Source organism: Colwellia sp. MB02u-14 (assembly GCF_014076915.1).
Classification (GTDB): domain Bacteria; phylum Pseudomonadota; class Gammaproteobacteria; order Enterobacterales; family Alteromonadaceae; genus Colwellia_A.
Window position 1 is genome coordinate 288358 of sequence record NZ_JACGUX010000087.1, and the last position, 57671, is coordinate 346028.

General features: G+C 37.6%; 54 protein-coding genes, 1 tRNA gene and 1 riboswitch (2 of these 56 only partly in view). Of the genes, 26 read left to right on the forward strand and 29 right to left on the reverse strand.

Annotation, left to right across the window (positions count from 1 at the left end):
• Positions 1 to 1746, reverse strand: partial view of a DNA internalization-related competence protein ComEC/Rec2 gene (locus H4J52_RS17650; RefSeq protein ID WP_182181941.1) — the 5' portion only. The gene continues 705 nt to the left of window position 1, outside the view; the window shows 1746 of its 2451 coding nt (coding positions 1-1746); its start codon is at positions 1744 to 1746; its stop codon lies off the left edge, out of view.
• Between the two features lie 62 nt (positions 1747 to 1808).
• Between H4J52_RS17650 and H4J52_RS17655 the strand changes: the two genes are divergently transcribed.
• Positions 1809 to 2327 (forward strand): DUF2062 domain-containing protein, encoded by a 519-nt coding sequence (locus tag H4J52_RS17655; protein WP_182181940.1) that lies wholly within the window; start codon positions 1809 to 1811, stop codon positions 2325 to 2327.
• Between the two features lie 68 nt (positions 2328 to 2395).
• Here the strand turns inward: H4J52_RS17655 and lolE are convergent, their stop codons facing one another.
• The 3 genes from lolE to H4J52_RS17670 are packed head-to-tail and all read right to left on the reverse strand — an operon-like array spanning position 2396 to position 5606.
• A complete protein-coding gene (gene lolE, locus H4J52_RS17660) occupies positions 2396 to 3682 on the reverse strand; it encodes a lipoprotein-releasing ABC transporter permease subunit LolE (RefSeq protein ID WP_182225326.1) in 1287 nt (428 codons plus the stop codon).
• 9 nt (positions 3683 to 3691) lie between these two features.
• Positions 3692 to 4375, reverse strand: coding sequence for a lipoprotein-releasing ABC transporter ATP-binding protein LolD (gene lolD / locus H4J52_RS17665; RefSeq protein ID WP_182181938.1), 684 nt, complete (start codon positions 4373 to 4375; stop codon positions 3692 to 3694).
• A complete protein-coding gene (locus tag H4J52_RS17670; protein WP_182181937.1) occupies positions 4368 to 5606 on the reverse strand; it encodes a lipoprotein-releasing ABC transporter permease subunit in 1239 nt (412 codons plus the stop codon). The genes lolD and H4J52_RS17670 overlap by 8 nt, the downstream gene beginning before the upstream one ends.
• 501 nt (positions 5607 to 6107) lie before the next feature.
• Between H4J52_RS17670 and H4J52_RS17675 the strand changes: the two genes are divergently transcribed.
• Positions 6108 to 8180, forward strand: coding sequence for a M13 family metallopeptidase (locus H4J52_RS17675; RefSeq protein ID WP_182181936.1), 2073 nt, complete (start codon positions 6108 to 6110; stop codon positions 8178 to 8180).
• A 161-nt stretch (positions 8181 to 8341) separates the two neighbouring features.
• Positions 8342 to 8486, forward strand: a riboswitch (cobalamin riboswitch).
• Positions 8487 to 8607: 121 nt separating this feature from the next.
• Positions 8608 to 9213 carry a cob(I)yrinic acid a,c-diamide adenosyltransferase gene (cobO, locus tag H4J52_RS17680; protein ID WP_182181935.1) on the forward strand — a complete coding sequence of 202 codons (606 nt, stop codon included), beginning with the start codon at positions 8608 to 8610 and terminating at the stop codon, positions 9211 to 9213.
• Positions 9214 to 9372: 159 nt separating this feature from the next.
• On the opposite strand, the gene H4J52_RS17685 is transcribed toward cobO, so the two are convergent.
• Positions 9373 to 10539 (reverse strand): methyl-accepting chemotaxis protein, encoded by a 1167-nt coding sequence (locus H4J52_RS17685; RefSeq protein WP_182181934.1) that lies wholly within the window; start codon positions 10537 to 10539, stop codon positions 9373 to 9375.
• Positions 10540 to 11141: 602 nt separating this feature from the next.
• On the opposite strand from H4J52_RS17685, the gene can reads away from it, so the two are divergent.
• From can to H4J52_RS17710, 5 genes are all read left to right on the forward strand, one after another.
• Positions 11142 to 11741: a carbonate dehydratase gene (can, locus tag H4J52_RS17690; protein ID WP_182181933.1), complete on the forward strand. Its 600-nt coding sequence runs from the start codon at positions 11142 to 11144 to the stop codon at positions 11739 to 11741.
• Between the two features lie 3 nt (positions 11742 to 11744).
• Positions 11745 to 12551, forward strand: a complete 807-nt coding sequence (gene cobA / locus H4J52_RS17695) for a uroporphyrinogen-III C-methyltransferase (RefSeq protein WP_182223344.1) — start codon at positions 11745 to 11747, stop codon at positions 12549 to 12551.
• Positions 12552 to 12667: 116 nt separating this feature from the next.
• Entirely contained in the window at positions 12668 to 13213 is a 546-nt protein-coding gene (locus H4J52_RS17700) for a PH domain-containing protein (protein WP_182225327.1), read from the forward strand.
• On the forward strand, positions 13206 to 14804 hold the full coding sequence (locus tag H4J52_RS17705) for a PH domain-containing protein (protein ID WP_182225328.1): 1599 nt from the start codon (positions 13206 to 13208) through the stop codon (positions 14802 to 14804). Before H4J52_RS17700 ends, H4J52_RS17705 begins: the two co-directional genes overlap by 8 nt.
• Positions 14805 to 14810: 6 nt before the next feature.
• Entirely contained in the window at positions 14811 to 15461 is a 651-nt protein-coding gene (locus H4J52_RS17710) for a sulfotransferase (protein WP_182181929.1), read from the forward strand.
• A gap of 54 nt (positions 15462 to 15515) precedes the next feature.
• On the opposite strand, the gene H4J52_RS17715 is transcribed toward H4J52_RS17710, so the two are convergent.
• The gene (locus tag H4J52_RS17715) at positions 15516 to 15887 is read right to left on the reverse strand and encodes a DUF2750 domain-containing protein (protein ID WP_182181928.1); all 372 of its coding nucleotides are present in this window, start codon (positions 15885 to 15887) and stop codon (positions 15516 to 15518) included.
• Positions 15888 to 16489: 602 nt separating this feature from the next.
• Between H4J52_RS17715 and H4J52_RS17720 the strand changes: the two genes are divergently transcribed.
• The 3 genes from H4J52_RS17720 (at position 16490) to cydB (ending at position 19521) form a co-directional block, all read left to right on the forward strand.
• The gene (locus H4J52_RS17720) at positions 16490 to 17035 is read left to right on the forward strand and encodes a GbsR/MarR family transcriptional regulator (RefSeq protein ID WP_182181927.1); all 546 of its coding nucleotides are present in this window, start codon (positions 16490 to 16492) and stop codon (positions 17033 to 17035) included.
• A gap of 116 nt (positions 17036 to 17151) precedes the next feature.
• Positions 17152 to 18519 carry a cytochrome ubiquinol oxidase subunit I gene (locus H4J52_RS17725; protein WP_182181926.1) on the forward strand — a complete coding sequence of 456 codons (1368 nt, stop codon included), beginning with the start codon at positions 17152 to 17154 and terminating at the stop codon, positions 18517 to 18519.
• Between the two features lie 3 nt (positions 18520 to 18522).
• Entirely contained in the window at positions 18523 to 19521 is a 999-nt protein-coding gene (cydB, locus tag H4J52_RS17730) for a cytochrome d ubiquinol oxidase subunit II (RefSeq protein WP_182181925.1), read from the forward strand.
• Between the two features lie 171 nt (positions 19522 to 19692).
• On the opposite strand, the gene secF is transcribed toward cydB, so the two are convergent.
• The 5 genes from secF to queA all read right to left on the reverse strand — a co-directional run bounded on the left by secF (position 19693) and on the right by queA (position 25331).
• Complete coding sequence (secF, locus tag H4J52_RS17735; protein ID WP_182181924.1) at positions 19693 to 20640, reverse strand: protein translocase subunit SecF; 948 nt, start codon at positions 20638 to 20640, stop codon at positions 19693 to 19695.
• Between the two features lie 13 nt (positions 20641 to 20653).
• Positions 20654 to 22501: a protein translocase subunit SecD gene (gene secD / locus H4J52_RS17740; RefSeq protein ID WP_182181923.1), complete on the reverse strand. Its 1848-nt coding sequence runs from the start codon at positions 22499 to 22501 to the stop codon at positions 20654 to 20656.
• 108 nt (positions 22502 to 22609) lie between these two features.
• Positions 22610 to 22945, reverse strand: a complete 336-nt coding sequence (gene yajC / locus H4J52_RS17745; protein ID WP_182181922.1) for a preprotein translocase subunit YajC — start codon at positions 22943 to 22945, stop codon at positions 22610 to 22612.
• A gap of 57 nt (positions 22946 to 23002) precedes the next feature.
• Positions 23003 to 24118 (reverse strand): tRNA guanosine(34) transglycosylase Tgt, encoded by a 1116-nt coding sequence (gene tgt, locus H4J52_RS17750; protein WP_182182123.1) that lies wholly within the window; start codon positions 24116 to 24118, stop codon positions 23003 to 23005.
• Positions 24119 to 24281: 163 nt separating this feature from the next.
• Entirely contained in the window at positions 24282 to 25331 is a 1050-nt protein-coding gene (gene queA, locus H4J52_RS17755) for a tRNA preQ1(34) S-adenosylmethionine ribosyltransferase-isomerase QueA (protein WP_182181921.1), read from the reverse strand.
• A gap of 240 nt (positions 25332 to 25571) precedes the next feature.
• Between queA and aceK the strand changes: the two genes are divergently transcribed.
• The 9 genes from aceK to rimI all read left to right on the forward strand — a co-directional run bounded on the left by aceK (position 25572) and on the right by rimI (position 31356).
• The gene (gene aceK / locus H4J52_RS17760) at positions 25572 to 27305 is read left to right on the forward strand and encodes a bifunctional isocitrate dehydrogenase kinase/phosphatase (RefSeq protein ID WP_182181920.1); all 1734 of its coding nucleotides are present in this window, start codon (positions 25572 to 25574) and stop codon (positions 27303 to 27305) included.
• 165 nt (positions 27306 to 27470) lie between these two features.
• Positions 27471 to 27547: transfer RNA gene (locus H4J52_RS17765), tRNA-Trp, on the forward strand.
• A 677-nt stretch (positions 27548 to 28224) separates the two neighbouring features.
• On the forward strand, positions 28225 to 28410 hold the full coding sequence (locus H4J52_RS17770; RefSeq protein WP_182225329.1) for a hypothetical protein: 186 nt from the start codon (positions 28225 to 28227) through the stop codon (positions 28408 to 28410).
• Positions 28411 to 28542: 132 nt separating this feature from the next.
• Complete coding sequence (locus tag H4J52_RS17775) at positions 28543 to 28902, forward strand: hypothetical protein (RefSeq protein WP_182225330.1); 360 nt, start codon at positions 28543 to 28545, stop codon at positions 28900 to 28902.
• Positions 28903 to 29146: 244 nt separating this feature from the next.
• Positions 29147 to 29668: a GGDEF domain-containing protein gene (locus H4J52_RS17780; protein ID WP_310649999.1), complete on the forward strand. Its 522-nt coding sequence runs from the start codon at positions 29147 to 29149 to the stop codon at positions 29666 to 29668.
• Between the two features lie 60 nt (positions 29669 to 29728).
• Positions 29729 to 29872, forward strand: coding sequence for an EAL domain-containing protein (locus H4J52_RS20575; RefSeq protein WP_182181918.1), 144 nt, complete (start codon positions 29729 to 29731; stop codon positions 29870 to 29872).
• Positions 29873 to 30111: 239 nt separating this feature from the next.
• Positions 30112 to 30348, forward strand: a complete 237-nt coding sequence (locus H4J52_RS17790) for an EAL domain-containing protein (RefSeq protein ID WP_182181917.1) — start codon at positions 30112 to 30114, stop codon at positions 30346 to 30348.
• Positions 30349 to 30547: 199 nt separating this feature from the next.
• Complete coding sequence (locus H4J52_RS17795) at positions 30548 to 30910, forward strand: DNA polymerase III subunit psi (protein ID WP_182181916.1); 363 nt, start codon at positions 30548 to 30550, stop codon at positions 30908 to 30910.
• Positions 30907 to 31356 (forward strand): ribosomal protein S18-alanine N-acetyltransferase, encoded by a 450-nt coding sequence (gene rimI, locus H4J52_RS17800; RefSeq protein WP_182181915.1) that lies wholly within the window; start codon positions 30907 to 30909, stop codon positions 31354 to 31356. The genes H4J52_RS17795 and rimI overlap by 4 nt, the downstream gene beginning before the upstream one ends.
• Before the next feature lie 168 nt (positions 31357 to 31524).
• Here the strand turns inward: rimI and H4J52_RS17805 are convergent, their stop codons facing one another.
• Genes H4J52_RS17805 through napF form a run of 6 tightly spaced genes read right to left on the reverse strand, consistent with a single transcriptional unit; the run spans position 31525 to position 36119 of the window.
• Positions 31525 to 32115, reverse strand: a complete 591-nt coding sequence (locus H4J52_RS17805; RefSeq protein ID WP_182181914.1) for a NapC/NirT family cytochrome c — start codon at positions 32113 to 32115, stop codon at positions 31525 to 31527.
• Between the two features lie 33 nt (positions 32116 to 32148).
• Positions 32149 to 32607 carry a nitrate reductase cytochrome c-type subunit gene (locus tag H4J52_RS17810; protein ID WP_182181913.1) on the reverse strand — a complete coding sequence of 153 codons (459 nt, stop codon included), beginning with the start codon at positions 32605 to 32607 and terminating at the stop codon, positions 32149 to 32151.
• 41 nt (positions 32608 to 32648) lie between these two features.
• On the reverse strand, positions 32649 to 35144 hold the full coding sequence (gene napA / locus H4J52_RS17815; RefSeq protein ID WP_182181912.1) for a nitrate reductase catalytic subunit NapA: 2496 nt from the start codon (positions 35142 to 35144) through the stop codon (positions 32649 to 32651).
• Entirely contained in the window at positions 35141 to 35443 is a 303-nt protein-coding gene (locus H4J52_RS17820; protein ID WP_182181911.1) for a chaperone NapD, read from the reverse strand. The genes napA and H4J52_RS17820 overlap by 4 nt, the downstream gene beginning before the upstream one ends.
• Positions 35443 to 35586, reverse strand: a complete 144-nt coding sequence (locus H4J52_RS17825) for a TIGR02808 family protein (protein ID WP_182181910.1) — start codon at positions 35584 to 35586, stop codon at positions 35443 to 35445. Before H4J52_RS17825 ends, H4J52_RS17820 begins: the two co-directional genes overlap by 1 nt.
• Positions 35583 to 36119, reverse strand: a complete 537-nt coding sequence (gene napF / locus H4J52_RS17830; RefSeq protein ID WP_182181909.1) for a ferredoxin-type protein NapF — start codon at positions 36117 to 36119, stop codon at positions 35583 to 35585. Before napF ends, H4J52_RS17825 begins: the two co-directional genes overlap by 4 nt.
• Positions 36120 to 36494: 375 nt before the next feature.
• On the opposite strand from napF, the gene prfC reads away from it, so the two are divergent.
• The 4 genes from prfC to H4J52_RS17850 all read left to right on the forward strand — a co-directional run bounded on the left by prfC (position 36495) and on the right by H4J52_RS17850 (position 42204).
• Positions 36495 to 38078, forward strand: coding sequence for a peptide chain release factor 3 (gene prfC, locus H4J52_RS17835; protein WP_182181908.1), 1584 nt, complete (start codon positions 36495 to 36497; stop codon positions 38076 to 38078).
• Positions 38079 to 38356: 278 nt separating this feature from the next.
• A complete protein-coding gene (gene argS, locus H4J52_RS17840) occupies positions 38357 to 40111 on the forward strand; it encodes an arginine--tRNA ligase (protein WP_182181907.1) in 1755 nt (584 codons plus the stop codon).
• Positions 40112 to 40220: 109 nt separating this feature from the next.
• On the forward strand, positions 40221 to 41357 hold the full coding sequence (locus H4J52_RS17845; protein ID WP_182181906.1) for an HDOD domain-containing protein: 1137 nt from the start codon (positions 40221 to 40223) through the stop codon (positions 41355 to 41357).
• Between the two features lie 16 nt (positions 41358 to 41373).
• The gene (locus tag H4J52_RS17850) at positions 41374 to 42204 is read left to right on the forward strand and encodes a TatD family hydrolase (protein WP_182181905.1); all 831 of its coding nucleotides are present in this window, start codon (positions 41374 to 41376) and stop codon (positions 42202 to 42204) included.
• Here the strand turns inward: H4J52_RS17850 and H4J52_RS17855 are convergent.
• Positions 42197 to 42829 (reverse strand): AhpA/YtjB family protein, encoded by a 633-nt coding sequence (locus tag H4J52_RS17855; protein WP_182181904.1) that lies wholly within the window; start codon positions 42827 to 42829, stop codon positions 42197 to 42199. The two genes, H4J52_RS17850 and H4J52_RS17855, sit on opposite strands and share 8 nt — an antisense overlap.
• 106 nt (positions 42830 to 42935) lie before the next feature.
• Between H4J52_RS17855 and serB the strand changes: the two genes are divergently transcribed.
• On the forward strand, positions 42936 to 43994 hold the full coding sequence (gene serB, locus H4J52_RS20315) for a phosphoserine phosphatase SerB (protein ID WP_310649596.1): 1059 nt from the start codon (positions 42936 to 42938) through the stop codon (positions 43992 to 43994).
• A 14-nt stretch (positions 43995 to 44008) separates the two neighbouring features.
• Here serB and H4J52_RS17865 read toward each other — a convergent pair whose 3' ends face one another.
• From H4J52_RS17865 to H4J52_RS17915, 11 genes are all read right to left on the reverse strand, one after another.
• The gene (locus H4J52_RS17865; protein ID WP_182223340.1) at positions 44009 to 46459 is read right to left on the reverse strand and encodes a PilZ domain-containing protein; all 2451 of its coding nucleotides are present in this window, start codon (positions 46457 to 46459) and stop codon (positions 44009 to 44011) included.
• 700 nt (positions 46460 to 47159) lie between these two features.
• Positions 47160 to 47381 carry a (Na+)-NQR maturation NqrM gene (gene nqrM, locus H4J52_RS17870; RefSeq protein WP_182181902.1) on the reverse strand — a complete coding sequence of 74 codons (222 nt, stop codon included), beginning with the start codon at positions 47379 to 47381 and terminating at the stop codon, positions 47160 to 47162.
• A gap of 69 nt (positions 47382 to 47450) precedes the next feature.
• Entirely contained in the window at positions 47451 to 48455 is a 1005-nt protein-coding gene (locus tag H4J52_RS17875; protein WP_259367883.1) for an FAD:protein FMN transferase, read from the reverse strand.
• A 255-nt stretch (positions 48456 to 48710) separates the two neighbouring features.
• Positions 48711 to 49934, reverse strand: a complete 1224-nt coding sequence (gene nqrF / locus H4J52_RS17880; RefSeq protein ID WP_182181900.1) for an NADH:ubiquinone reductase (Na(+)-transporting) subunit F — start codon at positions 49932 to 49934, stop codon at positions 48711 to 48713.
• A 73-nt stretch (positions 49935 to 50007) separates the two neighbouring features.
• Positions 50008 to 50631, reverse strand: a complete 624-nt coding sequence (gene nqrE / locus H4J52_RS17885; protein WP_070376017.1) for an NADH:ubiquinone reductase (Na(+)-transporting) subunit E — start codon at positions 50629 to 50631, stop codon at positions 50008 to 50010.
• A 4-nt stretch (positions 50632 to 50635) separates the two neighbouring features.
• Positions 50636 to 51259, reverse strand: coding sequence for an NADH:ubiquinone reductase (Na(+)-transporting) subunit D (locus H4J52_RS17890; RefSeq protein ID WP_070376016.1), 624 nt, complete (start codon positions 51257 to 51259; stop codon positions 50636 to 50638).
• Entirely contained in the window at positions 51259 to 52077 is an 819-nt protein-coding gene (locus H4J52_RS17895; protein ID WP_182181899.1) for a Na(+)-translocating NADH-quinone reductase subunit C, read from the reverse strand. Before H4J52_RS17895 ends, H4J52_RS17890 begins: the two co-directional genes overlap by 1 nt.
• A complete protein-coding gene (locus H4J52_RS17900; protein WP_182181898.1) occupies positions 52070 to 53281 on the reverse strand; it encodes an NADH:ubiquinone reductase (Na(+)-transporting) subunit B in 1212 nt (403 codons plus the stop codon). Before H4J52_RS17900 ends, H4J52_RS17895 begins: the two co-directional genes overlap by 8 nt.
• A 2-nt stretch (positions 53282 to 53283) precedes the next feature.
• Positions 53284 to 54621, reverse strand: a complete 1338-nt coding sequence (locus H4J52_RS17905; RefSeq protein WP_182181897.1) for a Na(+)-translocating NADH-quinone reductase subunit A — start codon at positions 54619 to 54621, stop codon at positions 53284 to 53286.
• A 386-nt stretch (positions 54622 to 55007) separates the two neighbouring features.
• Complete coding sequence (gene fabV / locus H4J52_RS17910; RefSeq protein WP_182181896.1) at positions 55008 to 56198, reverse strand: enoyl-ACP reductase FabV; 1191 nt, start codon at positions 56196 to 56198, stop codon at positions 55008 to 55010.
• Between the two features lie 532 nt (positions 56199 to 56730).
• Entirely contained in the window at positions 56731 to 57054 is a 324-nt protein-coding gene (locus H4J52_RS17915) for a BolA/IbaG family iron-sulfur metabolism protein (protein WP_182181895.1), read from the reverse strand.
• A 254-nt stretch (positions 57055 to 57308) separates the two neighbouring features.
• Here H4J52_RS17915 and H4J52_RS17920 point away from each other — a divergent pair, with 254 nt between their 5' ends.
• A protein-coding gene (locus H4J52_RS17920) for a methyltransferase (protein WP_182181894.1) crosses the window boundary here: on the forward strand, positions 57309 to 57671 show its start. Its footprint extends 789 nt past the window's final position; the window shows 363 of its 1152 coding nt (coding positions 1-363); the start codon lies at positions 57309 to 57311; its stop codon lies off the right edge, out of view.

Consider the following 57671-nt stretch of genomic DNA (forward strand, 5'->3'; position numbering starts at 1 on the left):
TGCCCCCGTATCATATAAAATAGCGTGCCCATTTCGTTCGATAACAATCGATAGTCCCTGCCCTACATCTAGCACACTGACTTGCCAATCATGACTTTCTTGATGATACATAAAATAGACAAAGCTAAATGAAGAAATAAGTAAAATAGATGTACCTAATGTTTTTTTGGGTAACGCTAAGAAATAACTCACAAAGGTTAAACCACTCAGCGCTAAAATTATAACTAATGTTTGATGGCTAACCTCAATAAGTAGCCATGGTTGACTCGATAAATAACTCAGCCATTGCCAAATAAAGTCTAAAGATGAGAGTGAAAGTGCAAGAAAAAACAATGCCAGCGTTTCACTAAAAGGCATAGCAACGACAGACAATAGGCATAGAGGGATCGCGGTAAAGCTCATCCAAGGTACTGCAACAATATTGGCAAGTAGTGCTGAAAGCGGTAATTGATAATTAAGTAAAGCAGCGACAGGTAACATAAATAAAGTTAACCCGAGCTGCACAATAAATAATGAAGAGAGCCAAGCTTTTGTTTTAGCTAACTTACTGTGCCCCGATGACGATATCAATTTTCGACATCGCCAAATGATCAACAGTATCAAGGTTACGGCATAAACACTTAACCAAAAACTAACGCTAAATAAACTAAACGGTGACAACAAAATAATACAAACGATACTCAGTAATAACCAACGTGTTATTGTTAGTTTAACCGCCAATAACTTAGCACCGATAAAGATTTGCATCATGACTAATGCACGAAGTGTTGGCAAAGAAAAACCAGCAAGATAAGCATAAAATAATGCAATTAGGCTACTAAAGGCAAAAACGACGAGATGACTATTTTTTTGTACCAGCCAAAAAGTAGCTTTTTGAGTTAACAGTAAATGAAAGGGAAGGTACCGAAAGCACATCACCATTAAGGCATAAGCCCCACTGGCAATTAAGCCTAAGTGTAATCCAGAAATAGCCATTAAATGCTGTGTTCCCGTTGCTTGGAGAACTTGCCATTGCTCAGGAGTTATTTTTCCACGCTCGCCAAAAGTCAGTGCAAAAATAAAATGATCCATCTCACTTTTGAATGCCAGCGAATTTATTAATTCATTAAGTTGTAAGTAAAGTTGTTGCCGGTAACTCGGCTGTGCTTGAATTAATTTATTTGTTAATGTGTTTTTCACATATCCCGTAGCATGCAGTTCCTTTTGTCTCAGCCATGTTTGATAACTAAAACCACCAACGTTTGCAAAACCATGGGCAGGTTTAATACGCACGTTAAGCTGCCATTGCTGACCTTGTTTAATCGCTTTTGTTTTCGTTAAACTACTGAGTTCAAGTGACTTATGATCCCAGCGAAGACGAATTTTTATATTTTTTTTAAGTTTTTGTTGATTAACTTCTTCAACAATAAAATTAAAGCGTGAGACGTTCTTTTTGATTTTTTCATTTTTTGTATTCTGACTTAACGTTTTTGGTATGTTGGCAATAACACCTTTTACTGTAATTGTTTTACCAAAAAAAGCGGTGGGATCAATATCATTAACCTGCCATATATTTTGATAGGCGAAACCGGCACTAAGTACCCATGCACAGCCCAAAAAAAGACCACTATAAATACGTAACCTTTTGATGAGACAAAAAATGACAGCAAAACAAAAACAAATATAAATTTGAGAAATATCTGGTACTATCGGTAAGAATAGTGACAAAATAGCACCTATAAAAAATGTTAATAGCCACCGTTCCATAGTGATTAGTTTCCGTATCTGTCTAATAGATAAATAAAGCCGAGATGATATAAGAAAAGTATATGCCTAAAAAAATCTTCAAGCGTTATATGCCGGATCACAACACCATAAAAAATAATAAACACTTACAAATTTTCGGTGTCTTATTGCATAACCCCAACTTATGGCATTTAAACCGCAATTCAGTCGCAAAAGCCTTTGCCGTAGGTTTGTTCTTTGCTTTTATCCCGGTACCTTTTCAAATGGTTTTAGCTGCGGGTTTCGCTATTATAGTACATTCAAATTTACCTCTTTCTGTTGCACTCGTTTGGATCACTAATCCATTAACGATTCCAGCCATTTTTTATGGTTGTTACATGGTAGGGATTTGGCTGTTAGACCGCCCAGAAAAGGAATTTGTATTTGAAGCTAACTGGCAATGGCTACTAGACAGTTTGTCGACTATAGGGCCAGCATTTTTACTCGGTTGTGGCGTACTAGCGGTGTTTTTTTCAATTTTGGGTTACTTTTCTATCCATGGCTTATGGCGATATTCAGTAATAAAACAATGGAATAAACGCAAAAAAAGATCATTAAAATAATAATAAAAAGAAAATAATACGTTCATCCTGAACATGAAAAAGCATAGCTAAAAAGTGTAAAAACCTGACTACATTTGTCCTAACACCTGTGCTGGCTCAACCTTAGTCGCTTGCCAAGCAGGGTAAATAGTCGCCAGCAAACTCATCAGTAAAGCAGTAACTACAGTGGTAATTACATCAGCTTGTCTTAAGTGGGTAGGTAAAAAATCAATAAAATAGATATCACCTGATAATACTTTTACGTTAAAAAGTGTTTCAATTGCAACCACAATCTCAGTTAAATTTAGCGATATAACAATACCTAGCATCGCGCCAACTAAACAGCCAACAACCCCATTTACGAGGCCTTGAAACATAAAGGTCGCCATTATAACTGGGGTCTCTGCGCCCATAGTTTTTAGAATAGCAATATCACCTTTTTTCTCATTCACTGCCATGATAAGTGTCGATACAATATTAAAGCTTGCGACTGCTATCACTAAGACCAAGACAATAAACATCACCAAACGCACCAGTTGTATATCATTGAAAATATGTCCTTGTGTTCTTGTCCAGTCGTGAATAGCGACATAATTATCAAAACGATAGGCAACATCACGAATCACCTCTGGCGCTTGGAAAACATTAGCGACTTTTATTCGTATTCCCTGAACTTGCCCCTTTTCTAGATTGACCATTTTTTCAGCATGAGCTAGTGAAAGATAAACTGAGTTGTCTACAATCGTACCGCCAAATTTAAAAATACCAACCACCTTTACTTGGTGTTTTACCGGTATAGGAAATTTAGCACTTGCTTGATTGTTATTTTTTTTGGCAATAACATTAGACAATAAAAGTTGCAGAGAATCGCCTAATTCAAGCTGTAATTTTTTTGCAACACCTGAGCCAACAACAACCCCTACTACTGGGTTCTCAGTGTTTTCACTCTCGGCAATCGCTTGCCAACTTCCTGCAACCATATAATCAGCAATAGTAGAGACTTGCTGCTCTAACTTAACGTCAACACCGCGTACTTCAACCGCTTTGAGTTCACTGCCATGTTGCATCATCCCTGTTAATTTAATAACTGGCGCTGCTGATACCACTTGCGGATGTTGCTGAACTTTAGCGACATGTTTTTGCCAATTATCAATCGGCGTATTAATGGCAATTAGCTCACCGTGAGGAATAACAGACAATAGATGTTGCGCTAATGCACGTTCAAATCCATTCATTGCTGACAACACAATAATCAGCACCATGACACCAAGCGCTATACCAATAGTAGAAGACGCTGATATAAAAGAAGAAAAGCCGTTACCGTTTCGGCTACGAACATAACGTAAACCTAAGAATATACTTAATGATTTTGTCATCGAAAAGCCTTAACGTTCAAGGGGCGCTAAACGCCCGTGCGCTAAACGCAATTGACGATCCATTCTAGCGGCAAGTATTAAGTCATGGGTCACAATAACAAAACTGGTATTCACCGTTTTATTTAGATCTCGCAATAACTGATAAATCTGCTCAGCCGTATCAAAATCTAAGTTACCTGTGGGCTCATCAGCTAATATTAATGAGGGTTTAGTTACTAAAGCACGAGCAATGGCAACACGTTGGCGTTCACCCCCCGAAAGCGCTGAAGGTCGATGCTCAAAACGATGACTCAAACCTACCTGTGTTAACATTTCTCGAGCTGACGCTAAGGCCTCTTTAGGAGAGTCTCCGCGAATAAGTAATGGCATAGCTACGTTTTCTTCTGCAGAAAACTCCATCATTAAATGATGAAACTGATAAATAAAACCTATATGTTTATTACGAAATTTAGCCCGTTTTTTTTCAGATAATGTGTGAATGTCAACACCACTGATGATCACTTGCCCAGAAGACGGAGAGTCTAATGCTCCCGCGATATGCAAAAAAGTACTTTTGCCACAACCAGAACTCCCCACTATAGCGACAAGCTCGCCGGCTTCCACTGACAAATCAAGTCCATCTAATACTTTAGTTTCAATGCTACCTTGAAAGTATGATTTAGATAATTGCTGACAAAGTAAACCTTTACTCATTTCGTAAAACCTCGGCGGGCTGTGTTAAAGACGCTTGATAAGCGGGATATAAAGTAGCAACAAAACTCATCGCTATTGCTGATAAAATAATACTAATTACATTATTGATTGATAACTCGACAGGTAAAGACTGCCCTGCCCCAAGTAAACTCAACCCTAGTAGGTTAAAAATACTGTTTAAATTTAAGGTCAGTATTGAACCGACCACAGTGCCAATAGTGACACCCCAAAAACCATTAATTAAACCTTGGGTAATGAATATTTTAACCACCCCTATTCGGTCAAGTCCGAGTGTTTGTAAAATACTAATTTCCCCTCTTTTTTCAATAACAACCATGACTAGGGCAGAAACAATGTTAAACGCAGCAACCGCAATAATTAAACTCAACATTAGCCACATCATATTTTTTTCCATGCGAACAGCAGAGAACAATGCACCTTGGCTATCGCTCCAAGTAGTAAAAGCATATTGCGGATATTGAGTTTTTAAAGTACTTACAACTTGCTCAGCGGCAAAAGCATCATCAAGATATAAACGAAGTTTTTCAACGCCATCACCTTTTTGTCGATGCAGTTTCGCGCCATCTTTACTGTGAATATAGACAAGGGTTTCATCAACTTGCGAGCCTACACTAAAAACACCAGCAACAGTAAATGTCCGCTGTACTGGAATTCTTCCCATAGGGGTAAAGACCGTTTTATTAGGGAGTGTTAATCGAACGAAACCACCCAGGTCTACATCAAGTTGTCTTGCTAAAGCTCGCCCAATAACCACTGAGAACGGCTGTTCTGACAAATGGTTTAAACTTCCTGATAGCATCGAGGTATTAACAATATTATGTTGTTCAAATTCAGGCATTACCCCTTGAATGAGAACGCCACGTAACGCGCCAGAATTAGCTTGTATTAATGCTTCACTTTCCAGAAAAGGCGTAACGTGTGTAACGTTAGGGTGCAGTAATAGCTGCTCCCGAAGTGTTTGCCATTGTGGTAAGGAAACTTGTTTGTTCTGCTCTGATTCGTCTGCCAGCACAATATGAGGGACCAACCCGAGTATCCTACGTTTTTGTTCCCCTTCTAAGCCATCCATTACGGAAACAACCGTAATCAAGGAGGCAACTCCAAGTACAATGCCTACAATTGAAAAAAAAGTGATAAAGGAAATAAATCCTGAACTTTTGCGACTTCGACTATAGCGAAGCCCAATGAAAAAACTGACGGGCTGAAACATTAAATAAACTTCATCTTTTGTGTTATACCAATTGCACTTGTTACGTGCTCATTTTCAAAGGGCCTAATACCCTATGGTTTTTTGGTTTTTCCGTTTTTACCGTAATAGTCGGCTATAACTCAATCTAACTGGTTGTCGTTGATAGTTTAGGCTCATTAGTTCTGTCACCTTAATTTAAATGGCATTTAAGAAGGAAATACTCACTTAGATAAGGGGTTAAGCATATCACAGCCGATGTTTTATTTGGCAGGAAAAATCCCGTAAGTAAACGTAAAAAAAAACTCAAGTAGTAATAATTATATAATTTTCAGGGAATTACAATAAGCTCAGCGTTATCTATCCATGTAATGTACAAAATAAAATACGGGGTTGCTCAAGCATTATGTAAAAATTCATGTCTGAATCTAGTAAATAACGCTGTAACCCTTTAATATCAATGCGTTCAATATTTTATAACAAATATTTTATAACAAATATTTTTAACTTAAAGATGAGACTTCAATGAAAACAATAATAACAAGTGCGTTATGTTCTTCGTTATTGTTGCTTGCCGCTTGCAACAACAATACAGAAAGCACTGATACAACGAAACAAGAAATGCCAGCCATGCAAAAAACAGCGTTGGCTTCAGGTATCGACAAAGCGAACATGGATTTATCTGTTCGTCCACAAGACAACTTCTACCGTTATGTTAACGGCGCATGGTTGAACAGTAATGAAATTCCTGGCGACAAAACATCTATTGGTGCTTTTTATGACTTACGTGATGAAGCCGATGACAATGTAAAAGTAATCATCGAAGAATTAGCCGCGACAGAAAACTTAAAAATGGGTAGCGATGAACAAAAAGTTGCTGACTTATTCCGTTCGTACATGAACACCGATGCACGTAACGCTGCTGGTATCACTCCTGTACAACCTTTATTTGACAGCATCAATAGCTTAAAAGATAAAGATGAATTAGCTACATTTTTTGGTGAAAATCAAAAAAATGGCGTAGGCAGCCCATTAGCCTTTTATATCAGCGTTGACGCAAAAGATTCAACTCGCTATGCCACACATATCTGGCAAAGCGGTCTAGGTTTACCAGACAAAGATTATTACTTTGATGAAACAGAGCGCTTTGCCGCATTACGTGAAGGTTATGTAGCTCACATTGAAAACATGTTCAATTTAGCGGGTTTGAAAAATGGTAAAGCTGCCGCTCAAACTATTATGGCAATTGAAACTAAATTAGCGGAGTTTCATTGGACAAAAATTGAGACTCGTGACAGCGATAAGCGTTACAATAAATTTGACGTTACTGACTTAAACACAGTGACTGATGCATTTAACTGGAACGCTTATCTTGCAGCTCAGGGCGTAACAGCACAAAAAGATATAATAATTAACCAACCTTCATTTGTTAAAGGTTTTGGCGAAACATTCGCTGCAACTTCGTTAGCTGATTGGCAAACCTATCTAACCTTCCACACATTAAGTAATTTTGCAGGTTCTTTAACCGCTGATTTAGATAATGAAAATTTTGATTTTTATTCAAAACAATTACGTGGTCAAAAAGAACAACGTCCAATGTGGAAACGTGGTGTTGCGGTTGTGAACAGTAACTTAGGTGAAGTTATTGGTAAAGTTTATGTAGGCCGTCACTTTAAACCAGAAGCTAAAACGCGTATGACACAACTTGTTGAAAACCTACGTGGGGCTTACGGCGCAAGTATTGATGAATTAGAGTGGATGTCTGATGAAACGAAAAAATCTGCTCACGTAAAATTAGCAAGTTTTGACCCTAAAATTGGTTACCCTAATAAATGGATAGATTACTCTGCCCTTGTTATTAAAGGTGATGATTTAGTAGGAAATAGCATGCGTTCAGGTGACGTTTCTCATCAAAAGGAAGTGGCTAAATTGGGTGGACCAATAGACAAGCAAGAATGGGGAATGACACCTCAAACGGTAAATGCTTATTACAATCCAACTAAAAATGAAATTGTATTTCCGGCAGCTATTTTACAACCACCATTTTTCAATTTAGCGGCTGACGACGCTGTTAACTATGGCGGTATTGGCGCTGTTATTGGTCATGAAATGGGCCACGGATTTGACGATCAAGGGAGTAAATACGACGGCGACGGTAACTTACGTAACTGGTGGACTGAAGCAGATTTAGCTGCATTTAAAGTTCGCACTGACGACTTAGTAACACAATACAATGGCTACTCTGTATTTGAAGACTTAAATGTAAACGGTTCTTTAACCTTAGGCGAGAACATCGGTGATTTATCTGGTGTAACTATCGCTTATAAAGCTTACATTGCCTCATTAAATGGTAAAGAAGCTCCTGTAATTGATGGACTTACTGGAGACCAACGTTTCTTCATGGGTTTTGCTCAAGTATGGCGTGGAAAGAAGGTAGAAAAATCGTTACGTAACCAGGTAGCGACAGACCCTCATTCGCCGGGCGAATTCCGCGCATTAGGCTCTTTATCTAACATGCCTGAATTCTACAAAGCGTTTAACATTAAAGAAGGTGACGCTATGTATATTGCTCCTGAAAAACGTGTAAAAATTTGGTAAGCAAAATATTGAGCTAAAGAACAATAAACGAAGACTAAGATGCCAACAAATATTGTTGGCATTTTTTATGACTTTACACTGACTAAAAATAAAATATAGCGGCACAAAGTTAACCGCATAAATAGTAAATCAACAGCCTTTAACACCTCTACATATTGTAAATAAATATAAATATCGTAAACTAGCTACACGTAAAGTATTTAGGGAATAAGGTGTAAACCTTAACTGTACCCGCAACTGTAAATTGTCTACTGTTTTATAAGGATTCAATGAGTCAGCATACCTAATGACTTTAATAGCAGAAATTTTAAGATCAATAAAATCGTGCGGGAACACGCGGTAACTTGCTACTCGTTAAGGACTATCCTTAACGCTAGCCTTGCCTTTTTTCCTCTTTAAAATCACTATAATCACAACAGGAATACTCATGGTTGACGAAACACAAAAAAGCGAAAAACATCAAGCGCGCATGCAAAAAGTCAAAGACAAAGTTGATGCTAGAGTTGACGCGGCAACAGATGAACGCGGTATATTAATTGTTATCACAGGCAATGGTAAAGGTAAATCAACATCAGGGTTTGGTACACTAACTCGTGCAGTTGGTCATGGCTTGAATGCTGCCGCAATTCAATTTATAAAAGGCACTTGGGCTTGTGGAGAAAGAAATGTTCTTGAGAAACTTGGCGTACCTTTTCATGTTATGGCAACCGGTTTTACTTGGAATACACAAGATAAAACCGCTGACATTACTGCAGCGAAAATTGTGTGGGAAGAAGCTAAGAAACTATTAGCTGATGAAAGTGTTGATGTTGTGTTACTTGACGAACTAACCTACATGCTGTCATTTAAATACCTTGATCTTGATGAAGTGCTTGATGCCATAGCGAATCGTCCCCCGATGCAACATGTGATAGCCACCGGCCGTGGTGCGCATCGTTCATTACTCGAACTCGCAGATACAGTCAGTGAAGTACAATCAATAAAACATGCTTTTGATAACAATATAAAAGCGCAAAAAGGCATTGATTGGTAAGAGAAAATCATTACTTATAAAGCCTAATATTCCTGCAAAAAATGACATATAGCAAGCAAGAACGTTTTATAAAACAGGATATCGAAGAACAGACTAAACATAAAAAAGCCCATGTAATATGGGCTTTTTTAAATGTTCAATGCTAGCTGTTAGCGTTCACTAAACACAAATTCTATTTAAGCTTGTCGCAACATCTATAGATACTTTTTGCTGTTGCTCAGCATGTTGCGCAACAGAACTTAAGCCATTCGTTATATCTTGGCTCAATGAAGCAACTTCAGCCATATTCGTATTAACCGACGCTGTAGATTGCTGCTGCTGTTCAGTGCCACTCGCAATTTGGGACGTTAGCGCATTAACTTCATTAAACACACGCCCTATTTGTTCTAGCGCTTCAACAACTTCAGCAGAATGCGTTAAGCTGTCTTGTGTCAAAATTTGACCACGAGAGATTGCCGTCACTGCATTCGTTGATTTTTCTTGTAAACCTTCCACCATAGAATGGATTTCAACGGTTGCTTCTTGTGTTCGATGAGCGAGCGCTCTTACTTCATCTGCAACAACCGCAAAGCCTCGACCTTGTTCACCGGCTCTTGCCGCTTCAATCGCAGCATTTAAGGCCAATAAGTTTGTTTGATCTGCGATACCACGAATAACGTCAAGTACAGAACCAATATTAGAACATTCAGTTTGTAATAAAGCTAAATCGGTAGCCATTTCAGTAACTTCTTCAGAAAAAGCCTCAATTGTTTGCTGGCTGGTATTTGAGGAGGTCATGCCTTGCGATAAAATAGCAATGACTTGATTTGTTGTTTCGCTCACCTGTGAAGCGCTGTCTGAAAGTATGCTAGAGGTTGAAGCGACCTCATCAATAGAGTGTGCCATTAACGCTATTTGACGAGCAGAATCGTCAACGGCTTTAACGGAGTCGGTCATTTGTGTGGCCAGTAAAAAGGAACCTTCTTTTAATGATTCAGATTCCGTACGTAACTCCGCAAGCACGTCTGACAAGTTACCAATAAATGAACTGAGTTCATTCGTCACAGTGGCCAGTTCATCATTACCTTTGTCAATTAGCGGCCCAGGAGGTGCCTGTTTGGTACTAACGACAAGTGTAAGATAGTGTTGTAGTCTTGTTAATCGAGATGACAGCTGCTTTTCAATAAATATATACCCTGATATTAATTGGGCAATCACTAAAAAAGAGAGTATACCGATAACTGTTGACTGGCTTAGCTCATCAGTAAATAGCAGTACAAATAGCAGGGCTAATAATCCAACAGCCGCAGTTGGTATAAGTAATTTCACGCTTAAGCGAGTAAACATAGAGTATCCATCGTGTTAGTTTAAAAAACAGCCTAAATTTAAGCTACTTGGCTTTATTACGTTATAAATTACCTATTATTTGCTGTTTTAGCTAACAATATTTGTTAATTTTAATTATTGATCAAAAAAACCATTTTATTTTAGCTATCCTTAAACGAATTAATGGTTCATCACTCAGATAAAATATAAATAGGAAATCAATATATGTCTATCATCGCAATTTTTATGGGATATCGACTTCTAAAACTTTATACATAAAAACCACATCATCAAAAGCCTGACTATTGAACTTTTATTGACTCCATCTAAATCGCCGCCTTTTTTAGTTTACGGTTGCATTTAATTTTACTGAGTCAGAAGAATAAAACCAGATTTTTAACTATTTTATTCTTTACCTTAAGCACTTTTTTCTGTTTTTACTCGACTGTGTCGAACAGCTACCGTTGTCATTAGCCTGCTTACATTGAATTTCAATTGTGACGATTACACCTACGTTATTAACGAAAGAGATATACGTCATAAATAATTGATCTGACATTTTTCTTTCACTTCACTCGGTATTCTCATAAAATCAATCTATCGATTATTTATCAAGGTATTCCGTGACTTCTATTCAACATTTGTTCGATAATAATCAGCAATGGGCTGACAACATAAAAAAAGAAGACCCACATTTTTTTAAACGTTTGTCAGAACAACAAAAGCCAGAATATTTATGGATAGGATGTTCTGATTCAAGAGTACCAGCCAATGAATTACTCGGTATGTCTCCAGGTGAAGTTTTTGTTCATCGTAATATTGCTAACCAAGTTATTCATACCGATTTAAATTGCCTTTCTGTTATACAATTTGCTGTAGAAAATCTTAAAGTTAAACACATAATAGTGTGTGGTCACTACGGCTGCGGTGGAATTATAGCTTCAATTGATAATAAGCGTCATGGATTAATAGATAATTGGCTAGGGCATATTAAAGATGTCTATCGTTTTCACAAAGACCGTCTCGATGCCGTTGAAGATCACCAAAAAAAGGTCAATTTACTCTGCGATCTCAATGTGGTTGAACAAGTGGCAAACGTTTGCCATACCACGACATTAGTCAATGCTTGGAAAAAAAACCAAGACGTAACTGTTCATGGCTTTGTGTATAATTTACACGACGGTATTTTGAAAAATTTAAATGTCTCTTGCGATGGAAAATAATTAATGACCTTAACGATACCCGATGCACCGATAAAAAAACAACCTTTCTCTTGTGGTGAGGTTGCCTTAGTTGGCGCAGGTCCGGGTGATCCTGAATTACTGACCTTACAAGCTTTTCGCTTTATCAAACAAGCGGAAGTTGTTATTTATGACCGCCTAGTAAGCGCAGAAATTTTAGCGTTATTACCTGAAAATTGTGAGCGTATTTATGTGGGGAAAAAACAAGCTGAGCATCGAGTACCTCAAGATGATATTAATCAGTTATTAGTTGATCATGCGAAGCAAAATAAAAAAGTATTACGTTTAAAAGGTGGCGATCCATTTGTTTTTGGTCGGGGTGGCGAAGAGGCACAATTTGCATTAAAACATGATATTGCCTGTCATATTGTGCCTGGAATGACAGCGGCTTCTGCATGTACAAGTTATGTTGGCATACCTTTAACTCATCGACAAGTTGCTCAAAGTTGTACTTTCATTACCGGCAATGTACAAAACAACGGGGAATTATCACTACCTTGGCACACCCTCACTGATAATAAACAAACTGTCGTTTTTTACATGGGCATTAAAAGTTTACCGATAATTAGTGAGCAACTCATTAAAGCCGGTCGTATAGCTTCGACGCCAGCAGCCCTTATCTATAAAGGCACAAATCCTGAACAACATGTTTACCGAGGCACTTTAGCAGGGTTAAATCATCTGGTTGAGTTGCATAACATAAAACCACCAACGCTGGTGATTATTGGTGATGTTGTTAACACTTTTGATGAAAAACACTTAATAAATTTAGGTTATTTATCCCCAAAATAATAAATGTTCAGTAAACTTCACGCTCAGTGCTTCACCACTATTGATGATATTTTACCTTGGGCTTAACATTCCCCTGATAAAAATTATAACCACTTTAAATAATAGGAATAAATACTATGCAGGGAACCGCCAATTTCTCAAACGCTGTGTTACCAAGTGAAAATTTACCACACTTAACTAAACTGACCTTTGAACATTTATCCCCCCTTTATGCGAAAAGTAATCGTTATATCAGCTTATTTTCTACACTTTTTATTATTTCAGTATTATTTATTGCTCTACTACAACGTTTTATTCCGCTATCGACAACAGCAAACAACGTTGTTAGTTTTTTTATTGGGGCTACAGTCTTAGTCGGCTTTATCAGTACTTTTTACACTATTGTTGCTGACAAACAAAAGTCTTATGCACTTCGAGAACAAGACCTTAGCTATAAAAGCGGTGTTGTTTTTCGTAAAACGGTTAGCCAACCAATGTTACGTATTCAACATGTAGAATTAAAACGTGGCCCTATTGACCGTAAAATAGGTTTAGCTACACTACAGGTTTTCAGTGCAGGTGGCGCAATGCACACATTTGAAATTCCGGGGTTACCACTAGATAAAGCGGAGAGCATTCGCCAATTTATTCTTGATCACAAAGATGTTAATCATCATGGATAAATCAACAGAAACCCTAAATAACAACTCAGATGCCACTACGCAACCGAGTGAAACGATAAAAAACACTAAAGATTGGCAACGTATATCACCTATCGCTATTATTTATTTTTTAGCTAAATTTGTTGCTGGGTTTTTAAGTAATATCCTTGTGTTCTTACCTGCATTATATATTGGCTATGATAATTTTATCGCGTATCCCCACCTATGGCTTCCTATAGGTTTAGGCGTGCTCGCGGTTATCATTACCTCTACCTTTTTAAGTTTTTATTTCTTTCAATACCGGTTATATCAAGATCATATTGAAATACGTTCGGGGGTAATTTCAAAGAAATACGTTAACTTGCCTTTTGCTAAAATTCAAAACGTAAAACTTGAGCAACCTATATATTATCGACCTTTTGGCTTTACTTGCTTACAACTGGATACAGCAGGCTCTGCGAAACAAGAAGCAAAGGTCGTCGCCTTAAAAATAGATTTTGCAGAACAACTTAAAAAAGAAATTTTAGTTCAACACCAAGTTGCCCATTCGACTATCGCGGGTGAAAGTACCAATACAGTAAAAGATTCAACTTCAAATAATAAAAACAATGAAGTAATTTTAAATACTCGTGGTATCACTGATCTTGTTATTCATGGCATAACCAACAACCGAATTTGGATTTTTATGGGTGGTTTAGCACCATTTCTTGATGACTTTGGACGATATATTATTGAGTTTTTTAACGGTTTAGGTATTGACCTCGAAAAATTTCTTACCTTTTCAGATAAGCCGATGTGGCAAATTGGTTTATATGCACTGACCTTAACTTTTATTATTTTATTACCTTTTACGCTTTTCTCTATTGCAGGTTCTATTATTACCTTTTACAACTTCACCTTAAGTAAAGTGGATGACCGTTATATTCGTCGCAGTGGACTATTAACCAAATATGAAGTGATCATGCGTTTATCACGTTTACAAATGGTGGTTCGCCAACAAGATTGGCTTGATGTGATACTAAAACGTATTAACCTTAAATTTGAGCAAAGCAATAGTGCATTAAATCAATATCAAGCGAGTGCACAAAATAGTCGTATTATTGTGCCGTCAATCAACCCAAATGAGTGTTTGACCTTAATAAACGATGTTTACCCTAATAATAAGATGATGAGTATCGATTACCACCGTATTAGCAAACGCTTTTTACTGCGCAATATTGGTTATATTCTTTCACCCATGTTTATTCTACTTTCGGTTCTTTTTATCACCCTTGATAAAGCTAATTTTTTAATGGTGTTAACGCCCAGTTATTTATTTATGAGTGTATTAGTTTTTATGCGCTGGCTACGATGGGGCTATGCTAAAGATGATGATTTAATTTATATTCGTAAAGGCTATTTTGGTGTCGACTATACCTGTTTTCCTATTTTTAAAACTCAACAAGTTCAATGTAAACAAAGTTGGTTCCAAGAGCGTCACCAGCTCAGTTCAATAAGAATCGTACTCGCTGCAGGCGCTCAGGACATTCCTTTTATCAAGCAAAAGCTTGCTTATCAATTACTCGACGATGTGCTTTACCAAGTAGAAAGCAGTCAAAAGTCTTGGATGTAGGCCTTAATGAATAATACTAAAATATTTATTATCGGCTTACCTCGTTCTGGCACCACCAGTATTTGTGCAGCAATGCTTGAGCTAGGATATACCGTTGCGCATACCGCTTATACACAAAAAACGTTTGATCAAGCACAAGTCATTGCCGACACCCCCATCTTTGCTGACTTTAAACGTTTAGATAAATTTTATCCTAACAGTAAATTTATTTACTTAGCGCGAAAATCTGACCAGTGGTTACCCTCAATTAAACAGTTGCTACAACGTATGTATATTAATGTGACGCGTGCTGACGGTGGTTTTAATACTATTATTAAACGTTGCTACGTAAGTACATTTTCACCTTTTACATTAGAAAATATCAACAATGACATGTTTTTAGCCCGTTGTTACTTGCAACACAACCATGAAGTGCTGCAATATTTCTCTGAGCGCACGCAAGACTTACTCACAATAGATGTTAGCCAGCCAGCGAGTTACCAACAATTGATCAGTTTTTTATCAATAGCGCAAGGGAGTAATACAGGGATTTTTGAAAAGCTCAATAGTGGTGGAAAAGTTACCGCATGGAAGGATTTAAAACATGAGCGAAAAATAGAGTCAACCAAAAATGGCCGCATGAGTTTATTAGACTATTTAGAATTGTCAGCAGAATAACAACAGCACATTGAGTTTTATAAACATAAAATCAACATGCGCTTTTTATGAATTTTACAAGGCTTCAATTTCAGCAAGTGCTTGGCTAAATTCAGCTAGGTCTAATTCAACGTACTCATTATCCTCAGCTTGATTTGATTCTTCTAGCCAATTAATACCCACAATAACGCCGTCTTCACCAAGGTCTTCAAGCCAAAACTCTAACCAGTCGCTTAACGTTATTTTAGTCGGTACATATGCTTGCCACTCATCAATACAATGTGTTTGAGCAAGTGCTTCGCTTGACCATAATGGCATAACGTCAGTGTTTTCAAAGTTAATTGAGTCAAGTACCACCCAATCTTCTCCTGACTTTTCTTGCAGTGCCCAAAACGATTGTGCGGTTTTAACGTCGGCTAAAAAGGTGCTTAAAATTGTTGTATTCATAATTATTTATATCAATTAAGTGATGAGCAGGCATTAATTATCTCACACCGTACTCGCTTCTAACATAACAATTTATGATAAAAAGGACTTTAGGATTATCTGTTAGGCAAACACAGCCGCGTAAGTTACGCGGCGTAAAAAACATTTGCAAGAGAGTAACAAACGTTTGGTTTAAGAGCTTTGCCCCTAAAAAATACTATCATGTAAAGCTTTTCTGTAATCATAAAAACTCATATAAACCCCATGATTCTTCAATTAGTATTATAAAATTTCATCTTTATCGTAATAATGTTATGCATGCGAGATATTAATTACCGGTTAATCTTTAAGTACTCCCTTCGCCAAAGCGAATAGTAACGTGTTAATTTTAATGAGGTGTCATTGATATAATAAGGGTTTAAATGCGTTGATCTTAACGTTAAAAGAATTAAAGCACTCACTAAGAAAATCAACTTTCATAACGCCTTTATCCCCACCTTATTTTAAGGTGCATTCCTCATAAATAGAACCATATAAAGCACCCAAAGACATAAATAAAGCTTGATCTAAATCAAGAACAGTTTAAACTTTCAGAAATTACTGAAAGTTCAGAAAGCACAATTATGATAATGACAACTAAAATTGAATCGTTTGTTATGCACTGTGGTGAAATGGGCAGTCGCTGGGGCTTTAACCGTACTGTTGGTCAAATGTATGGCCTACTAACCATTCATGACGAACCACTTACCGCGCTACAAATATCTGAAGCACTCAATATCTCTCGTGGCAATGTCAGCATGGGTATTAAAGAATTACAGTCTTGGCGGTTAGTACAAGTTCAGCATAAACCTAAAGACCGCAAAGAATATTACTCGCCTGCTGGGTCTATCTGGGAAATGGCAATACGCATATTTGAAGAGCGTCGCAAACGTGAAGTTGACCCAACACTATCATTGCTACGCGATAATTTATTAGACGAACCCGCCAACTCTCAAGAGCAATATGCACAAGAAAGAATGCATGAAATGCATGATCTGCTGGAAACTATGACTCATTGGGCTTCAGAGCTACAAAGTATGAGCCCTGATAAACTCAACACCCTGATGAAGCTTGGGGCTGGTGTAAGCAAAGTTATAGATATGAAGGATAAGTTTATGAAAAAAAGCTAAAAAACACTTTACTATTTTTAACCATTTAAAAGCATCCAAAGTGGTAAAAATTATCACGTTAATACGTTAATCCTATTAACACATAACAGTGTTCAAACGGATTTATGGAGTAAATCATGTTAGAAACCTTAATGCTCTCACGCATACAGTTTGCCGCTAATATTAGTTTTCATATTCTCTTCCCCACAATAACCATCGCTCTTAGCTGGTTTTTGTTTTACTTCAAATTACGTTTTGATCAAACAGGTGATCCCGTGTGGATGCGCGCATACCGTTTTTGGGTTAAAATTTTTGCCCTCACCTTTGCAATAGGGGTAGTTACCGGTATTACCATGTCGTTTCAATTTGGGACCAACTGGCCAAAGTTTATGGAAACTGTCGGTAATATTGCTGGTCCATTATTAGGCTATGAAGTGCTAACCGCATTCTTTTTAGAAGCTGGCTTTCTGGGGATTATGTTATTTGGTATGAATCGAGTGTCCGCTCGAATACATACGCTATCAACGTTAATTGTTGCTTTTGGCACCAGTTTGTCGTCCTTTTGGATTTTAGCGCTCAATTCTTGGATGCAAACCCCTCAAGGCCATGAAATGCGAGATGGTGTAGCCTATCCAGTTGATTGGTTCGCTATTATTTTTAACCCATCGTTCCCTTACAAATTATCTCACATGCTTGTTGCATCAGGTTTAACCGCCGCCTTCTTGGTAGCAGGCATTAGTGCTTATCGCTTACTAAAAGGTGACGATAAAAAAGCGCCTAAATTAACTCTCAAAATAGCATTAACCGTAGCGGCTATACTTGCGCCTACCCAAATATTTCTAGGCGATATGCATGGTTTAAATACGTTAGAACATCAACCACAAAAAATTGCAGCAATGGAAGGCATTTGGCATACCGAAAAAGGAGCGCCTTTATTATTATTTGCTCTACCTGATGAAGAGCACAAAACTAACCATTTTGAAATCGCAATCCCTAAGATGGCAAGCTTTATATTAACGCACGATTTAGATGGCGAAATAAAAGGCTTAAACGAATTTGAAGGTAATCACCCCCCCGTTGCGCCTGTGTTTTTTGCTTTTAGAATTATGGTGGGCTTAGGTATGCTGATGCTTGCTATCGCTTGGCTTAGCCGCTTTATATTATGGCGCAAAAATCAATTATCTCCTTGGTTGTTAAAAACCCTTGTTGTGATGAGTTTTTCTGGCTGGATAGCGACATTAGCGGGTTGGTATGTCACTGAAATTGGCCGCCAACCTTGGTTAGTAACAGGAATTTTAACGGTGAAAGATGCTGCGACTGATATAGCACCAGAAAACGTAGGCATTACGCTAACGCTTTATTTGGTTTTATACGTTGTGATTATGGTTGCTTATTTACACACCATTTTCACTATGGCTGGACGTGCCATTGAAATAGAAGAAATCAGTATTGATGAACAGGTTAAGCCGGTAATTAATACTTCAAAAAACACGGTTGAGGGCTAGATTATGTTTGAAGAATATACATTAGCAATCATTTTTGTCTCATTGATGGGCTTTTCAATTTTACTTTATGCGGTATTAGATGGCTTTGATTTGGGGGTTGGCATATTGCTCCCTCTTGATCAAACAGACAACGCCGATACAATGATAGCGTCAATTGGCCCATTCTGGGATGCGAACGAAACTTGGCTGGTACTCGCAATTGGCTTATTGCTTATCGCATTTCCAGCAGCACACAGTTATATATTTAAAGAATTATACTTACCAACCGCAATTTTGTTAATTAGCTTAGTCTTGCGCGGTGTGGCTTTTGATTTTCGTGCTAAAGCCGCCTTTAGCCATAAACCTACTTGGAACAGAGTCTTTAAAGGAGGCTCACTGGTTGCCTCTCTAAGCCAAGGCTATATGTTAGGCATGTATGTTATGGGCTTTGAAAGCACTTTAGCCGCTTACAGCTTTAGCTTATTAAGTGCCTTTGGTGTTGCTGCCGCTTATAGTTATATAGGGGCGTGTTGGTTAATTATGAAAACTGAAGGCGAGTTACAAATACAAGCCGTTGCTTGGGCTCAAAAAACAGCTTTGGTTTGTTTTATCGGTGTTATTTCGGTATCGCTCGTTAACCCATTAATAAATCCTAATGTCTATGACAAGTGGTTTTCTTTACCTAATGCATTCATAATATTACCTTTACCTTTTATTTGCTTTGCGCTGTTTATTTTTAGCTTTATTCAATTGAAGCAGTTACCTAAGGTCAATGATAAAGGTTGTTGGCGCCCGTTTGTAGCTGCGGTTGTAATATTTACTTTATGTTTCTTTGGTTTAGCTTTTAGCTTTTTCCCTTATATTGTGCCAAATAAGCTGACTATCTGGGAAACAGCCTCAGCACCTGAATCTTTAAACTTTGTTTTGTGGGGCACTATCATTGTGGTCCCGGTAATATTTAGTTATACCGCGTTTTCTTATCGAGTATTTTGGGGCAAGGTAAGAGAGCTAAGATACCATTAACGGTTCATCTTATAACTTAACGTGAGTATCAATATAGAGTGGATAAGCTATTACGCCTAAGTATCCATTCATCGTTTTATCCTTTGGCTATTCCCATCAGCTTTCATTAGGCAATAAAAAGCCGAGTATCATACTCGGCTTTTGGTTAAACACTCATAGTCTTAATCTGAGTTAAGGTGTCATCTCTTCTTGATCTGCACCTTCTTTGTCAATAACTTCTGGTATCAAATCTTCTTTAGAAATACCAAAAGCAAGCGCAACAGAACTTGCTACATAGATAGACGAGTAAGTACCGACAAACACACCAAATAATAACGCGGTTGCGAAACCATGAATAAGCTCACCACCTCTAAAGAATAGCGCAGCGAGTACTAATAACGTCGTTATTGACGTGATAAACGTACGACTTAACGTTTGCGTTAATGAAATATTGATAACATCTGCCGGACCACCTTCACGTAACTTCCGAAAATTTTCTCGAATACGGTCAGAAACTACGATGGTATCATTGAGTGAATAACCGATAACCGCGAGAATTGCCGCGAGTACTGTCAGGTCGAACTCAAGTTTTAACACCGAAAACAAACCAAGCGTTAACAATACATCATGAAACAACGCAAACACCGAGCCTAAAGCAAAACGCCATTCAAAGCGAAATGCTACGTAAACAAGAATACAGATCAGTGCGGTTAGCATCGCTAAACCGCCTTGCTCTGCTAATTCATCGCCAACACTGCCGCCAACAAATTCTATACGGCGCATTTCCATTTTTTGCCCTGTGCCTTTTTGTAAAGCACTGAGTACTTCATTGCCAAGCATCTCAACGTTTAAACCTTCACGCTCAGCTAAACGAATAACCACATCACGACTACTGCCATATAACTGCACAACAGCATCGGGATAGCCACTATTGTCCATGACTGCACGAATTTTATTTAAATCAGCGGCTTTCTCAAAACCCACCTCAATTAACGTACCACCCGTAAAATCTAGGCCGAAGTTTAATTTATTGGTCGCTAATGAAAATACTGAAGCAAGCATCAATAAAATACTAAATATCAATGCTCCCTTGCGGTAGCTCATAAAGGCGATAGTTTCTTTTACTTGTAAAATTTGCATAAATATCTGCGCCCTATATTGAAAGTTTGTCGAGACGTTTTCCGCCCCAAACAATATTAACTATGGTTCGTGTACCAACAACCGCAGTAAACATTGAGGTAAGAATACCGATAGATAAGGTTATCGCGAAGCCTTTAATCGGACCTGTACCAATAGCATACAAAATAAGCGCCGCAATCAGCGTAGTGATATTGGCATCAATAATAGTTGAAAATGCCGCATCATACCCTTGATGAATAGATTGTTGAACCGATTTACCATCACGCATTTCTTCTCGGATACGCTCAAAAATAAGTACGTTAGCATCGACGGCCATACCAACCGTTAATACAATACCTGCCATACCCGGTAACGTTAACGTTGCCCCTGGAATTAAAGACATCACACCAATAATTAAGACTAAGTTAGCGCCCAACGCTAAATTTGCGACCACACCAAAAGCACGGTAATAAATAATCATAAAAATAAAGACTAAGCCAAAACCCATTAAAATAGCTTGAAAGCCGAGTTGAACATTTTCAGCACCTAATGTTGGGCCAACGGTTCGCTCTTCTACAATTTGAATAGGCGCAACTAACGCTCCAGCACGTAATAATAACGCTAAATTATGTGCTTCGCTTTGGCTGCCCGCCCCAGTAATACGGAAGGTTTTACCTAAACGCGCTTGAATGGTTGCTACAGAGATAACTTCTTCTATTTTTTCAAAAATAGTATTACCTTCAGCATCTTTACGGTCAGTCGGCTTATATTCAATAAATACGGTCGCCATTGGTTTGCCAATGTTACTTTTAGTACCGTTTGACATTTTTCCGCCACCGGCAGAATCAAGTGAAATATTAACTTGTGGACGACTGTATTCGTCAAAACTCGAGCCCGCATCAACAATATGATCACCGGTTAGCATCACGCGTTTTTTCAATAAAACAGGGGTGCCGTCACGTTCATACAATAACTTTGAACTCGCCGGTATTCTTCCGTTGAGTGCAGCACTTAAGTCGCCATCGGTATCAACCAGTCTGAATTCAATAGTAGCAGTCGCGTTTAAAATTTCTTTTGCTTTAGCTGTATCTTGAACGCCGGGTAATTCAATGATGATGTGTTTTTGGCCTTGGCGTTGCACAAGCGGCTCAGAGACACCCAATTCATTAACACGATTACGAATAATAGTAATATTTTGTTGTAGGGCATATTCGCGAACTTCTTTAAGCTTTTGATCCGTCATTTTTGCTGATAACGTTAAATTATCAGTATTTTCTGTCATTAAAAAATCACGGTAGCGTTTTTTCAAAAAGTCATGAGCGGCAGTTAAATCTTCAACATTACGAAACTGAACATTAATTGAATCATTCGCTTTTTTAACACTACGGTAGCGAATTTTTTCACCACGTAAATCGGTACGAAAGTCGTCAACTAACGCTTCTTGCGCTTTAACTATGGCTTCGCTCATGTTCACTTCCATTAGGAAACTAACACCACCACTTAAATCTAAACCTAACTTCATCGGTGTACCGCCAACACTTGCTAACCATGCAGGGGTTGCCGGTGTAAGGTTTAACGCCACCGAAAACTTATCACCTAGACTTTCTTCAAGTAAATCACGGGCACGAAGTTGTTGCTCTGTATCACTAAAACGGACAAGTAATTGACCACTTTCAAGCACAATACTTGAGAATGAAATGTTATCTGCAGTCAATCCATTCTTTACGCTCTCAAGCGTTGCAGCATTGGCTTCAACGCCACGCAAACCTGAAACCTGCACAGCAGGGTCTTCAGGGTATAAATTAGGTAAAGCATATAAAGCACCAAAGGCCACTATAAATAGCACCATCAGTGTTTTCCATAAGGGGTATTTGTTTAACACAAGTTCATCCTTTTTATTAACATTCTTTTAAGTCGTTGTAGGTCAACCGTCATGCCAAACATGTTTAGCTATGCGTCAAGCAAATAACTAACCTACGACAACTTACAATTACAATGACTTCATTGTGCCTTTAGGTAATACCGCGTTTATTGCTGCTTTTTGTAGAACAACTTCAGTTCCTTCTGCAACACTTACTACGATAAAATCTTTTTCATCTGAAACTTTGACGATTTTACCAACAATGCCACCTTGCGTTAAGACTTCATCACCTTTTGATAATGCTGACATTAAGCCTTTATGCTCTTTTACACGTTTAGCTTGTGGGCGATAGATCATAAAGTAAAAAACCAAGCCAAAAACGGCTAACATGATCAACATTGATGTGCCATCAGCACCTGCGACTGAACCTGATGCTGCGTGTGCTTCACTGATAAATAAACTCATAATTTCCTCTGATTTTTATTGTTAATAAATGGATGATTCTTTTAATTCTATAAATAGCTATTTTAGTTCTGGAACGGGTAACCCGCGTAGCGCATAAAACTCGCTCACGAAGGCATCTAACTTACCTTGCTCTATAGCTGCACGCAATCCTTTCATAACACGCTGATAAAAATGCAAGTTATGTAAAGTATTTAATTGTGAGCCTAGAATTTCATTACACTTATCTAAATGATGTAAATAAGCACGTGAATAGTTTTTACAGGTATAACAGTCACATTCACTGTCTAGTGGCCCTGTATCTGTTTTATGGCTGGCATTACGAATTTTAATAACGCCGTTAGTCACGAATAGGTGACCATTTCGAGCATTACGTGTTGGCATAACACAATCAAACATATCAATGCCGCGACGAACACCTTCAACCAAGTCTTCTGGTTTTCCAACCCCCATAAGATATCGGGGTTTATTTTCAGGGATCAAGGGCGTCGTGTGATCAAGAATGCGGATCATATCTTCTTTAGGCTCGCCAACTGACAAACCACCAATCGCATAACCATCAAACTCAATCGCTTTTAAGCCTTTAACTGAAACTTCTCGTAAGTCTTCATACATGCCGCCTTGAACAATACCAAACAAAGCTGATTGATTATCGCCATGGGCATTTTTAGAACGCTGTGCCCACCGTAATGATAATTCCATTGAGCTTTGTGATTCTTCATGTGATGCAGGATATGGCGTACATTCATCAAAAATCATAACAACATCAGCATCTAAACTGCGCTGTACCTCCATTGAACGTTCAGGCGTAAGCATAATTTTGTCACCGTTAATGGGTGAGCTAAACTTTACCCCTTCTTCGGTGATTTTACGCATTTTACCTAAACTGAACACCTGAAAACCACCAGAGTCTGTAAGAATAGGTTTTTGCCAATTAATGAAATTATGCAAGCCACCAAACTGTTCAACAATTTCAGTACCTGGACGAAGCATTAGGTGAAAAGTATTACCTAGAATAATTTCAGCACCCGTTGCTTCAACATCTTCCATTTTCATACCTTTAACCGTACCGTATGTTCCAACAGGCATAAAAGCGGGGGTTTCAACCGTACCACGGTCAAACGTTAAACGCCCACGACGCGCTTTACCGTCAGTATTGATTAGATCATATTTCATTTTGCTTTTTACTGGTTTATTCACTTCTTCTACTATTTTATCGGTCATTTAAGACTGTCTCCAAACCTTCTAGCGAAACAGGCTAGCGGTTATTTATGGTAAATAATTAAACGTTTATCTTATTAAAGCGCCTTATACGCTTTATATTTTTATATTTCTATTTTTACTTTTCAGTTTTCTTTGTTAAGAACATCGCATCGCCATAACTGAAAAATCGATACTTTTCTGTAACACCATGCTGATACGCGGCCATCATATGTTCATAACCAGAGAAAGCACTCACTAGCATCAACAATGTTGACTCCGACAAGTGAAAATTAGTGATTAATGCATCAATAATTTGAAATTCATAACCTGGGGTAATAAAAATATCAGTATCACCATAAAAAGCAGCAAGGGCTGAACCGTTTTCTTTGGCCGCTTTGGCAGCGCTTTCTATTGAACGAACCGAGGTAGTACCCACAGCAATAACTCGCCCGCCTTTCGCTTTGGTTTTCGCTATTTGTTGAACCACTTCATCAGAAACCTCAACATATTCAGCATGCATAATGTGGTCGGCTATTTCATCAACTTTTACTGGCTGAAAAGTACCCGCACCAACATGTAAAGTGATAAAAGCGAGATCAACACCCTTCGCTTTTATTTTTTCTAATAAGTTTTCGTCGAAGTGCAAACCTGCGGTAGGGGCAGCAACTGCTCCTGGTTTTTCATTATAAACAGTTTGATATCTTTCGCGGTCGCTGTCTTCATCAGGGCGATCAATGTAAGGCGGTAAAGGCATATGCCCTATTGCTTCAAGGACCGATAAAACAGATTGTTCACCGTGTATTTCAAGCTCAAATAAAGCACCTTGTCGACCCAACATCGTCGCCGAAACTTTATCTTCTAACCTTAATTTATTACCCACTTTAAGTGGTTTACTCGCGCGAACATGTGCAAGAAAACGTTTATCGTCGAGGATCCTTTCAACCAAGACCTCAAGTTTCCCACCACTTTCTTTTTGTCCAAACATACGCGCGGGTATAACGCGGGTATTATTGAAAATAAGTAAGTCACCAGCATTAAGTTGTTCAATAATATCGGTAAATCCGAGATCCATAATATCGCCATTATTGCCATCAACAGACATTAAACGACTTGAAGTACGATCCGCTTTCGGATATCGGGCAATAAGTTCTTCGGGTAAATCAAAAGAAAAGTCAGCTACGCGCATGTTAATACCAATTCAAACTACTATTTTAAGAGAATAAAAAACGCGTAATTTTAGTGCTCAGCGCCAACAATAGCAAGTAATAACGCTGATACGGTGGGAATAAAGGATGAATAGATGGTAAATATAAAATAGCTCTATATTTACCTTGTTTATAATCATCATATTGGAAACTTTATCTCCCCTTTTTAGCAATTTATCGTATGCTGAAATTATCAGAATATTTTAAGTTGAATAATCATCATGAAAAACATTGCTTTTGCTATCGCCAAAACTATTCTTAACGGTTTTGAACGTCATATTTATCTTTTTAGTGAAATTACCCAATCAGCAAAAAAACGCTTTGAACTTTGCCAGTGGCAAGCAGTGCAAGACGCGGCAAGAAGTCGAACCGACTTTTATGATAAACGTGTTGAAGAAACGTTAGAGACGATAAAAAAAGATTTTTTTATCTCTGAGCTCGATGAACTTTTATGGCAAAACGTAAAGGTAAGCTACATGGCGTTATTAAAAGAACACCATCAGCCAGAGCTTGCGGAAAGTTTTTATAATTCCATTTTTTGTCATTTGTTCGAGCGTAAGTATTACCATAATGCTTTTATTTTTGTCAAAAGTACGGTTGAGCAAATAGAAAACATTTCAAGTCCAGTGATTTACACCCGTTATTCTCCCAGTGAATTAGGCCTTGAGCAGACCATTGTCACCATTATGACTAACGCAAACTTCAACTTGCCGTTTGTTGATTTAGATAGAGATATCAAGAGTCTGATAAAATCTTTTCGTAAACACGCGCACAAAACACGATATAAACTCAGCGAATTAAAATTCGATATTCTCGACTTTATATTCTATCGAAATAAAGGCGCTTATATAATTGGGCGAGTTATATCTCCTGCTGGAGAAACACCTTTTATTGTCCCTATTATTAATAATGAAAAAACTGGCGACCAAGCTGGCCTATATATTGACGCGTTATTAACTGAAGGTGCCAAAATGGCGGTGGTATTTGGTTTTGCACGCGCTTACTTTTTTGTCGACTGTCAGCACCCTTTTGCATTAGTACAGTTTCTCAAACGATTAATTCCTCATAAAACCTTAGCTGACTTGTATTCAGCCATTGGCTTTCATAAACAAGGTAAAACCCAATTTTATCGTGATTTTCTCAATCACCTTGAGGCCAGTAACGATAAGTTTGAATTAGCGGCAGGCATTAAAGGAATGGTGATGTCAGTATTTACCCTCCCTTCTTATCCATATGTTTTCAAAATCATAAAAGATAAATTTGCTCCCAGCAAGAACATGACAAAACAAGATGTAAAGGGAAAATATAGGTTAGTAAAATTACATGACAGAGTCGGACGAATGGCCGATACCATGGAATATTCTGAAGTTGCTTTTCCAAAAGACCGCTTCAGTGAAGCACTGTTAAATGAACTGCTCAGTGTTGCTCAATCTATAATTCGTTTTGAAGACGAATTAGTGATCATCAAACATTTATATATTGAACGCCGCATGACCCCACTTAATTTATTTTTAGCGAAAGCGAGCGATAGTGAAATTGAAGAGGCGATGTACGGTTACGGTAGTGCCATAAAACAGTTAATTGCTGCTGATATTTTCCCTGGAGACATGTTATTAAAAAACTTCGGTGTAACACGCCACGGACGAGTTATATTCTATGATTATGATGAAATTACCTATATGGACGAAGTCAATTTTCGGGTCAAGCCAGAAGCAATAACGGAGGAACAAATTTATGCAGCAGAACCTTGGTATTCTGTGGCCCCTGGCGATATGTTTCCTGAAGAAATTGCGACTTTCGCATTAGCAAACACTAAGTATCGCAATGCATTTTTACTTCATCATGCTGATTTATTACAAGCTAGCTTTTGGCAACAGTGCCAAAAAAATGTGGCGGCAGGGAAATTTGAGGATGTATTCCCTTACCCAGAAGCGCTTCGATTTTGTAATAACTAATTAAACATAAATTTATCAATAAGGGGGAGTTAACACCTAAAGTGAATAAACTGCCCTTAAAACCAACGCAATGTTGATATTTTAAGCAAAAGAGCATTTATTTCATTTATTTTTACGTTAGCGCTTTACCTTTGCAATTGCTTGGGTATAATTCGAATCCGTTGCAGGGGTGTAGTTCCAATTGGTAGAACAGCGGTCTCCAAAACCGACGGTTGGGAGTTCGAATCTCTCCACCCCTGCCAATTCTTATCATAGCTTTTCCTCGCTATTACAATTAAAACCAAAATAAATATATTCTATGACAAAGTAATTAAAAATTATTTTGTACATACCTTCATAATATTTTTATCTTTGAGTGAAGTCATCAATATATAACCTATAGTATATTCATTATTTCTCATATTATCTGACTGGAAAAGTTTTAAAATTGTTAATAATGTACCTCAAATAAAATGGTCCTTACTATTATTTTTCACTTTATATTTTATAATATTTGTCTCTATAGCAGCAGAAGGTAATAGCGAAGAAGTTTTATATCTGCATGATCAATCAATCCGCAATAATAGTTCGATATCACCTCAAGAAAAAGCCCCGTTTTATGCTCAATTACTCCAAAAAGCAGTGATACTTGATAACGATATATTTCAAGCATTGATCATTAACCAATGACATTACAGTTCAATATTAAAAATAGATAAAATAAAAGCTCAACAATGGTTAGAGCGATATAAAGTAACCCTAAATAACATCAATTCAGAACAATCTATACTCGCATTCAATATCTTACTTAAGAAAATCAGTTAGTTGAATTTAAAAATGACCACAGCACTTTAACTCTGACAACAAAAAATGTCCAAAAGAGACTTTAGGCGCCATTATTGGTTTAGCTGAAACCTATATTATGGTTAATGAACTCACAATGGCAGAACAACAGTTAAAACAAGCTTTACACTCAAGCACCGCGACTGAAAATAAAAAGTCACAGATAAGCGCAGAAGGTCTTATAGGTGACATTTATTTACTGCAAGGAAAAATCCCACAAGCGTTGACTATTTTTAATCGCGCATTATTTTATTATCAAGAGACAAGGCTTCAACAACTTTAGGTAGAAACCTACAATCGTATCAGCAAGGCCTATTAAGCGCAGCAAAAGTGGCAGCAAGCCTTCTACTTCCAAGAGAAACAGACCTTATTAGTAAATAAACTTAATGATGATGCACGGTAAAAGTCTGTTGCTGTGCTACAAAATCAATATAAAGCAGAAGTAAGACAAAGAAAAATAAATTTATTACAAGCGGAAAATCAGTTAAAAACAGTAGAACTTATCGCCGTTAAAAATCAAGGCTTGGTGACTATTGTGATTAGTATATTCGCTTTAGTAATTTTACTACTGACGGTAAACCACCACATCCGTAAGGAAAAAATGCGTTTAACACGCCATAACAAGACAATTAGAGCCAATAAAAAGCAACTAATATTGTTATCTATTGCGTTTAAAAATACCGCTAATGCAGTATGGATATCCAATAAAGACTTTGAAATTGCAGTGGTCAATAATGCTACGTCACTCATATACACAAACAAAAGTCTGAAGTAATCGGCCAAAAAGTTGTTTTTGCAGAAACGTATGTTCAACCAGCTAATTTATCTGAAAAATCACGTACTCTAGCGATGATAAACGGCAGTTAGTTAGGAGAACTTTCTGATCAAAAATCTACCGGTGAAGTGTATTATATAGAGTTAGAGGTTGAGGTTGAGGTTGAGGTTGAGGCCATTAAAAATGATAATAATGAAATTATTCATTACCTAGGCGTTTTAGAGACATTACTGAAAAAGTAAAAATACAACAACAATTAAGTAAACTTGCTACACACGATGATCTAACCAAACTACCAAACAGAACCTTACTACATGAATTAATTATCCAGTCATCATTGAACTCCCAACGTTCTCAAAGATCGCCAACCATCTTACTACTTGATGTAAATAGCTTTAAAAGAATTAACGACACTTATGGTCGTAATGCCGAAGATGAAGTGATTTGTGAAATAGCTAAACGCTTAAGCAAGACATTATATCCAAAAGATGTGATAGCGCGCATCAATGGTGCTGAATTTTGTATTTTAGTAGAGCTTTCAGATCCTAAATATGGAGCAATAGCAGTAGCACGTAAAATACTCTCTTGTTTTGAAGCTGCATATACCCCTGATAAACAACAACTAATGGTTACGGCAAGTATTGGTAAACACGATACCCTGAAGGTGCAGATGCCCCTCAAGAGCTATTACGAAAAGCCGCGCCAGCAATTTTTGATATTAAAGCACAAAAAAAGAATGAGTATCAGTTTTTCGAACAACGTATGAATAGTGAAGTCGCCGAGCAGTTAGCCCAAGAACAAAGGCTGATAACCACTATAAAAAAAGGTGTTTGAGTTTTATTATCAACCTTTTTTCGATACTAAGACGGGCATAATTTCAGGTACCGAAGCCTTGATAAAATGGGTTAAACCCGATGGGAATATTATTTACCCCGACAGCTTCATTCCATTTTTTAAAAGCTGGGTTTGATAGACCAAATAGATAAAATTGCGATTGATAAAGGTTTCATGCAAGTGCCTTATGGCAAAAAAAGCAATAAATTCTGGACCTATTTCAATCAATGTTTCTGCCAAAATGTTTCTGATCCACAGCGTTTTATTTCCTTGTTAACCGGTAAGTTAAAGCAATAGAATGTAATACCGTCGCGAATAAAAATTAAAAGCACTGAAGGCATGTTGCTTGAAAGAATAGACTGAGCCATTTCCACAATGAAACAGCTTAAAATACTTGGCTTCAAGCTTTCTTTAGATGATTTTGGTACAGGTTTCTCCTCTTTAAATTATTTAAAACAATTTCCTATCGATATTCTGAAAATAGATAGATCATTTATCATGGGGATGCATGAATCTACTGTCGATCAAAGTATTGTTCGCTCTATTATCAACGTAGCTAATAATCTAAAGTTAAGTGTTGTCGCTAAAGGCGAAGAGTTATCAAACATTTAGAGTTTCTTCAACAATTAAATTGCCAGGAATATTAAGGCCACTATTTCAGTAAAGCCATCTCTTTAATCGAAATAGAACAGCTGGTCATGGCGCAAAAATAAGGTAACTAGAAGCATAATCTATTGCTATTTATTTGGTATTAACTAAAAATTCTGTCATTATGTCGACCTGACTTACACTAGGTTTTATCGCCCTATTTATGACCATGACTAAAAGACAGTTTTCGCATTTACAAGCTATGGGCATCGAACTTTGGCAGTTAAAAAACAGTGAAAAAAAGAACAGTACTGATACCCTTGACTATATAAGCATCGAACTTTCTGCATTGGTTGAGACTACAATGTTTACTGATATTCTAAACTGTTTAGGCTTGTCTTTGGGCGAAGTAAGCTGCGATAACAAGACCTTATCGATGGGTTTATTAACGTGGCAATTCAGCGAGCAAACTAATATTTCGCTTACAAAGTATCACTTGGTCACCCCCTCTATTAACATTTTAAAAAATTCTCCGCTATTAAAAAAAGCACTTTGGCAAAAACTACAAGAAAACTCAATAATATGACTTTTAGCTACCATAAAATTTCTCCCAACGATGTAGATTCATTAATGCCGATAGAAAACGCGTGTCATTCTCACCCATGGAGTGAAAAAACTTTTAACAGCTGTATTGGCGCACGTTATTTTGGTTATTATTTAAAGGTAAATAATGAGTTAGTGGGGTTTTACATTGGTGAACATGTTGCGGGTGAAGCTACCTTAATGGATATATGTGTATCACCAACACTGCAAGGCAAGGGTTATGGCAAAGTATTACTTGAACACTTCTTTGACCAGTCAAAACGACTCAACAACACGCTTATTTGGTTAGAAGTTCGTGCAAAAAATATCAGCGCACAAATGATGTATATCAATAGTGGTTTTACCGAAACAGGTCGAAGAACAGGGTATTACCCAAGTGCATCAGGCTTTGGCTATGAAGATGCCATTGTAATGAAAAAAGTTTTCTAACCTTGCTTAAGTTACACATGAATATAGTAATTTCGCATCAAGCATCATGTGTAATCCAAAATAATAATAATAGCATCAACAAGATAAAGCCTCTTTAATCATAAAATTAAAGAGGCTTTAGTTTTTCTATAGCAATATTAAGCTTTACAAATACCTGCTGATATTTAATTACCAGTTAGCTACACCTTTCATGTCTGGTAATTCATGGGCAATGCCCTTATGACAGTCTATACAGGTTTTTTCACCTGAGGCTAAGGCACTTGAATGCATTTTAACACTGCGATTGCCTTGCTCTGAAAAATCCATGTACTCAAAGTTGTGGCAGTTACGACATTCCAGTGAATCATTCTCTTTCATACGTTTCCATTCACGTTCAGCCAATTCACGGCGGTGATCCTGAAACTTCTCTCTGGTATCAATTAAACCGGTCAGCATGCCCCAAACTTCTTTACTTGCCGCTATTTTTCGAACGATCTTATGTGTCCATTTTTTTGGCACATGACAATCAGGACAGGTGGCTCGAACGCCGGAACGATTAGCATAATGAATGGTTTCTTTGTACTCTTCATAGACATTATCTTCCATTTCATGACAGCTAATACAAAACGCCTCCGTGTTGGTAACCTCTAGGGCGGTGTTAAAGCCCCCCCAGAAAATAACTCCCCCCGCAAAACCAATCGCTAAAATAAACCACAGAGCTGCACTACTGGGTGATTTTAAATACCTGAGTAAGCTTTTAATTTTTGATTCTTTTGTCATCTTAATCCCCTTTAGCTACCCAAAGAAAAGTCATTAGTTACTACCTAACAATTCAACGGGTTTAAACGTATTGTCAATCAACTCAGGTGCATCAGCCTGAGTGACATGACATTGAGAACAAAAATAGCGGCGCGGTGAAACATCTGACAATGTTTTACCGTCACGGGCTTCATAATGCGTTAAGCTAATTTTGGTTGCCCCTGTTTCTCTGGCATATTTCCAGCTATGACAAGTTAAACATTTATTGCTGTCTTTATTAACCTGATACCCTCGAATTTGATGTGGTACAACAGGTGGTTGGTGGACATAGTTACGCTTAATCGGATTTTTATCTTTAATTACCCGCTTAAGCGCTTCAGCACTTTTTGTTTCATTCACTTTAGCCATACCGCGGATAGTTTCTAAGCCACCCGATGTTACTTCTTGATAAGCTTGTACATTCATCGACATAGCTAAACTAGCAGTTATCATTATTAATGGTAATATTTTCATTTTTTACCTCGACCCAATAGGTTACATAAATTTAATCCGTTCTAAACAGTGACTTTTTTCACTTTTACCGCACATTTTTTGAAGTCAGTTTGTTTAGACAAAGGATCGGTAGCATCTAGGGTTAACTTATTAACCAATTGTTTTGCATCAAACCAAGGCATAAACACCAAACCTTTGGGTGGTCTATTACGCCCTCTGGTTTCAACCCTTGATTTTACTTCACCACGGCGAGATTCAATGAGCACTTCATCACCACGGCGTAAGCCTCGTGATTTAGCATCATCTGGATGAATAAATAACACCGCATCAGGGAAGGCCTTATGAAGTTCAGGAACTCGCGCGGTCATAGAGCCAGAATGCCAATGCTCAAGTACACGACCGGTACTTAGCCATAAGTCGTAATCTTCATCGGGTGATTCTGCAGCGGATTCATAGGGTAAAGCAAAGATAATCGCTTTTTTGTCTTTGTGACCATAAAACTGAACTCCACTGCCTTTTTCAACATAAGGGTCATGCCCTTCACGAAAGCGCCACTTGGTTTCTTTACCATCAACGACTGGCCAGCGAAGACCACGCTCTTCGTGATAACGATCAAAGGGGGCTAAATCATGACCATGTCCTCGGCCAAAGGTCGCATATTCTTCAAACAAACCTTTTTGAATATAAAAACCAAAGTAATCCCCTTCAAAGTTAGTATCCCCTTTAGATTCACTCATCGGGAACTTGTCTACGTTACCGTTAGCGTAAAGCACGTCGTACATTGTTTTACCACGGTATTCTGGGTTCTTAGCAAGTAGTTCTTCAGGCCATACTTCTTCAATGTTAAAGCGTTTAGAAAATTCAACGATTTGCCATAAATCTGAGCGTGCTTCACCTGGTGCATTCACCTGTTGATGCCAAAATTGCGTACGACGCTCTGCATTACCATAAGCGCCTTCTTTTTCTACCCACATAGCCGTAGGTAAAATTAAATCAGCGGCTTGGGCTGTTACCGTTGGATATGGGTCTGAAACAACGATGAAGTTTTCAGGGTTACGGTAACCTGGGATCCCTTCTTCATTAATGTTGGGCCCTGCTTGCATATTGTTATTACACATCACCCAATAAGCATTTAATTCGCCGTCTTTAAGCTTACGATTTTGCAAAACCGCATGAAAGCCTGGTTTAGGTGGAATGGTACCTTCGGGTAATTTCCAAATTTTTTCAGCTATTGCTCTATGTTTAGGATTTTTCACCACTAAATCAGCGGGTAATCTATGTGAAAAAGTACCTACTTCGCGTGCTGTACCACACGCTGACGGTTGACCCGTTAATGAAAACGGGCTATTACCCGGCTCTGATATCTTGCCAGTTAACAAATGTACGTTGTACATTAAATTATTTGCCCAAACACCACGCGTATGTTGGTTAAAGCCCATGGTCCAGAATGAAGTCACTTTCACTTTAGGATCAGCATAAAGCTTGGCTAGCGTTAATAACTTAGCTTCTGATACGCCTGAAAGCTTAGAGGTGTACTCAATCGTATAAGTGCTTACAAACTTAGCAAAGTCGTCAAAACTCATCGGTGTTGAAGCACCACTATCAGGATTTTTAGCCGCTTTTTGTAATGGATGAGAAGGACGTAAACCATAACCAATATCCGTAACGCCTTCACGAATATTCACATGCTTCTTCATGAAGTCTTCATTTACGCCATTATTTTGAATAATGTAATTTGCAATAAAATTTAATATCGCTAAATCTGTTTGCGGTGTGAAAATCATACCGTTATCAGCAAGTTCAAAACTACGATGCTTATAGGTTGATAATACGTTAACTTTTACATGAGGGTGACTTAAACGGCGGTCAGCTAAACGCGACCATAGAATAGGGTGCATTTCTGCCATGTTAGAGCCCCAAAGTACAAACGCATCCGCAGCTTCTAAATCATCGTAACAGCCCATAGGTTCGTCGATACCAAAGGTACGCATAAAACCACCAACAGCAGATGCCATACAATGACGCGCATTAGGATCAAGATTGTTAGTTAGAAAGCCTGCTTTCATTAATTTTGAAGCGGCATAACCTTCCCAAACGGTCCATTGACCCGAGCCAAACATACCGACAGAAGTTGGTCCTTTTTTCTTTAAAGCCGCTTTAAACTTTTCAGCCATGACATCAAAGGCAGTATCCCAACTTACCGGCGTGAACTCACCGTCTTTAGCATAAACACCGTCTTCCATCCGCAGTAAAGGCTGAGTTAATCTGTCTTTACCGTACATGATTTTAGATAAAAAGTAGCCTTTGATACAATTCAAGCCTTTGTTCACTTGTGCCTGAGGGTCGCCTTGAGTAGCAACAACTTTTCCTTCTTGTGTACCGACAAGCACACTACAACCTGTGCCACAAAAACGACAAGGGGCTTTATCCCATTTTATGGTTGTATCTGACAATTTAGTGATCAGGTTTGAAGCTGAAGTAGGTACAGCAATTCCAGCCGCTACAGCGGTTGCTGCAATTGCATTTGCTTTTATAAAATCGCGTCTTGTTAATGTCATACCTTTATCCCCTGATGTTGTGGTAATCCATAATCATTATGATGAAAAATCAATGATGATGAGACCACGCCCGGTAAATTACTCATATCTGTTATGGTGTTAATAAGGCCTTTGCCTTTTTCATCTCTGTTTAAATCGTTCTCTTCTATGGTTACTACCATAGAGCCATTATCGGCAATTTCATGCACTTCAGCCCCAGGGAACTTTCCTAATTCTTTAGCCACTTTTTCAGTGTTACTTAGCTGAGCAACAAAAAGCACACCTGCAATATTGATGGGTTCTTCTAATAGATTTATCACTACTTTTCCCCTACAGATTTAACACCTAACATTTTTAAAAGTGCGACAGCCACTAGTGCGGTACCGGCAAAACCGGCTAAAAAAATAACGGGCATCGATGAATAACCTAAAATATTCCAAATCATTTGTTCAAGAGCACTCATATAACTCTCCTATTGGTATTTGCAGATTGTTCTTCTGCTGAATTTTTGGGTTTTAATTGAATGGATGATTGCGGGCAAATAGCCACACAGGCGCCACAACTTGTGCAGTCGTTTAGCGTAATATGGGGTTGTGGTACAGATGAATTGATATACTTAAAAGAGATAGCTTCAGTTTCGCAGCTATCTTGGCAACTTTGACAAAAGACTCCATTAGCGGCCAAACAATCGCTCTTAATTGATATATCTAAATCCCAAGCAGTACTTGAAGCAATAAGGCCAGATTCAATAAAAATATTTTGCTGACAACTCTCGACACACTGCTGACAAAAGGTACATTCACCCAATAGAAAATTAACTTCAGGGAAACCGCCATCACCTTTTTTAATAATGTTTTCAGGACAAGATGTTATGCAGTCACCGCATTGTGTGCAACCATCAATAAAAGTGACTTCGTTAATCACCCATGGCAGCCGAACTGCTGGTGTTGTGGTTAGTTTTTTTGCTTTAAAAAAATTTCTTCTTGCTAAGTCCACACTATCACCTTGAAATTTTATATAGTCGCTTTGTTAATGCAGCGAACACACTCAATTTACAACATTACCCATATTGGATATTGATTTTGATCAAGTATTTAAATAACACGTCTATTTACCTACTCATTTATCCTTCTGCATACGCAAATCTCCTTTATTTACGAAAAAATGGTTTATGGCTGATAAAAAAATTTCAAAGTTAAAATGACTATAAATATTATTAATAAAAATCATTATTTAAAGACAGTCCCCTGATGCGGCTTTTCATATTTATGGTACAATGCGCGCCAATTATGGGATTATTAGAAGATCCCAAGGACTTTAAGAAAATTGTTTATGTGCATTAGCATGTACACCAAAGAGAACTTTTAAAACATGACAACGCTACAGGCTAATGAAGTTAATCTAAGACGTACTTTCGCAATCATCTCCCATCCTGATGCGGGTAAAACCACCATCACTGAAAAAGTATTACTTTTTGGTCAAGCTTTGCAAAGAGCCGGGACTGTTAAAGGTAAGAAATCAGGTCAGCATGCAAAATCTGATTGGATGGAAATGGAGAAAGAGCGTGGTATATCTATTACAACCTCTGTCATGCAATTTCCTTATAACGGTTGCTTGGTCAATTTACTCGACACGCCGGGTCATGAAGACTTTTCCGAAGATACCTACCGAACACTCACCGCGGTCGATTCGTGTTTAATGGTTATCGATGTTGCTAAAGGTGTTGAAGCACGTACGGTTAAATTAATGGAAGTTACGCGCTTACGTGATACACCTATTATTACTTTTATGAATAAAATGGATCGCGATGTACGAGATCCAATGGAAGTGATGGATGAAGTAGAAGAGGTTCTTAAAATAAAATGTGCGCCTATTACTTGGCCCATTGGTATGGGTAAAGAATTTAAAGGTGTTTATAATATTTTAACTGACGAGATATTTTTATATCAGTCGGGCCTTGGTCATATGATCCAAGAAGAGAGAATTATTAAAGGGCTTGACAACCCAGAATTAGACAAAGTCATTGGTACCTATGCTGACGATTTACGTGAAGAGTTAGAGCTCGTTTCTGGTGCCTCACATGAGTTTAACTTAGAAGAATTTTTAAAGGGTGAACTCACACCAGTATTTTTTGGAACTGCCTTGGGTAACTTTGGTGTTGACCATATGCTAAACGGTTTAACTAAGTGGGCACCAAAACCTTTACCGCGTTTAACAGACGTTAGAGAAGTTACCGCTCAAGAAGAAAAGTTCACCGGCTTTGTTTTTAAAATTCAAGCGAATATGGATCCAAAACATCGTGACCGTATTGCCTTTATGCGTATTTGCTCAGGTAAATATGAAAAAGGCATGAGAATGCGCCAAGTACGCATTAACAAAGATGTAAAAATTGCTGATGCTGTAACCTTTATGGCGGGTGACCGTGCACATGTAGAAGAAGCCTACGCCGGTGATATTATTGGTTTACATAATCACGGCAGTATTCAAATTGGCGATACGTTTACGTCAGGTGAGATGATGAAGTTTAGTGGTATTCCAAATTTTGCCCCTGAAATGTTCCGCCGTATTCGTTTACGCGATCCGTTAAAAGCCAAGCAATTACAAAAGGGCTTGATCCAACTTTCAGAAGAAGGTGCAGTGCAAGTCTTTAGACCATTTAACTCAAACGAGATGATTGTTGGTGCGGTAGGTGTATTGCAATTTGAAGTGGTGGTACAGCGTTTAAAAACTGAATATAAAGTTGACGCTATCTACGAACCTATAAGTGTGGCAACAGCCCGTTGGTGTACGTGTGATAATGAACGAACCTTAGAGCAATTCAGTAAAAAAGCCTATGACAATTTAGCGCTAGATGGTGGTAACAACTTAACGTATATTGCCCCTACTATGGTGAATTTGAATTTGGCGCAAGAGCGTCATCCAGACATCCAGTTCCACCAAACCCGAGAACACTAAATTTGATGTCGTATATAGCATTTTAACTACGTTATTTATTCTTTTTTTTTGGTCATTTAGTAAACTAAACTCCCAATTAAAAAAGAATAAACGCCTTGTTAAAAAGCATTCTACTTAATCAAATGAGATTAATTATAAATAATATGACTAACTGCGAAATAACGCCTTTCTCGCAGTTAGTTGGCTCAAGATTAAAGAAATGACACGGAACATGCACCGCATGTGAGTATCATTGATGCCAATATTGAGTCAAATAACCATGAGAAAGAGTTTATTTTATGAATATTAAACAACTATTAAGTGAAAAAGTATCTGCAGCTATGGTGCTTGCGGGTTTGCCTGAAGGCACTAACCCAGCGGTTAGCCTCTCAAGTCGCCCTAACTTTGGTGACTATCAAGCCAATGGTGTTATGGGTGCAGCGAAGAAGCTAAAAACAAACCCTCGTGAGTTAGCAACTAAAGTTGTTGAACACTTAGATCTTGAAGGTATTGCTGACAATATTGAATTAGCAGGTCCTGGTTTTATTAATATTCATTTAGACAAACATTGGCTAGCCGCTCAACTTGCCAAAATGGTAAATGATGAAAAATTGGGCGTAACCCAACGAGGTACAAGCCCAGAAGATCAAGCAAAAACTGTTGTTGTTGACTATTCGGCCCCAAACCTCGCCAAAGAAATGCATGTCGGTCACTTACGCTCAACCATTATTGGTGATGCAGTTGTGCGTGCTTTAGAGTTTCGTGGTGACAAAGTCATTCGTCAAAACCACATGGGCGACTGGGGCACACAGTTTGGTATGTTATTAGCACATTTAAGCGACAAACTTAATGCCAACGAAGTTGCTGAAACTGCCCTTTCTGATTTAGAAAACTTTTACCGTGAAGCAAAAATTCGTTTTGATAACGAAGAAGGCTTTGCTGACCGTGCGCGTGACTATGTTGTAAAGCTTCAAGGCGGCGACAAAGATTGTTTAGTATTGTGGAAGTTATTCATTGATATTTCTATTGTCCACAGTGAAGATATTTATCAGAAACTTAACGTAACATTAACCCGTGACGATATAATGGGTGAAAGTGCTTATAACAATGATTTACCCACGGTTGTTGAAGAGTTAATGACCAAAGGTATTGCTGAAGTTAGTGAAGGTGCCAAAGTTGTTTTCATTAATGAAATGGCAAATAAAGACGGTGATGCACCGGTATTTATTATTCAAAAAACGGGTGGTGGTTATTTATATGCGACAACCGATTTATCTGCTTGTCGCTACCGTACCAAGGAACTAAAAGCTGACCGTATTATTATTTTTACTGATGCTCGTCAAAGTTTACACTTTAAACAAGTTGAAATTGTTGCGCGAAAATCAGGACTATTACCGGCACATGTCGGCTATGATCATTGCCCATTTGGCATGATGATGGGTGACGATGGTAAGCCATTTAAAACCCGTACCGGTGGTACAATCAAATTAGCAGAATTACTTGACGAAGCCGTTATTCGGGCAAAAGAAGTCATCAAAGAAAAAAATCCTGATTACTCTGATCAACAACTCAATGAAATTGCAACAAAAGTAGGTATTGGAGCAGTCAAGTTTGCTGATTTATCTAAAAATAGAACCAGTGACTATATTTTTAACTGGAAAACGATGCTAAGTTTTGAAGGCGCTACCGCACCTTATTTACAATATGCTTACTCGCGTATTCAAAGCATCTTTAATAAAGCACAAATTGAACAAACAAACTTTAACGCTGATATCTCCATTATCGAACCACAAGAAAAAGCGTTAGCTTTAAAATTACTCCAACTCGAAGAAGTAATAGACTCGGTTATCAGCGAATCTACCCCTAACTTATTGTGTAATTATTTATATGAGTTAGCGAGTTTATACATGAGCTTTTACGAAGCATGCCCTATTCTTAAAGAAGGTATTGACGAAGCAGTGAAAAAATCTCGATTAGCTCTTTGTTTAAATATTTCGAAAACGTTAAAACAAGGTTTAGATATTCTTGGCATTGAAGTCATGGAACGCATGTAACTTTCGCTAAAACTGAAGAAGACAGTTCCCCTTGAATATTCAGGGGTTCTGCAAAATAGCAGTAATACGTTGAGTACAGAGTAAATATTAGAATAGGAAGTATGAATAAATGAAAGTGCTGATCGTTGATAATACAGACCAAACACTCTTGGCACTAAAACAAGCATTTTATGACGGCCCTTGCCAAACAGCTTATGTAGATAATGCTAAACATGCCTTAAAAGCATTAAAACAGCATAAATTTGACGCTATTATCAGTGTCTTAAATCTAGGAAAAATAAGTGGCTTAGAACTACTTAAAGCAATATCTCTAAAATACCCGACGATGATCCGAGTAGCGATTACTAATGACAAAGAAGCAGAGGCTCATCTTAGCGCTCAAGCGGGAAATTATTGCCATTACACTTTTGCTCTGCCACTTAATATCGTGGATATTCATCAGACGATTACGGCAGTTGGCGACAAAAATAAAGCGATCACTAAAGATCACATTATTAAAGCTGTTGCCAGAGTTAAAACATTACCAAGTCCACCGAAAGTATATCTACAGCTCAATGCCATTTTAGAAGAGAAGAATACCGACTCTGAAAAAGTATCTGAGATAATTTCTCAAGACCCAGCATTATCCGCTAAAGTGTTACAGTTTTCCAACAGTTCATTTATGAACCAAGGTAAACCAATTAACGATATCACTGAAGCCATAACCCGTATGGGACTTGAAACACTGTGTTGTATTGTTATGACCGCAGAGCTTTTTTCGTATGAACCTGACATTCCTGAATTTTCATTAATTAAAGAACAATTACACTGCTTATCGACTGCACGTTTAGCCGCTTCGATGGTAAAAGTTGAACTTAAACGAGACGCTTTACTTGCTGGGTTATTACATGACATTGGTAAAATTGTATTATTTGAAATGGATCCAAAGTTAACAAAAACATATTTTCAATACCGTGTTAAAAATGCAAATAACAATACCTTAGAACAAAAAGTATTTGGTACTGATCATAATCATGTTGGCGGATACCTGCTGCATATGTGGAGCTTTTCTTATCATTTAATTGAGGCTGTGGTTATGCATCACTGCCCAGAAAAGTTATTAAAGAAATCATTTGGTATCGCACAAGCTGTTTATTTAGCTGATATTTTACTAAGAGAGCAGCAACCAGAGCCAAAATTTATTGAGCACTTCAAATTAGAAAACGTACTTGAAGCATTAGAAAAAAGAGCTGCAAAGCTAAGATAATAGGTCGGTTTATCTTATGAGATTTACAGATAGCCACTGCCACTTAGATTTTAAAGCCTTTACCGCAAAGGGGGCTTCCTCAACGGTTTCATTACTGGCGCTATGTGCTAAAAAAAACATCCATCAAATTATCGTTCCTAGCGTAGCACCAGACAACTGGGAAAGTGTTTTAGCTTTAACCAATAATATTCAAGAACAACGACTTAATAGCTGCAAAGTTTTTTCTTGTTTAGGTATTCACCCCTGGTTTTTAGGTGGCTTACAACAACAGCATCTTGATAAATTAGCGCAAAAAGTTTTAGAAAATAAAACACGTATTATTGCAATTGGCGAGGCTGGCCTTGATGGTGTAATAGCAAAACAACAAGATAACTTTAATCAGCAAAATCTATTTTTTGAATTTCAGCTTTATCTTGCACAACGGCATCAACTGCCAATTATTGTTCACCACCGCAGAACACATAACGAAATAATAACGCTGTTAAAGCAGGTAAAAATTGCACATGGCGGTATTATTCATGCGTTTTCGGGGAGTTACCAGCAAGCTTGCCAATATATAGATTTAGGATTTAAATTAGGTATCGGTGGCACAATCACCTACCCCAGAGCAGAGAAGACGATTGCGGCTATTAAGCGCTTACCCTTGAGTAGTTTAGTACTAGAAACCGATGCGCCCTCAATGCCACTCAATGGTTTTCAAGGGGAAAATAATTCGCCATTGCGTATCGTTAACGTTTTCAATAAATTGGTCGAACTACGACAAGAAAGCTCAGAGGAAATAGCCGATGAAATTGAGAATAATATTTCATCACTGTTTCAGCTTAACGATAAAAACCGTATTAATTAAGTCTTTTGTCGGCATCATCTAACCTAAAACCTTGGCGACTAAAGCGGTTGAGCCCACGAGTAAGTAAAAAACCGACCACGCCAGCAATAATCATCATTAACCGTAATAAAGTAAACTGTTGATCATTATTTTTTAATAATTTAGTCGTTAAATAGGTTTTGTCTAAAGTTACGCGTACATAACCAACTAATGTATCTTTACGAATTTCACTCACAAAAGGCACTGAAATTTTACTCTTATTTAGTTTGTTTTCAGATAAGCCAAAAAGTGCTTTGATACTTTTAGCATTTTGGCTACTAATAATTAATTGTCCCGATAAGTCATAAAGGTGAATTTCGTTTACAGCCTCAGATTTTTGAAGTTCATCTACATAATTTTGTAATAATTGCCGACTTTCCTTTGTTTTAACTTCTGAAGTTAATACTGATAAGCCCGCTGAAGCTTGTTGTAAATACTGCTGACCTACATCATAAAAATGTTGATCAATACTTTGCTTATTTTTGGCTTGGCTATATATCCATAAATTCATCAGCACAACAATAAACACAATCGCTATAGCTAATTGCATTATTTTATTATAAATAGATGATAATTTAGGGTATAAAGGCTGTTCTGTATGTGTCATAAGCACTGCAAATGTATTAATTTTATCTTTACGTTCATTTTTATACTATAGCATTATTCAATGAAAATAATCGCTAAAACAATAATTTACCTAAAAAGGCTATACTGTGTCAATTGCTATCCAACATTTTCCTCTTGAGCATATTCAACGACTTAGCTTAGCTGAGTTCATTTCTTTTGGTAAACAAGATAAGTACTTACCTTGCTTTGCCGCTTTTGAAGATAATTGTTGGCGAATTGACGAACGTTATACCGCAATAGCAGGCAGTAAAGAGATCTGTGAGAGAAGTAACCAAACGCTACAAAAACTTGAACTGATCATTTTTAGTGATATTAATCTTGGTGTGCTTAGCCAATTACTCATGCAATGCCAGCTATCCGTTTGTGCGCTAAATGCGATTAATACACGAAATAATCTGACGAGTTATCGCTTTATAGTCACGTGCCAACACTTAACAACTGCGCGGGAAAACTTAGTCAACTTTATACTAGAACATAAAATAGAAGCGGCACTTATTGAAAACGCGCCAAAATTATCAGAGCCAGGTATTTTAGTTATGGATATGGACTCCACCACCATAGAAATTGAATGTATTGATGAAATCGCAATTCTCGCTGGCGTAGGCGAACAAGTAGCAGCAGTCACTGAACTTGCCATGTTAGGCGAGCTTGATTTTGCGCAAAGTTTGCATCAACGAGTAGCAACATTAAAAGATTCCCCAGAAAGTATTTTAGCTGAGGTAGCAAAGCACATCCCGCTGATGAATGGATTAGAAACGCTTGTAACGGTATTAAAAAGTCATGGTTGGAAAATTGCCATTGCCTCAGGAGGTTTTACTTATTTTTCGAACCATATAAAAGACTTGCTAGCGCTTGATGCTGCCCACGCGAATACCTTAGAAATCATTGATGGTAAGTTGACCGGTAAAGTTTTAGGTGATGTTGTTGATGCACAAGCCAAGGCTGACTGCCTATTGGCTTTGCAAAAGCAATACCACTTACCCAAAGAGCAAACTGTCGCCATGGGTGATGGAGCAAACGATTTAGTAATGATGGCTGCGGCACATTTGGGTGTTGCATTTCATGCTAAACCGCTGGTATTAGCAAAAGCAGACAGTGCCATTAATACTGATGGTCTTGACTGCCTTTTGCATTGGTTAGCGTAAAGCGATTTTAACATTTAAGATAACAGCTCATGTCTCACTAAAGTTTCTTGGGTGATATCATGTAATTGGATGATGCCTGCTACACTCCAAATATCTTGCTCTATCTGTTTGCCACGGTGAATAGCATAAGAACTGATATAGCTTAATTCGGGGTTTAAATGATCCATATCAGGTTCATCAGTTCTTGATAGCTTAATCTGAACACAAAAGAACAAACCACGATTAAGCGCTCTAGAAATAAACATCCGCTGCAACATCGGCGATTCTAACTCGATGGATGTTTTAGTGGTTACTGCTTGATCAATGATTTTATTATCAAGATTAATCGCAATATATAAAATCTCAGATACAGGTTGATCATCAGATTGCATTCTTTTCAACGATGACGTCATAGCCGTGGTAGCTTTTAAATTGTTTAATATTGGGTATAGATTGTAGATTGACCTTCTATCGCTTAGCTGCTGCATCACAGGGAGTAATTTATCTTTTATCGTGCCACAAACAATAGCTTCTAATTTATATCGACTCCCACTGGTTTGCACCATTAATGAGGGAATAGTTAAACTCCGGCTATAGATGTTTCGTAATGCTTTAGCAAGACCCGGTATCATCAATGCATATTCATCAGGGGTTAATTTATCACGATTTTTGGAGATTAATGCTTTAAAAAACGCTCTACCCATATGTTGATGCTTTTGAACATAAACACGTAGATTAAGAATGTTTTTCTTTTTATTAATACGCATAACTTCATAAGGAAGCACTTTTAAATCAAAAGCCGAGGTGATTTTTTGTAGCCCAGGGAAGGTTAAGTAAACCACATCTCCTTTATTTAACAACGAAGGTTTATCAAGCTCTAGTTTCAGACCTAAAATAGAGAAATCATGGGATTTACCGTCACAGCGAACGCCTTCAATATCAAGTTCAACCGGTGTCGAATATTTAAACCTTGGTTCTTGTCGCTGATTTTTATAGTTAATGCCAACTTCGTCCATCAACAACGGTAATATTAGGCGTTTATGACCAAAGTTCTTTAAACGAATTGTATCAATTTTTTCAAATGAAAGTTGCTGATACTGCTCTATGGCAACCTTATTGGTCACATCAACAGCTACAACGATGTTTGGTAGCTTATTAAGCGTTTCTAATGCATCGTTTGGCATAGGTAAGTTTAGGTATTCGTTATTTTTAGATAATGTATTTGATAACGTTAGGGGTGAATGCGCTTTATCTATATCAACATCTATAATCGTTAACTGTGTAATTGCAAAGCTTGCTTTTGACGCAGCAAAACCTAAAAACTGTTTTTTGAAGTCTCTATCATCATTTAATTGTTGTTCGTCAGCAGTATAAAAGAAAAACTTTCCCTGGCTTTTATGAATAAAGCTATAGACCAATAACGATTTACCTAGTGCATGCGAATTCTTCATCCGTAATATACGTTCTGGGCTAATTAAGCAGTACAATGTAGAGTGGCGGTTCTCGTCTTGCCAATATTGGAAAGTTGATTGATTATTATGACAAGTGAGTGCATAGCGCGGTAAAAAATTGCCGTCTTTATCTTCTATAAATATAGGTAATTCATTCAATTTAGGTAAAGAAAACTGCTCAAAGCTACGCGATTGGATCGCATTTATCGTGTTATCTAAATTAATTTTATAACGGCGTTTATTCCCCTGAATAAACCCCTGTAAAAAATGTTGAAAACCATCCAGTGCTTTCTCTTTTAAAGAAACTCTTCTACAACCTATCAATTGCATTTTATCAAGTTGTTGAATGTTCTTTACTTCAAAGTGAAAATTATTTTCGTGACCAAATTGAAACTCATCTTCCAAACCTCTAAAGCGAATTTTTATAGGCTGACCCACCGTGATATTATTTGGAAAGTTAAAGCGAAATTTAATCCCTTCTACACTAATATCTGAACTTGTACATTCATATTCTTTTTTATCATTTTCTAGCACTATATCTAAGGTAATAGCGAAGTTCATCCGCTCGTCACTGCGATTATAATAAGGGCCAAAAGTAAACAAATTCGCAGGGTACTGAGCTTTATCGAATACCTTCGCTGCTTCAGTTTTTAAAGGTTTACTAGTGTTACTTTTTTCTTTTTGATAGATAACACGAAAGTTATTTTCGGTATTCATCACCGCTTCATAAACACCAAAAGTATACCCTTTATAAAAAGTGATATTTTCTTGATAAACTTTAATTGCAATATCATCAAGGAAGTGGAGCCTGTCCTCATGTTCAAATGAACGACACTCGCCATCAACATGCCCACGTAAGTCAATTAGCCGCGTACATGGCACAGCTAAACGCTTAAGCTCCATTTTTAACAAAAATCGCTCTGTTTTAGGGATATGCTGAGTCATCGCGGAAAAATTTTTTTCAAAATCATTTATCAACACATTACCGCGAAACTGTTCAACTATTTTTTGATACTTCGAAAAATCTGTAGTCATTTACACTTTGAGTTCTTTGTTATAGCACTTATTATAAGCAGTAAAATGGAAGCAATAAACTTTCATTTTCGTAGAATGAATTTACTATAAATTAATTCACGATAGAATACATCAACAATGACAATCATAAATATCATTGAAAATAATATGTTATTTGGTTACTCGCCATCTTAACAACATATACTAATAATAATTAATGCAATAATTATGCACAGTAATCAAGATAATGGCAAAAAAATCATACAATGTTTCGCATTACGATCAAACTGAGTATTTGGCTTAGTTAGTAAAACTGTACTCACTATAAGGCATACAATACTATTTTTAGCTTTAAAGTCTAAGTACCACAAAAATTAGTTTTTCGTGACTCACATGTGCATTAGACATTAATAAACTGAAAGTTCAAACTATTGACACTATTGTTATGGCTTACTTGGATAAGGTACAAGGTATTGCTGGCTGTCGCTTTAGAATCTTATATGGTAATAAAGCCGTTTTGCACTTGTCTCAAATTTTAAAGACGGGTGCGGACATAATATTAAGTGTCGTTAGCATATTAGGTTCAGTCGACTAATACGCAGTGGACAAGGACGTTATATAAACGATAAACGCTTAGAAGTATTTAAGGTATTGTAGAAAGTATCTGCATGGAGGCAAATACTTATTTCTTTACTGAAACTGAAATTAAGATATTGATCCGTTATATATTTTTTATATCAATCATATTCTCTTTCGCTGCAGCAACACGTTCTCTTTCTTTACGTTTATCACAAGGGTTGTCACAATTACACGATTTATCAATTCCCACCGACGCTAAACCACCACAACTGCCTGCTAAAGACTTCTGCTGAAAGATATAGCCCACTGACATTGCAATAACAATGACAAGAAAAAAACCTAAAGTGATCATAAAAATCATCATAAAATTAACCTACTATTTTCTTGAAAATATAAAATATATAAACAGTAATTCGTGATTACTCATTACTCATTACTTCAAATATTGCATGAATTTTACCGTGCTTTGTTCAACAAAGCCATGATCGGTTTTGGCAATAAAATAAGCGGCAATATCATTTTCCTCAGCAAAAGCTATCGCCTTTGCCTCACCCATAACCATCATGGCTGTTGACAAGCCGTCAGCCGTCATCGAAGACGGATGAATAACCGTTACTGAAACTAACTTATGATTGATAGGTTTACCTGTGCTAGGGTCAATAATATGTGAAAAACGCTGTCCACTGGCTTCATAATAATTACGGTAATCACCTGAGGTAGCTACAGCATTATTTTTTGGTATGATGACTTGATGAACAGATCGGTGTTCTCCTGTCGGGTCTTGTATAGGTTTTTCAATAGCAATATGCCAAAGCTCGCCGGTATGCTTAAAGCCTTTAATTCGCATTTCGCCACCAATTTCAATAAGATAGTTATGTACACCCTCATCTTCTAAATATTCAGCGACTAAATCAACACCATAACCTTTAGCTATAGTTGATAGATCAACATATAAATTTGGTACTTTTTTAGCTAGTTTATTACCTATTAACGTCAACTCTGCAAGTCCTATTCTCTGACGTGCTGCAAGCAAAGCTTCATCACTTGGAATGATATCGGGACGATACTCTGGACCAAACCCCCACAAATTGACTAATGGGCCTACCGTAACATCTAACTTGCCTTCACTTAATTGCCCTAAACGAATTGCTTCTTTGATAACTCGTGTTAAACCTATTGATATTTCAATCGGCGCCAGTGATGTCGATTTATTAAATAGTGATAATTCAGAGTCATCAATATAAGTAGACATTTCTTGGTTTAATTGCACCAATAAGGCATCAATGCCAGTATGTAATTGTTGAGTATCAACCGCGTTGTTTTTAATCACGATTTTAATATTATAAGTGGTGCCCATTGTACGACCTTGCAGCAGTACTTCTTGCTTACTCAAGTCACTGCTTGGAAAACATCCGGCTAAAAAAATCAGCGTAAACATCAGAATTACTACTTTCGATTTAATCATTTCAATACCCATAAATTTATTATTTATGTAAATCGTTTACCAAAAACGTCTTATATAAATAATAAAAGACGACCAAAGCCGTCTTTTACATGCACTATTTTGATGTGATTTTTAGCTCAAAGCTCGTTCACTTTAGAGCAAAAAGATGGCGCGGAGTTGACGTTAGTCAATGAGCACCTTCGATGCCGCTATTAAGTGAAATAGCAAAGAGATAAAAGTTACCAAATATTAGCCGCCGAAGTCATCTAACATGATGTTCTCGTCTTCTACGCCTAAGTCTTTAAGCATATGAATAACAGCAGCATTCATCATTGGAGGACCACACATGTAGTACTCACAATCTTCTGGTGCTTCATGATCTTTTAAGTAGTTTTCATAAAGTACATTATGAATAAAACCTGTCATGCCTTCCCAGTTATCTTCGGCTTGTGGATCTGATAACGCGACATGCCATTTGAAGTTGTCATTCTCAGCGGCTAAGCCGTTGTAATCATCTTCATAAAACATTTCACGCTTAGAGCGGGCACCATACCAGAACGACATTTTACGCTTAGATTGTAAACGTTTAAGTTGATCAAAGATGTGTGAACGCATTGGCGCCATACCAGCACCACCACCAATAAAGACCATTTCATTATCTGATTCTTTAGCAAAGAACTCGCCAAATGGACCAGAAATAGTGACTTTATCGCCAGGCTTAAGGCTAAAGATATATGATGACATTTTACCTGCTGGTAAATGTAAACGTCCTGGAGGCGGCGTAGCAATACGCACGTTAAGCATAATAATGCCTTCTTCTTCAGGATAATTAGCCATTGAGTAGGCACGTAACGTTGGTTCGTCAACTTTTGATTCAACATCAAAGAAACCGAAGTGATTCCAATCGCCTTTGTACTGTTGATCAATATCAAAATCACTATATTTAACGTGATGAGCTGGAGCTTCTATCTGAATATAACCACCGGCTTTAAACGGAACAGATTCCCCATTGGGTATTTGAAGTTTAAGTTCTTTAATGAAAGTTGCTTGGTTATCATTAGAGATAACTTCACATTCCCATTGTTGAACACCGAAGATTTCATCTTCTACTTCAATAACCATGTCTTGCTTAACAGCAACCTGACAGGCTAAACGACAACCTGTTTTAGCTTCACGCTTAGTGATATGACCCGTTTCAGTTGGTAAAATGTCACCACCACCTGAATGCACGTCAACACGACATTGACCACAAGTACCACCACCACCACAAGCAGAAGGAATAAAAATCCCTTGGTCTGCTAAAGCGCCAAGAAGCTTGCCACCAGCAGCGGTTACTACTGATTTATTTGGGTCACCATTTATACTAATTGTTACGTCACCTGAAGAGACTAACTTAGATTTAGCAAACAAAATCACTAAAACTAATGCTAGCACTATCGCGGTAAACATCGATATGCCGAGAATGATTTCCATCGACTTTTCCTTAAATTATCTAGGGCCTAAGTTCAAATTACTTTTGGTAATAAGTGACTTAGGCCGATATTTTTTAAAGTGAAATACCACCAAAAGAAAGAAAGCCAAAAGCCATCAATCCAGCGGAGATAAACGTGATACCTAAACCTTTCAAACCGTCTGGTACGTCAGAATATTTCATCTTTTCACGTATAGCAGCCAACAACACAATAGCTAACATCCAACCTACACCAGAGCCAATGCCGTAAACAACACTTTCACCCAAGGTTAAGTTTTTCGCTACCATGAAAGATACCGCACCAAAAATTGCACAGTTAACAGTGATTAAAGGTAAAAATATACCTAAGGCTTGATACAAAGCAGGAAAATATTTATCTAAAATCATTTCCAAAATTTGTACTAAAGCAGCAATAACACCGATAAAGGTAATAAATGATAAAAAGCTTAAATCAATTGAATCTTTCTGAGCAGTAATACCCATCATGCTGTCTAAAGCACCGGGTGCTAAAATAGCTTGATAAATAATTTGGTTAGCTGGAACAGCTAAACCTAATACCACCACAACCGCAACACCCAGACCAATGGCTGTACTTACTTTCTTAGACACCGCTAAGAAAGTACACATACCCAAGAAAAAGCTTAACGCCATATTCTCAATGAATATGGTTTTAATAAAAATACTTAAATAATGTTCCATGGGGCTAATCCTTCTCTACTTGTTCTGGTTTCCACTGGCGTACAGCCCAGATGATTAAACCAATAATGAAGAATGAACTAAATGGTAAGACTAATAAGCCATTACCTTGGTACCAACCATCGTTTTGAACTAATTTAAATACTTCAATACCAAAGATCTCACCAAAACCAAATAATTCACGGAAAAAAGCAACAACCATTAAAACTGCGCCGTAGCCTAAACCGTTACCAATACCATCTAAAAAGCTAACGCCCGGCTTTTCTTTCATAGCAAAGGCTTCTGCACGGCCCATTACAATACAGTTAGTAATGATCAAACCAATGAAAACTGACAACTCTTTCGACAACTGATAAGAGAAGGCTTTTAACACTTGGTCAACCACAATGACTAATGACGCTATAATCGCCATTTGCACAATAATACGCACACTTGATGGAATATGATTACGCACAAGTGAGATAAAAAAGTTAGAAAAGCCAGTAACTAGCATTACCGCTATGGTCATAACCAAAGCGTTTGCCATTGAACTGGTTACCGCTAGAGCAGAACAAACACCTAGTACCTGTAAAGCGATAGGGTTGTTATCTACAATAGGTCCAAATAGTACTTTTTTAGTATCTGAAGACATTAGTTCATCTCTCCTTCGCTAGCAACACTGCGGTATTTAGTAATAAAAGGTCCATAACCTTGCTCACCTAACCAAAAATGTAAGGTATTTTGTACGCCATTACTGGTTAATGTGGCACCTGACAATGCGTCAACGCCATGAACATCTCCGGCTTTAGCACCACCTTTAATCACGTTAATAGCCACTTCACCGCTATCATTGTAAATTTTCTTACCCGGCCATAAAGCTTTCCATTTAGGGTTAAGCACTTCAGCCCCTAAACCAGGAGTTTCCTTTAAGTCAGAATAAATAAGACTACGAACGGTATTTAAATCTGGCGCTAAACCAATATAACCGTACATTAAGTCCCACAGCCCTGAACCAACAATAGGTAAAACCAACGTATTTAGCTGGCCTTGCTCATTATTAACTAAGTAGACAACAGCATTATTAGCACGGCGATTAATACCCGCGGTATCATTGGTAAGTTTTGAGCTTTTAGCAGCATTACGAGCGTCTGCACGTTCGTCAAATATATCAGTATTACCTTCAATAATTTTCCCTGAATCTAGGTCAATCATCTTAGCCTCAACATATTTTTCAAATGTTGCAACGATACTTTTAGGTTCACTACCTGAAGCTTTAATATTTTCTGTTTTCAAAGCTAATGTTAATAAGCCAGAAGCTTCAAGAATTTTAGTTTGCTTATCAAGCAGTTTATTAGCTTGTTGTAATGGTTTTAAACTAATCGCAGCAACAGAGACTAGTGCAGCACAAACCAGACAAACTAAAAACACGAAGCCGATTGTTTTAATTGGAGTTTCTTTATTACTAGACATTACGAGCGAGCCTCCGTTTGATATTCCCTTGAACAACAAAATAGTCGAAAAGAGGGGCGAATAAATTAGCGAATAAAATAGCTAACATAATTCCTTCAGGGTATGCCGGATTAACTACACGTATCAGCACAACCATTACGCCAACCAGTGCACCAAACCAGTATTTACCCGTATTAGTAAAAGACATAGTGACAGGGTCAGTAGCCATAAACATCATACCAAAAGCAAAACCACCGGTGACTAAGTGCCAGTACCATGGCATAGCAAACATTGCGTTAGTGTCGCTTCCAATACTGTTAAACAGTAAGGAGGTAAACACCATACCGGCGAAAACACTTAAGACAATACGCCACGAAGCAATACCTTTATAGAGAATGTATGCACCACCTAGGAAAATAGCAGCGGTTGATACTTCACCCATAGAACCTGGAATAAAGCCCAAGAATGCATTCCACCAGTTAGTATTGATTGCAAAATCAACTGAACCTGGAATTGCTGCTGCTGCAGCACTTAATGGTGTCGCACCTGAGTAACCATCAACAGCAACCCAAACAGCATCACCTGATAATTCGCCTGGATAAGCAAAAAACAGAAATGCACGACCCGCTAGCGCAGGATTCAAGAAATTTTTACCTGTACCACCAAAGATTTCTTTAGCAATAACAATACCGAAAGTAATACCGATAGCAACTTGCCATAATGGAATTGTTGCAGGCAAAATCAAGGCAAACAAAATTGAACTAACAAAGAAACCTTCGTTAACTTCATGCTTGCGCACTGAAGCAAATAGAACTTCCCAAAAGCCACCAACAATAAAGGTAGTTGCATAAATAGGTAAGAAGAACACTGCTCCATAAAGCATCTTACCGAAGACACTCGAGTCAGCAGATAAGCTCCCCCCTAGGAACTCGAATAAGCCTACTTGCCAAGTGTCTGGTAAAGCATAACCAGCAGCTAAAGCATCAGCTGCTTGAAAACCAATGTTGTACATACCAAAAAACATAGCAGGGAAAACAGCTAACCATACCGTGATCATAATACGTTTTAAGTCAATACTGTCACGAACATGGGTAGCACCTTTGTTCACTTGACCTGGAGTAAATAAACCAGTGGCTACAGCTTCGTATAAAGCGTACCACGTTTCTAGTTTACCGCCTTTTTCAAATTGCGGTTCAATATCTTCAATATACTTTTTCAAGCCCATGTCTAACCTTCCTTCTCTATTGTGGTTAGGCATTCACGAAGAATAACGCCATAATCTGTTTTGCCTGGGCAAACAAATGTACATAAGGCTAAATCTTCTTCATCAAGCTCTAAAGCACCAAGTTGCTGCGCGCTGTCGGTATCGCCGGCACATAAATCACGCAATAACATTGTTGGGAGAATATCTAATGGCATAATACGTTCAAAGTTACCAATTGGCACCATGGCACGAGGACTACCGTTAGTTGTTGTGGTCATATTGAATAATTTCTTCGGGAAGAAATGAGACATATATGCACGTGTTACCGAAAACTTATTAGGACCTGGGTACATATAACCAATAAACTCTTTTTCGCGACCTTCTAAAATCAACGAAATTTGCACATGGTAGCGACCTAAATAAGCGTGAACACCTTTTGCTTTTGCTCCTGAGAGTAAAGAACCAGAAACCACACGTAATTCACCATCAGTAATTTCACCCGCAATTAAATCGTCGGTGTTAGCACCTAAAATAGTGCGCACTAAACGAGGGTTCTTAGCTGCAGGACCAGCAAGTGAAATAATACGCGTATTATTTAACTCTCCAGAAAGAAAAAGTTGACCAAAGGCGATAACATCTTGATAGCCTAAGCTCCATGAAGACTTATCAGCACTTACTGGCTTTAAGAAGTGCATGTGTGTACCCACTAAACCCGCAGGATGTTTCCCTGCGAATTCGTTAACTTGTACATTAGCTTCTACAGGGATATTTGCACCAGGGGCTTTACTAACAAACACTTCACCATTCGTTAAACGAGAAAGTACAGTTAAACCATTCTTAAAGGCTTCACTTTGTTCATTAATAATCATTTCAGGGTTAGCAGCTAGCGGATTAGTATCCATAGCACTAACAAAAATGGCGGTGGGCGTTGAATCAATAGCAGGAACTTTACTAAATGGACGTGTACGTAATGCTGTCCACAAACCTGAATTAACAAGGTTAGCAACAACGTCTTCACGTTTTATTGAGCTAAGTTCATTATCCGTGTATGAAGTAAAAGTTTCTTGCTCATCGCCGTCAATTTCAATAACGACTGATTGCAAAACACGTTTTTCACCACGGTTGATTTCTTTAACAACACCGGCAACATGAGCTGTGAATTTAACGCCAGGGTTCTTTTTATCTTCAAAAAGAACCTGACCTTTTTTAACACGATCATCCACTTTTACAAACATGGTTGGTCGCATACCCACAAACTCTTCACCTAATGTTGCAACGGTTTTGATGGCGTTGCCATCATGGATTACCTGCTGGGGAGAACCAACGACAGGAACATCCAGACCTTTCTTTATTGTAATCATAAACACATGCACTACTTTTGATGGGAGTATCAAAACCATAAAGTTACTTACGTCATTAAACTCTTTTACGATCACTCGTGACTGAAGTCTGATAGGTAAGGAAATTATTGATTTTAGTGTATTTCAGTAAGTACTTCTTTTTTAACAACAACAACAATTGGTTGAAAATAAAAAAGACCCACTGGCTCTAAGTTAAAATTTCTGGCGCGATTTTAACACAAAAACTCTAAGGCTATCTACGATCTCAGTTACTTAAATTACAAATTAGTTGAATATTATTGATTTCGTTCATTTATCAGCCAAAATTTTTGTCAGACCTAAAAAAACCGACATTTTATGTCGGTTTTTTATTATTGACGCTAATCGTAAATAATGAAAACTAATCGTTATAATAGATGCTTAATTTCTGCCATTGTATTGACATCAGCTTCGTAGTCAACACCTGCAACACTAAAGCCAAATAACTTTAAAAACTCTTGATGATAGCCAACATAGTCAGTTAACTCATCAATACTATCAGAATCAACGTTATTCCAAATGTCTGTCACGCGTTTTTGAACACTGTCTTCAAGCTCTTTATGATTTTGACGGTAACGATTTTCATCATCTAAGCGAGGTGTTTCACTGTAGATGTTCTCAACAAATAGGTTCTGAATTTGTTCGATACACCCCTCATAAGTACCATCTGCCTTCATCACTTTAAACATTGCTGAAATATAAAGCGGCATAATGGGTATTGCTGAACTCGCCTGCGTAACGACCGCATTTAATGAAGTAACATGGGCTTCGCCCTTAAGGTTAGCGGTAGCTTTATTAATTGCCGATGCAGCACGGTCTAAATCTTCTTTCGCTTTACCTATGGTCGCTTTTCCGTAAATTGGCCACGTTAATTCTTTACCAATATAGGTATAAGCTACTGATTTAAAACCTTCTGAAAGAACGCCAGCCTCATTCAATGCCTTAATCCATAGTTCCCAGTCAGCGCCTCCCATTACATCAATGGTACCTTGTATCTCGGCTTCATTTGCTGCTTCAACAGAAATTTTATCGATAACACGCTTTGAGGTATTTAGGTTTTTAGTGGTTACACTTTGACCAATAGGTTTAAGCGTCGATGAATAAACTTCACCGGTATCTGGATCAGTACGACGAGGTGAAGCAAGTGAATAAACGATTAGATCAATTTCACCTAATTCAGCTTTGATCGTTTCAATAGCCTTCGCTTTAATTTCATGTGAAAACGCATCACCATTAATATTCTTAGACCAAAGGCCAGCGACATCAGCTGCACTTTGAAAGGCTGACGTATTGTACCAACCAGCACTGGCAGTTTTCTTTTCAGTAGGTGGTTTCTCGAAGAAAACACCTAAAGTTTTAGCATTATTACCAAATGCAGCGGTTATACGAGAAGCTAAACCATAACCCGTAGAAGCACCGATAACTAAAACATTTTTAGGTTTAGCATCTGCTTGTTGATGAGATTTCACATAAGATATTTGCTCGTGAACATGAGCTTCACAACCAGCTGGATGTGCATTTGTACATATAAAACCACGAATTTTAGGTTTGATAACCATAAGAAGACCTTTTAATTAATACTATTATTATCACCAAACGACTTGGCGATTTAGTCATTATTCAATATTTATTACGACATAAATTCAAAAATTGCCGCATAGTTTACTCTGCTAATAAGAAATATGAGGTATGACCAGTAGCTCTTTGACCTATGAATCAACAATAAAAGCATCTCTCATTTTGATATTATGCTTTTAATGTTAGCCATTGTACTGCATTGTTCTCTAAAAACGCGCTAGACAAACGCCTGATGTTAACGCAGACACCGTTATTTCCTATTTGCTCAGTTAATACGCCAACAATCTAATATTTAACGTTATCATCACTTCGAGTGGAAGTTCAGGTCATTCCACATGATGATTTTAACTAAAATGTTCAAACCAATTTTAATTGTTATTTACCTTTTGAGTAAAGAAGAATAAATAACCGCTGATTAACGAGAAGTGAATAGAGTGATGGTGTAAGGGAAGATAACATGTAAAAACGCTAATGATGCTAATTAGTGTTTTTACAGTGAGTTAATTCAATATATTATGCCGACTTCCCCCCACCTCCTAAACATTTGGGTGAGAGCGGAGTATTGTCTGCATAATACTTATCCCACTCATCTTTAGTATAAGTATGAAGTGCTAAAGCATGTATTTTTTCAGCAAGCTCTATTGAAAGTAGCGAATTAATAGCACGGTGGCGTTTTATTAAACGCTCGCCAATAAAGTCATCCGTAACAATAATCACCTTAAAATGAGACTCACTGCCTGGCGCAACATTATGCTGATGGCTTTCGTTAATAACATCGAGATGTATTGGAGAAAATGCGGACAGAAGTTTTTGTTCAATTAAAGCTTCAATGGTCATTATTATATCCCTGACATATTTTTCTATAGTAGAATGATTTTAGTTTATTACTGTGAATATACCATCAGTCTGGATGGCTATATAAGTTTAACTTGCCTAAATAGAGAATAAATAGTTGGCTTTGTTGGTAAAAGATTTTTCATCTTATTTATAAAATGATTTTTAACAACTCATTGCAACTATCACTGGCTCAATTACCTATATTTTGTCACAATAGCTGACATTCTTCTAGGTGAAAATCGAACCTCTTCATTATGATCAGCCCTTTTATTGTCAACGCGGATGGCGTTTACGACAAGAACCTTTTTTTAGACCGCTACCCTGTTGGCCAAGTTAACCGAGCTTTAGTTGCTTGGGATGCAGCCGACGAATATTTGATCAATTATGTTCATGAGCAAAATTTGGCTGACAGTCATCACAACTTATTAATCTTCAATGATAGTTTTGGTGCGATTACCGCTAACTTTACTCAGGCAAACGTGACAACCGTTTCCGACTCTTGGATCAGTAATCAAGGCTTACAATATAATATTGAACAAAATGGTTTATCGCTTGAAAATATTAGCCAATTAAGTAGCTTAGATAACCTCCCAGAGAATATAACAGTTGTGTTATAC

Coding starts and splice junctions, on each gene's coding strand:
- H4J52_RS17655 (WP_182181940.1), top strand. CDS start 1,809: ATGCCTAAAAAAATCTTCAAGCGTTATATGCCGGATCACAACACCATA.
- lolE (WP_182225326.1), bottom strand. CDS start 3,682: ATGACAAAATCATTAAGTATATTCTTAGGTTTACGTTATGTTCGTAGC.
- lolD (WP_182181938.1), bottom strand. CDS start 4,375: ATGAGTAAAGGTTTACTTTGTCAGCAATTATCTAAATCATACTTTCAA.
- H4J52_RS17670 (WP_182181937.1), bottom strand. CDS start 5,606: ATGTTTCAGCCCGTCAGTTTTTTCATTGGGCTTCGCTATAGTCGAAGT.
- H4J52_RS17675 (WP_182181936.1), top strand. CDS start 6,108: ATGAAAACAATAATAACAAGTGCGTTATGTTCTTCGTTATTGTTGCTT.
- cobO (WP_182181935.1), top strand. CDS start 8,608: ATGGTTGACGAAACACAAAAAAGCGAAAAACATCAAGCGCGCATGCAA.
- H4J52_RS17685 (WP_182181934.1), bottom strand. CDS start 10,539: ATGTTTACTCGCTTAAGCGTGAAATTACTTATACCAACTGCGGCTGTT.
- cobA (WP_182223344.1), top strand. CDS start 11,745: ATGACCTTAACGATACCCGATGCACCGATAAAAAAACAACCTTTCTCT.
- H4J52_RS17700 (WP_182225327.1), top strand. CDS start 12,668: ATGCAGGGAACCGCCAATTTCTCAAACGCTGTGTTACCAAGTGAAAAT.
- H4J52_RS17705 (WP_182225328.1), top strand. CDS start 13,206: ATGGATAAATCAACAGAAACCCTAAATAACAACTCAGATGCCACTACG.
- H4J52_RS17710 (WP_182181929.1), top strand. CDS start 14,811: ATGAATAATACTAAAATATTTATTATCGGCTTACCTCGTTCTGGCACC.
- H4J52_RS17715 (WP_182181928.1), bottom strand. CDS start 15,887: ATGAATACAACAATTTTAAGCACCTTTTTAGCCGACGTTAAAACCGCA.
- H4J52_RS17720 (WP_182181927.1), top strand. CDS start 16,490: ATGATAATGACAACTAAAATTGAATCGTTTGTTATGCACTGTGGTGAA.
- H4J52_RS17725 (WP_182181926.1), top strand. CDS start 17,152: ATGTTAGAAACCTTAATGCTCTCACGCATACAGTTTGCCGCTAATATT.
- cydB (WP_182181925.1), top strand. CDS start 18,523: ATGTTTGAAGAATATACATTAGCAATCATTTTTGTCTCATTGATGGGC.
- secF (WP_182181924.1), bottom strand. CDS start 20,640: ATGCAAATTTTACAAGTAAAAGAAACTATCGCCTTTATGAGCTACCGC.
- yajC (WP_182181922.1), bottom strand. CDS start 22,945: ATGAGTTTATTTATCAGTGAAGCACACGCAGCATCAGGTTCAGTCGCA.
- tgt (WP_182182123.1), bottom strand. CDS start 24,118: ATGAAATATGATCTAATCAATACTGACGGTAAAGCGCGTCGTGGGCGT.
- queA (WP_182181921.1), bottom strand. CDS start 25,331: ATGCGCGTAGCTGACTTTTCTTTTGATTTACCCGAAGAACTTATTGCC.
- aceK (WP_182181920.1), top strand. CDS start 25,572: ATGAAAAACATTGCTTTTGCTATCGCCAAAACTATTCTTAACGGTTTT.
- H4J52_RS17770 (WP_182225329.1), top strand. CDS start 28,225: ATGGCAGAACAACAGTTAAAACAAGCTTTACACTCAAGCACCGCGACT.
- H4J52_RS17790 (WP_182181917.1), top strand. CDS start 30,112: ATGAAACAGCTTAAAATACTTGGCTTCAAGCTTTCTTTAGATGATTTT.
- H4J52_RS17795 (WP_182181916.1), top strand. CDS start 30,548: ATGACCATGACTAAAAGACAGTTTTCGCATTTACAAGCTATGGGCATC.
- rimI (WP_182181915.1), top strand. CDS start 30,907: ATGACTTTTAGCTACCATAAAATTTCTCCCAACGATGTAGATTCATTA.
- H4J52_RS17805 (WP_182181914.1), bottom strand. CDS start 32,115: ATGACAAAAGAATCAAAAATTAAAAGCTTACTCAGGTATTTAAAATCA.
- H4J52_RS17810 (WP_182181913.1), bottom strand. CDS start 32,607: ATGAAAATATTACCATTAATAATGATAACTGCTAGTTTAGCTATGTCG.
- napA (WP_182181912.1), bottom strand. CDS start 35,144: ATGACATTAACAAGACGCGATTTTATAAAAGCAAATGCAATTGCAGCA.
- H4J52_RS17825 (WP_182181910.1), bottom strand. CDS start 35,586: ATGAGTGCTCTTGAACAAATGATTTGGAATATTTTAGGTTATTCATCG.
- prfC (WP_182181908.1), top strand. CDS start 36,495: ATGACAACGCTACAGGCTAATGAAGTTAATCTAAGACGTACTTTCGCA.
- argS (WP_182181907.1), top strand. CDS start 38,357: ATGAATATTAAACAACTATTAAGTGAAAAAGTATCTGCAGCTATGGTG.
- H4J52_RS17845 (WP_182181906.1), top strand. CDS start 40,221: ATGAAAGTGCTGATCGTTGATAATACAGACCAAACACTCTTGGCACTA.
- H4J52_RS17850 (WP_182181905.1), top strand. CDS start 41,374: ATGAGATTTACAGATAGCCACTGCCACTTAGATTTTAAAGCCTTTACC.
- H4J52_RS17855 (WP_182181904.1), bottom strand. CDS start 42,829: ATGACACATACAGAACAGCCTTTATACCCTAAATTATCATCTATTTAT.
- H4J52_RS17865 (WP_182223340.1), bottom strand. CDS start 46,459: ATGACTACAGATTTTTCGAAGTATCAAAAAATAGTTGAACAGTTTCGC.
- nqrM (WP_182181902.1), bottom strand. CDS start 47,381: ATGATGATTTTTATGATCACTTTAGGTTTTTTTCTTGTCATTGTTATT.
- H4J52_RS17875 (WP_259367883.1), bottom strand. CDS start 48,455: ATGTTTACGCTGATTTTTTTAGCCGGATGTTTTCCAAGCAGTGACTTG.
- nqrF (WP_182181900.1), bottom strand. CDS start 49,934: ATGGAAATCATTCTCGGCATATCGATGTTTACCGCGATAGTGCTAGCA.
- nqrE (WP_070376017.1), bottom strand. CDS start 50,631: ATGGAACATTATTTAAGTATTTTTATTAAAACCATATTCATTGAGAAT.
- H4J52_RS17890 (WP_070376016.1), bottom strand. CDS start 51,259: ATGTCTTCAGATACTAAAAAAGTACTATTTGGACCTATTGTAGATAAC.
- H4J52_RS17895 (WP_182181899.1), bottom strand. CDS start 52,077: ATGTCTAGTAATAAAGAAACTCCAATTAAAACAATCGGCTTCGTGTTT.
- H4J52_RS17900 (WP_182181898.1), bottom strand. CDS start 53,281: ATGGGCTTGAAAAAGTATATTGAAGATATTGAACCGCAATTTGAAAAA.
- H4J52_RS17905 (WP_182181897.1), bottom strand. CDS start 54,621: ATGATTACAATAAAGAAAGGTCTGGATGTTCCTGTCGTTGGTTCTCCC.
- fabV (WP_182181896.1), bottom strand. CDS start 56,198: ATGGTTATCAAACCTAAAATTCGTGGTTTTATATGTACAAATGCACAT.
- H4J52_RS17915 (WP_182181895.1), bottom strand. CDS start 57,054: ATGACCATTGAAGCTTTAATTGAACAAAAACTTCTGTCCGCATTTTCT.